This is a genomic window from Peptostreptococcus stomatis DSM 17678, from assembly GCF_000147675.1.
In the GTDB taxonomy this organism is placed as follows: domain Bacteria; phylum Bacillota; class Clostridia; order Peptostreptococcales; family Peptostreptococcaceae; genus Peptostreptococcus; species Peptostreptococcus stomatis.
In genome coordinates this window covers 1-47,777 of the sequence record NZ_ADGQ01000073.1, presented here as the reverse complement: position 1 = coordinate 47,777, position 47,777 = coordinate 1, and the positions used below count along the sequence as shown (strand labels likewise).

General features: G+C 38.4%; 40 protein-coding genes and 1 other annotated feature. Of the genes, 27 read left to right on the top strand and 13 right to left on the bottom strand.

Features of this window, described 5'->3' with window-relative positions:
* Nucleotides 1-138 precede the first annotated feature (138 nt).
* The 5 genes from rpsF (at nucleotide 139) to HMPREF0634_RS09015 (ending at nucleotide 2,353) form a co-directional block, all read left to right on the top strand.
* Nucleotides 139-429 carry a 30S ribosomal protein S6 gene (gene rpsF / locus HMPREF0634_RS09035; RefSeq protein ID WP_007791292.1) on the top strand — a complete coding sequence of 97 codons (291 nt, stop codon included), beginning with the start codon at nucleotides 139-141 and terminating at the stop codon, nucleotides 427-429.
* A 14-nt stretch (nucleotides 430-443) separates the two neighbouring features.
* Entirely contained in the window at nucleotides 444-887 is a 444-nt protein-coding gene (locus HMPREF0634_RS09030; protein WP_007791269.1) for a single-stranded DNA-binding protein, read from the top strand.
* A 20-nt stretch (nucleotides 888-907) separates the two neighbouring features.
* Complete coding sequence (rpsR, locus tag HMPREF0634_RS09025) at nucleotides 908-1,135, top strand: 30S ribosomal protein S18 (RefSeq protein WP_007791339.1); 228 nt, start codon at nucleotides 908-910, stop codon at nucleotides 1,133-1,135.
* 257 nt (nucleotides 1,136-1,392) lie between these two features.
* The gene (locus HMPREF0634_RS09020; protein WP_007791295.1) at nucleotides 1,393-1,608 is read left to right on the top strand and encodes a helix-turn-helix transcriptional regulator; all 216 of its coding nucleotides are present in this window, start codon (nucleotides 1,393-1,395) and stop codon (nucleotides 1,606-1,608) included.
* Nucleotides 1,601-2,353 carry a DUF3169 family protein gene (locus tag HMPREF0634_RS09015; protein WP_040565972.1) on the top strand — a complete coding sequence of 251 codons (753 nt, stop codon included), beginning with the start codon at nucleotides 1,601-1,603 and terminating at the stop codon, nucleotides 2,351-2,353. The genes HMPREF0634_RS09020 and HMPREF0634_RS09015 overlap by 8 nt, the downstream gene beginning before the upstream one ends.
* 83 nt (nucleotides 2,354-2,436) lie before the next feature.
* Here HMPREF0634_RS09015 and HMPREF0634_RS09010 read toward each other — a convergent pair whose 3' ends face one another.
* From HMPREF0634_RS09010 to HMPREF0634_RS09000, 3 genes are all read right to left on the bottom strand, one after another.
* A complete protein-coding gene (locus tag HMPREF0634_RS09010) occupies nucleotides 2,437-3,222 on the bottom strand; it encodes a metal ABC transporter permease (protein ID WP_007791336.1) in 786 nt (261 codons plus the stop codon).
* Nucleotides 3,222-3,890, bottom strand: coding sequence for a metal ABC transporter ATP-binding protein (locus HMPREF0634_RS09005; protein ID WP_007791362.1), 669 nt, complete (start codon nucleotides 3,888-3,890; stop codon nucleotides 3,222-3,224). Before HMPREF0634_RS09005 ends, HMPREF0634_RS09010 begins: the two co-directional genes overlap by 1 nt.
* Nucleotides 3,891-4,052: 162 nt before the next feature.
* Nucleotides 4,053-5,033 carry a metal ABC transporter substrate-binding protein gene (locus HMPREF0634_RS09000; protein WP_007791357.1) on the bottom strand — a complete coding sequence of 327 codons (981 nt, stop codon included), beginning with the start codon at nucleotides 5,031-5,033 and terminating at the stop codon, nucleotides 4,053-4,055.
* A gap of 292 nt (nucleotides 5,034-5,325) precedes the next feature.
* Between HMPREF0634_RS09000 and HMPREF0634_RS08995 the strand changes: the two genes are divergently transcribed.
* The 6 genes from HMPREF0634_RS08995 (at nucleotide 5,326) to HMPREF0634_RS08970 (ending at nucleotide 9,625) form a co-directional block, all read left to right on the top strand.
* Nucleotides 5,326-5,787: a Fur family transcriptional regulator gene (locus tag HMPREF0634_RS08995; RefSeq protein WP_007791289.1), complete on the top strand. Its 462-nt coding sequence runs from the start codon at nucleotides 5,326-5,328 to the stop codon at nucleotides 5,785-5,787.
* Nucleotides 5,788-5,891: 104 nt separating this feature from the next.
* Nucleotides 5,892-6,053 (top strand): rubredoxin, encoded by a 162-nt coding sequence (gene rd, locus HMPREF0634_RS08990; protein WP_007791314.1) that lies wholly within the window; start codon nucleotides 5,892-5,894, stop codon nucleotides 6,051-6,053.
* A gap of 201 nt (nucleotides 6,054-6,254) precedes the next feature.
* Nucleotides 6,255-7,055 carry an MBL fold metallo-hydrolase gene (locus HMPREF0634_RS08985; protein ID WP_007791350.1) on the top strand — a complete coding sequence of 267 codons (801 nt, stop codon included), beginning with the start codon at nucleotides 6,255-6,257 and terminating at the stop codon, nucleotides 7,053-7,055.
* Between the two features lie 29 nt (nucleotides 7,056-7,084).
* A complete protein-coding gene (gene rlmH / locus HMPREF0634_RS08980; RefSeq protein WP_040565975.1) occupies nucleotides 7,085-7,564 on the top strand; it encodes a 23S rRNA (pseudouridine(1915)-N(3))-methyltransferase RlmH in 480 nt (159 codons plus the stop codon).
* A 17-nt stretch (nucleotides 7,565-7,581) separates the two neighbouring features.
* A complete protein-coding gene (locus tag HMPREF0634_RS08975) occupies nucleotides 7,582-8,631 on the top strand; it encodes a DnaD domain protein (protein WP_007791271.1) in 1,050 nt (349 codons plus the stop codon).
* A 4-nt stretch (nucleotides 8,632-8,635) separates the two neighbouring features.
* A complete protein-coding gene (locus HMPREF0634_RS08970; protein ID WP_007791275.1) occupies nucleotides 8,636-9,625 on the top strand; it encodes an ATP-binding protein in 990 nt (329 codons plus the stop codon).
* Nucleotides 9,626-9,923: 298 nt separating this feature from the next.
* Here HMPREF0634_RS08970 and dnaB read toward each other — a convergent pair whose 3' ends face one another.
* The 9 genes from dnaB to HMPREF0634_RS08920 all read right to left on the bottom strand — a co-directional run bounded on the left by dnaB (nucleotide 9,924) and on the right by HMPREF0634_RS08920 (nucleotide 20,543).
* Complete coding sequence (dnaB, locus tag HMPREF0634_RS08965; protein ID WP_007791330.1) at nucleotides 9,924-11,261, bottom strand: replicative DNA helicase; 1,338 nt, start codon at nucleotides 11,259-11,261, stop codon at nucleotides 9,924-9,926.
* 139 nt (nucleotides 11,262-11,400) lie between these two features.
* Complete coding sequence (rplI, locus tag HMPREF0634_RS08960) at nucleotides 11,401-11,847, bottom strand: 50S ribosomal protein L9 (RefSeq protein WP_007791264.1); 447 nt, start codon at nucleotides 11,845-11,847, stop codon at nucleotides 11,401-11,403.
* Nucleotides 11,848-13,863: a DHH family phosphoesterase gene (locus HMPREF0634_RS08955; RefSeq protein ID WP_007791278.1), complete on the bottom strand. Its 2,016-nt coding sequence runs from the start codon at nucleotides 13,861-13,863 to the stop codon at nucleotides 11,848-11,850.
* Complete coding sequence (locus tag HMPREF0634_RS08950; RefSeq protein WP_083799415.1) at nucleotides 13,853-14,893, bottom strand: DUF2232 domain-containing protein; 1,041 nt, start codon at nucleotides 14,891-14,893, stop codon at nucleotides 13,853-13,855. The genes HMPREF0634_RS08955 and HMPREF0634_RS08950 overlap by 11 nt, the downstream gene beginning before the upstream one ends.
* 144 nt (nucleotides 14,894-15,037) lie before the next feature.
* Nucleotides 15,038-15,403 carry a BlaI/MecI/CopY family transcriptional regulator gene (locus HMPREF0634_RS08940; protein WP_007791360.1) on the bottom strand — a complete coding sequence of 122 codons (366 nt, stop codon included), beginning with the start codon at nucleotides 15,401-15,403 and terminating at the stop codon, nucleotides 15,038-15,040.
* Nucleotides 15,404-15,735: 332 nt separating this feature from the next.
* A complete protein-coding gene (locus tag HMPREF0634_RS08935; RefSeq protein ID WP_040565969.1) occupies nucleotides 15,736-17,661 on the bottom strand; it encodes an elongation factor G in 1,926 nt (641 codons plus the stop codon).
* A 116-nt stretch (nucleotides 17,662-17,777) separates the two neighbouring features.
* A complete protein-coding gene (locus HMPREF0634_RS08930) occupies nucleotides 17,778-18,776 on the bottom strand; it encodes a CobW family GTP-binding protein (RefSeq protein ID WP_007791304.1) in 999 nt (332 codons plus the stop codon).
* 67 nt (nucleotides 18,777-18,843) lie between these two features.
* Nucleotides 18,844-20,088: a Fic family protein gene (locus HMPREF0634_RS08925; protein WP_007791327.1), complete on the bottom strand. Its 1,245-nt coding sequence runs from the start codon at nucleotides 20,086-20,088 to the stop codon at nucleotides 18,844-18,846.
* Nucleotides 20,089-20,324: 236 nt separating this feature from the next.
* Nucleotides 20,325-20,543 (bottom strand): PspC domain-containing protein, encoded by a 219-nt coding sequence (locus HMPREF0634_RS08920; RefSeq protein WP_007791354.1) that lies wholly within the window; start codon nucleotides 20,541-20,543, stop codon nucleotides 20,325-20,327.
* Nucleotides 20,544-20,795: 252 nt separating this feature from the next.
* Here HMPREF0634_RS08920 and radA point away from each other — a divergent pair, with 252 nt between their 5' ends.
* The 6 genes from radA to HMPREF0634_RS08890 all read left to right on the top strand — a co-directional run bounded on the left by radA (nucleotide 20,796) and on the right by HMPREF0634_RS08890 (nucleotide 28,217).
* Nucleotides 20,796-22,175 carry a DNA repair protein RadA gene (gene radA, locus HMPREF0634_RS08915; protein WP_007791323.1) on the top strand — a complete coding sequence of 460 codons (1,380 nt, stop codon included), beginning with the start codon at nucleotides 20,796-20,798 and terminating at the stop codon, nucleotides 22,173-22,175.
* Between the two features lies 1 nt (nucleotide 22,176).
* The gene (gene disA / locus HMPREF0634_RS08910) at nucleotides 22,177-23,253 is read left to right on the top strand and encodes a DNA integrity scanning diadenylate cyclase DisA (RefSeq protein WP_007791283.1); all 1,077 of its coding nucleotides are present in this window, start codon (nucleotides 22,177-22,179) and stop codon (nucleotides 23,251-23,253) included.
* A gap of 30 nt (nucleotides 23,254-23,283) precedes the next feature.
* Entirely contained in the window at nucleotides 23,284-24,375 is a 1,092-nt protein-coding gene (locus HMPREF0634_RS08905; RefSeq protein ID WP_007791333.1) for a PIN/TRAM domain-containing protein, read from the top strand.
* A gap of 136 nt (nucleotides 24,376-24,511) precedes the next feature.
* Nucleotides 24,512-24,724, top strand: a binding site (T-box leader).
* Nucleotides 24,725-24,802: 78 nt separating this feature from the next.
* On the top strand, nucleotides 24,803-26,248 hold the full coding sequence (gene proS, locus HMPREF0634_RS08900; RefSeq protein WP_007791308.1) for a proline--tRNA ligase: 1,446 nt from the start codon (nucleotides 24,803-24,805) through the stop codon (nucleotides 26,246-26,248).
* A 576-nt stretch (nucleotides 26,249-26,824) separates the two neighbouring features.
* Nucleotides 26,825-27,259, top strand: a complete 435-nt coding sequence (locus HMPREF0634_RS08895) for a hypothetical protein (RefSeq protein WP_040565968.1) — start codon at nucleotides 26,825-26,827, stop codon at nucleotides 27,257-27,259.
* Between the two features lie 139 nt (nucleotides 27,260-27,398).
* On the top strand, nucleotides 27,399-28,217 hold the full coding sequence (locus HMPREF0634_RS08890; RefSeq protein ID WP_007791311.1) for an N-acetylmuramoyl-L-alanine amidase family protein: 819 nt from the start codon (nucleotides 27,399-27,401) through the stop codon (nucleotides 28,215-28,217).
* Between the two features lie 213 nt (nucleotides 28,218-28,430).
* On the opposite strand, the gene HMPREF0634_RS08885 is transcribed toward HMPREF0634_RS08890, so the two are convergent.
* Nucleotides 28,431-30,212: a cell wall-binding repeat-containing protein gene (locus HMPREF0634_RS08885; protein ID WP_007791348.1), complete on the bottom strand. Its 1,782-nt coding sequence runs from the start codon at nucleotides 30,210-30,212 to the stop codon at nucleotides 28,431-28,433.
* Nucleotides 30,213-30,604: 392 nt separating this feature from the next.
* On the opposite strand from HMPREF0634_RS08885, the gene HMPREF0634_RS08880 reads away from it, so the two are divergent.
* The 10 genes from HMPREF0634_RS08880 to HMPREF0634_RS08835 form a co-directional block, all read left to right on the top strand.
* Nucleotides 30,605-32,368 carry an ABC transporter ATP-binding protein/permease gene (locus tag HMPREF0634_RS08880; protein ID WP_007791324.1) on the top strand — a complete coding sequence of 588 codons (1,764 nt, stop codon included), beginning with the start codon at nucleotides 30,605-30,607 and terminating at the stop codon, nucleotides 32,366-32,368.
* Complete coding sequence (cydC, locus tag HMPREF0634_RS08875) at nucleotides 32,361-34,058, top strand: thiol reductant ABC exporter subunit CydC (protein WP_007791301.1); 1,698 nt, start codon at nucleotides 32,361-32,363, stop codon at nucleotides 34,056-34,058. The genes HMPREF0634_RS08880 and cydC overlap by 8 nt, the downstream gene beginning before the upstream one ends.
* Before the next feature lie 246 nt (nucleotides 34,059-34,304).
* Entirely contained in the window at nucleotides 34,305-35,231 is a 927-nt protein-coding gene (locus HMPREF0634_RS08870; RefSeq protein WP_007791286.1) for an AEC family transporter, read from the top strand.
* Nucleotides 35,232-35,652: 421 nt separating this feature from the next.
* Nucleotides 35,653-36,984, top strand: coding sequence for a C25 family cysteine peptidase (locus HMPREF0634_RS08865; RefSeq protein ID WP_040565967.1), 1,332 nt, complete (start codon nucleotides 35,653-35,655; stop codon nucleotides 36,982-36,984).
* A 33-nt stretch (nucleotides 36,985-37,017) separates the two neighbouring features.
* Nucleotides 37,018-38,073, top strand: a complete 1,056-nt coding sequence (locus HMPREF0634_RS08860; RefSeq protein ID WP_040565966.1) for a cell wall-binding repeat-containing protein — start codon at nucleotides 37,018-37,020, stop codon at nucleotides 38,071-38,073.
* Between the two features lie 320 nt (nucleotides 38,074-38,393).
* Nucleotides 38,394-42,101 carry a DNA-directed RNA polymerase subunit beta gene (gene rpoB, locus HMPREF0634_RS08855; RefSeq protein WP_123795877.1) on the top strand — a complete coding sequence of 1,236 codons (3,708 nt, stop codon included), beginning with the start codon at nucleotides 38,394-38,396 and terminating at the stop codon, nucleotides 42,099-42,101.
* A gap of 133 nt (nucleotides 42,102-42,234) precedes the next feature.
* Nucleotides 42,235-45,789, top strand: a complete 3,555-nt coding sequence (rpoC, locus tag HMPREF0634_RS08850) for a DNA-directed RNA polymerase subunit beta' (protein WP_007791280.1) — start codon at nucleotides 42,235-42,237, stop codon at nucleotides 45,787-45,789.
* A 263-nt stretch (nucleotides 45,790-46,052) separates the two neighbouring features.
* Entirely contained in the window at nucleotides 46,053-46,754 is a 702-nt protein-coding gene (locus HMPREF0634_RS08845) for a peroxiredoxin (protein WP_007791342.1), read from the top strand.
* Between the two features lie 244 nt (nucleotides 46,755-46,998).
* A complete protein-coding gene (locus HMPREF0634_RS08840; RefSeq protein WP_007791345.1) occupies nucleotides 46,999-47,445 on the top strand; it encodes a GNAT family N-acetyltransferase in 447 nt (148 codons plus the stop codon).
* A 53-nt stretch (nucleotides 47,446-47,498) separates the two neighbouring features.
* The coding region (locus HMPREF0634_RS08835) for a cation:proton antiporter domain-containing protein (RefSeq protein WP_007791320.1) at nucleotides 47,499-47,777 on the top strand (279 nt) is incomplete at its 3' end.

The window sequence follows — 47,777 nt, the reverse complement described above, 5'->3', positions numbered from 1 at the left end:
CAATATACAACTAAATGGTGTAAATCTATTGACTAATGTCTGTAAATAGTGTAAAATATTTTGGTATGAGAATTTAAGCGTTCTCGTCTCTGCTCCGAAAGTTCTCGGGGCCGTATAGTCCAAAGGGAGGTGAAAAGAATGAAAGCTTATGAAGTACTTTATATTGTAAAGCCAACACTTGATGATGAAGCAAGAGAGGCGGTACTAGACTCAATCAAGAATATCATAACTGAAGCTAAGGGCGAAGTTGGTGAAATTGATGTTTGGGGAAGTAGAAAGTTAGCTTATCCAATCGAGAAGTTCAGAGATGGTGTTTACACACTTGTGAATTTCAAGGCTGATGTAGAATTTCCAAAGGAATTAGACAGAAGATTAAAGATAAGTGAAGATGTTATAAGACATGTCATAGTTGCACAGGAAGAAAACTAATAGGTGGTGTTAATATGAATAATGTTGTTTTAGTTGGAAGATTAACTAAGGATCCAGAATTGAGATATATTCCAGGATCTGGTACACCAGTAGCCACATTTACATTGGCTATTGATAGGGATTACAAAAATAGGGATGGCTCTACTACTACAGACTTTATACCTGTAGAGATAATGGGTAAGCCTGCTGAATTTTGTGCTAACTATGTAACAAAAGGAAGATTAGTAGGTGTTCAGGGATCTATCAGGGTTGATAGGTATGAAACACCTAATGGAGAAAAGAGAAGCTTCACAAAGGTCGCTGGTCGTAATATACAGGCACTGGAAAGCAAGAGTTCTGCTATGAACAATAATATGTCAAATGATGGGGATCAGTATGATGCTCCTAAGTTTGAACCAAGTGGAGTAGTAAGTCCTTCTGAATTCTCTGCTGTTGATGACGACGACGTTCCATTTTAATAAGAGGAGAGGTGAAAGTCATGATAAACAAGAAAAGACGTAAGAAGAAAAGAGTTTGTCAGTTCTGTGCTGACAAAAGCACTAAAATAGATTACAAGAACGTACAGAAGTTAGAAAAGTACGTTACTGAAAGAGGTAAAATTCTTCCTAGAAGAATCACTGGTACTTGTGCTAAGCACCAGAGAGAAGTTACAAAGGCAATTAAGCTTGCTAGAAACGTAGCACTTTTACCATACACAGTTGAGTAATAGTAAAAAATCTATAGAGTAAACATAACCTAGACCACTGGATTTCCAGTGGTCTTTTTTTTATGTAAAATAAATTTATAGGCTTTTAAAAAAATGACAAAAAAAGTTGTCAAAAAAGTATTGACAAGAATACTTGTCATACCCTATAATAATGACAAAGATATTTGTCAAATATTTAAAAACAAAGAGTAACTATATGATAAACATATTTTGCAGGCTATTGATTACAAGCAAGTTAGTAGAAAAGGAGGAGGGTCATGCCACTATTGAACAAGTTGAAAGAATATAGGGCTCAGAAGGGGATTAATCAACAAGAATTGGGTAAATTAGTTGATGTGTCAAGACAGACTATTAGTTTAATTGAGAGGGGTGACTACAACCCATCAATTACCCTATGCCTAAAGTTGGCAAAATTATTCGATGTAAATGTTGAGGATATATTTATATATGAGGAGGATGAAGAAAATGACTAAAAGAAGTAAAGAAAAAAAGAAAAAGAGTTTTGTATGGTTAATAATATATATGTGTGTTGGAGCTGTTATAGGTGGTATAATCGGATTTGTAACTAGTGGTAATGTTGACCTTATACATAATGGTATACTTAATATAGGTAAGTTCATAGAGACATATGCTTTTGAGATATATGCCATTACTAATTTAAGTATTTTTGTTATAACTCTTGTATTAGCGGGCATAGGTAGGAAGAGATTTATTGAATCTGTAGCCAGGGAGGATGAGGTATATGACGAGGATATTATGTCAATGGCTATGGGTGCAACTGGCCTTGCTATGATGACTAGCTTTATACTTTTGATACCAGCAGCAAAAGTAATCTTATTAAATCCACACAGGTGGCAAACTTTGGCAACACTTATTACTCTTTTCCTTGTTGTAATAGTTTCTGCAGTATTACAGAATAGAATGGTTGAAGATATGAAAAAAGCCTACCCTGAAAAACGTGGGGATGTATATGATATGAGCTTTAAGAAGGATTTGATTGCCAGCTTTGATGAGAGGGAAAAGTCTATTATGCATGAGGCAGGTTTTAAGGCCTATGAAACAACATCTAAGTTGATTTTTGGCCTAACAATAGGCCTCCTATTCCTATCTGTAATTATAGATATAAACCTAGGCTTGGTATTTACTTTATTAGCTGTAATGGCGACAATGAACATTAGCTATGTTTACTACTGTATCAAGCTAGAAAAAGCCAAGTAAAAAAGTTAACTTAAAAATTTGATAAAAAGAAGGTCGAACCCTATTTTTAAATACTTGGGGTATGACCTTCTTTTTATATTTTCTTAATCTTTTTTAAATATCATTAGTAGTATAAGGGTAAGGACTCCGGATAGGACTATGGTTCCTCCAGGTTTTAGACCCACATAGAAGGATAGGCTAAGTCCAATTGAAGTGAATACTAGGGCAAACAGGATAGACAAGAGGATTGTCATCTTATAGCTGGAAGTAAGCTTCATGGCACATGCCACAGGTATTACCATTATAGATGATACTATAAGGGTACCGACTGTCCTGGATGCTATTGATATAGTTAGGGCTGTCAAAATAGTAAATATAAAGTTGACTGTCTTGACCGGTATACCTATCAACCTGGCCCCATCTTCATCAAAGGCTATGTACCTTAGCTCCTTGTATAGGAGGATAAAGGTAAGCATGACCAATACAGACAGGATTACAACCAGGTAGAGTTCAAAGTCTGTGATGGCTACTATACTACCGAATAGGAAGCTACTAAAACCAGTCGAACTGTCTGTAAAACCTGATAGTACACCTGCTAGACCTATACCAGCCGACATGGTGATGGCTATTGATATTTCCGAGTACTTGGGGAACTTCTTCCTGATAAAGTCTATACCAAAGCCTGCTACCAGGGTAACGATGATGGCCCCAACTATAGGGTTAGCCCCTATCAAGAGACCAGCTGCCACACCAGCCAGGGATGTATGTGACAGGGCATCCCCCATCATTGATAGTCTCTTTAAGACAATTATAGTCCCTATACAAGGGATTATGGTAGCCAGGAGTAGGCCCACTAGGAAGGCCCTTCTCATAAATTCGTATTCAAACATTAGTTGGCCTCCTTTTCAAAAGTGTCCAGCTCTATCAACTTGTTAGAGTGCTCTTTAATCTTTTTCAGGTCGTGGGATATCATCAAAATTGTGATATTGTATTCTTGGTTTAGCCTGTCTAGTAGCTGGTAGAGGATTTCTTCTGACTGGTGGTCTATTCCACTTGTCGGCTCATCTAAGATTAAGACTTCAGGCTGGTTGACTATGGCCTTGGCTATGATAACCCTCTGCTGCTGGCCACCTGATAGGTCTGAGAAACTTTTATTTATGTAGTCCAACATGCCAACTGTATCAAGTGCCTTTTTGACAGCCTCCCTATGCTCTTTTTTGGGAAACTTAAACAGGCCAACCTCCTTATACATATTGAGCATGACTATTTCCCCGACTGTGGCTGGAAAGTCCATACCCCTGGATAGACCAACCTGGGCCACATATCCAACCCTACCGGTCTTCTTGCATGACCAGGCTGGACTTCCAAATAGGTTAAGAGAGCCTGAATTTGGTTTTAATTGGCCTAAGATTAATTTTAGCAGGGTGCTCTTACCTGTTCCATTTGGTCCTATTATGCCGACAAAGTCCCCCCTAAATACGTCCAGGTTGATATCCTTTAATATATAGTCCTTGTCATACTTGAAGGACATATTTTTTATTTCTATTATTTTATCCACGATTCCTACCCTATATAGGTTAAGGTCTTGCCCTAACCTACCCTTACATTATTTATAAGTAATCAACATAAGATTGATACAAATATATTTTTAAATCAAAGAGGCATTATTAAAAAATAACGCCTCTCATATGTTTTCATTTATAATTATACAGCAATTTGCTTAAGCATTCAATGCTTCTAACAATACTTTTAAGTTAGATTCCATAATTGAGAAGTAGTCTTCTCCTGCCTTTAACTGGTCTTCTGATAGGCCCTCTAGAGGATTAAGTACAGCAGTCTTGGCACCTATTTCCTTGGCTATAGTTTCAGCCACCTTAGGACTAACCAGTTCTTCAAAGAAGATATACTTTACCTTGTTTTCCTTGGCAAACTTAGTTACTTCAGCCATCCTGGCTGCATCAGGTTCAGAATCTGGTGATAGGCCTTCTATACCAATCTGCTTGATTCCGTAGGCCTTGCATAGGTAACCAAAGGCTTCGTGCGATACTACTATATTCTTGCTCTTTGTATTTTTCAAGCTTGTAGAAAATTTGCTATCTAAGTCATCTATCTTCTTTGAATAAGTTTCAAAGTTCTTTTCATAATAGTCCTTGTTGTTAGGATCTACCTTTACCAAGGCATCCTTAATATTCTTCATTTGGATTTTGGCATTTTGTGGTGCCAGCCATACATGAGGGTCGTATTCGCCATGGTCATGTTCTTCATGAGCATCTTCGTGGTCTTTTTCCTTGGCATCCTCATGGTCGTGGTGGTGTTCAGACTTTATCAGGTCTATGCCCTTTGAGGCTTCAACCTTTACCAACTTGCTACCCTTTGTTGCCTGGTCAACCTTGTCTATCCAAGACTCCATACCAGCCCCGCTATATACCAGGATGTCAGATTCTGATATCTTGGCCAGGTCCTTGGCTGATGGTTCCCAATCGTGGGGTTCTGTTCCGGCTGGAACTAGGTTGGTAACTTCTACCTTGTCTCCACCAATCTTTTTAGCAAAGTCGTACATTGGATAGAAACTCGCATAGACCTTTATCTTGCCTCCATCCTTCTTTTCTGTTGTGTTTGCAGTCTTGCCCCCTGTACACCCTGCTAGGGCAAAAGATGTAGCTAGTAGGACTGCAGATAATTTAAGTCCTAATTTCTTCATAAAATCCTCCTTATACTAGGTTTATATTATTATAAGTAATCTAAAAATAAAAATGTAAACGCAAAAGCCTGGCGTTTTCATAAATCTATTTAGAGTATAGACTTTTAGAAATGATTTGTCAATAATCAATTGCAATTTTTTTGCATTTATGATTATAAGGGTAAATAGATATATTTTGAGATCTACCAGGCCATGACCTGGTAGAATATTTTTTATTTAATTCTTTGAGGAGGTTTTTTATCAGCCTAATATGATATAATTAAAAATGTATAGCGTTTGAAAGGAGGTCTCTATGATAAATACTTGTTCTTGTTCCAAGGATAACCACAGGAAGGAAAATGATGCCCTATTAAAGGCAGCAAACCTAAAAACTACAAAAAAGAGGATGGAGTTAATAAACTGTCTAAGGCATTCAGACAAGCCAATGACAGCTGAAGATATATACCTAGAGCTTAGGAAGGCCCTACAGATCAACCTGTCTACCGTATATAGGGCTTTGGGAGCCTTGGTCGATGCTAAGATCATAAGCAGGCAGATCTTGTTGGATGGAAATAGTATATATGAACTTTGTAGGGACTACCACCACCATATCTTGACATGTAAGTTATGTGGTCAATCAACATATGTGGAAACTTGTCCTGTAGAGGATATAATAGAAGAAATATCTGCTAAAACCGGCTATGAAATAGTTGGCCACAACCTTGAATTTGTAGGAATTTGTCCAAATTGTATAAAAAACATGGAAAATGATTGATTTTTTATTTAGAAACTGTTATTTATATTGCTTGGTGGGTATAATACTAACATCAAATGATAAAAAATAAATTAATTTAGTAAATATTTAGGAGGATTTTTAAGATGAAAAAGTATGTATGTGATGTTTGTGGTTGGGTTTACGATCCAGAAATAGGTGATCCAGATTCAGGTATAGCTCCAGGTACTCCATTCGAAGATATTCCAGACGATTGGGAATGTCCAGATTGCGGAGTTACTAAGGAAGATTTCTCAGTAATGGACTAATAAAAACAAAATATGGAAGGGCTAGGGATTGTTCTCTAGCCCTTTCTTTTATTAGACAGGGATAGGAGTCTATTTATCGGTTGATAATAGGGAAAATAAATTTGCGTACATAAATTTTTACTTTAAATGTTCTGTGGATAAAATTAGGCTTTTGATTTATAATGGTATTATGAATTATATATAAGGGAAAAGGGGGTTTTTATGCTCAAATATTGTTCTATCGGTAGCGGAAGCAGTGGTAATTGCCATTATGTTGGCTACAAGGATACAAATATTTTAATAGATGCAGGCCTGAGTGGGAAGAGAATTTCCAAGGGGCTTGAAAATATAGATGTAGATATAAGCAAGTTGAGGGGTATTTTTGTGACTCATGAACATTCAGACCACATAAAGGGTCTGGGTGTCCTATCTAGGAAGTACGACCTACCCATATACCTCAACTATAAAACCTGGTTGGCACTTGAATCCAAGATTGGAAAAATCAAGGAGTCAAATGTTATGATATTTGACAATGATAAGGCCTATGACCTAGGAGACATGTGTATTAAGCCCTTCTCTATCAACCATGATGCGGCTGATCCGGTGGGATTTAGTTTATTTAATGAGAAGGAAGAGAAGTTGTCTATAGCAACAGATACAGGCCATATATCCGAGGATGTAAGGGCAAATATACTGGGATCAAAGTTGGTGGTTTTGGAGTCTAACTATGACAAGGAAATGCTCCTTATGGGGTCTTATACCTATGCCCTAAAGAAGAGGGTCATGTCTAATACAGGCCACCTATCCAATGAGGATGCTGCCAAGTTTGCTGTTGACCTGATAAAGAATGGGACTGAAGAAATCCTCCTAGCCCACCTGAGCAGGGAGAATAATTTTCCAGCCCTGGCCTATGAGACATCCAACCATATATTGACAGAAAATCAAATGAAGATTGGAAAGGATGTAGAACTGGAAATCTTGATGAGGGATGATATATCAAGGGTATACCAGGTAAGTAAGTAGGCCGATATAGAAGATAAGGGGTAAAGATGATAAAGATTAGTATTGTATCTGTAGGAAAGATAAAGGAAAAATACATAAAGCTTGGCATAGATGAATTTTCCAAGAGGTTATCCAACTACTGCAAGCTAGAAATAATAGAAGTAAGTGATGAAAAGGCACCAGAAAACCTAAGTGACAAGGAAATGACCATGGTCAAGAACAAGGAGGGGCTTTCTATCTTGTCCAAGATAAAGGATGGGGCCTATGTGATAGCCCTGGCTATAGATGGTAAGTCGATGTCATCTGAAGACCTGGCAGACCATATCTCCAGGTTGAGCCTGGTTGGTACTAGCCATATATACCTGGTGATAGGCGGGTCCCTTGGCCTGGCCGACATAGTTTTGGACAGGGCTGACATGAAGCTATCTTTTTCAAAGATGACCTTCCCCCACCAACTTATGAGGCTGATACTATTAGAGCAACTATACAGGGCCTTCAGGATAAATAGTGGCCAACCCTATCACAAGTAAGGAAAGGAGATTAGCCTATGTTTTTTAAGACAATTGAAGATGAAACATATAGCGATATAAGCATACCTAGCATATTTTTTGATATGTTTATGCCCATAGCCAGTGGCGACCAGGTAAAAATATATCTCTTGGCCTATAGGGAGGCTTATTTTAATAATGGTTTAAATAGGGGTGACTTGACCAATGAGGTTATAGCATCCACCCTTGGTATAAGTGAGCAAGAGGTTGTAGAGGCTTGGGGGTTTTGGGAAAATATGGGAGCTGTCAAAATTCACAGTATAGATGGCAAGATGCCTATAGAATTTTTGGATATAAAGGCAGACCATATAAGGACCCTGATAAGGGATAAGAAAGATGGCCACCAGGATAGTCTAGATTCGACAGTAAATGAGGTGTCCTCTATAGAATATGTATCTATGTACAATAGGATTGAAGACCTGGCTGGCAGGATATTGACACCAAATGAAAAAATCGACCTTTTAGATGCCAGCAAGAAGTATAATATGTCACCACAGTTGGTTGTAGAGGCCTTTGAGAGGTCTATAGCTGACCATGGTAAGATAAAGTCAGTAAATTATATTATAGGAATTTTAAGGTCTTGGTTCGATCAGTCCATCACTAACCTAGAGGACTTAAGTTTTCAGGATAATTTGAGGCGGGAAAGGTTGGAAAACTACAAGGCTGTATTTAAGGCCCTAGGTTTTAATAGGACGGCAACTGCAGGTGAAAAAGAGGCAATCGATAGGTGGTTTTATGACTACAAGATGCCTTTAGACCTGGTATTGAGGGCTTGCCATAAGTCTATTAATACATCCAACCCGAATATAAAGTACTTTGACTCTATAATTAGGTCCTGGCATAGTAAGGGAATTTCTACCATAGAAGACCTAGAAAGGGATGAGGAAGAATTTGCCAAGTCCAAGAAAAACAAGACCAGGCATTCAAAAAAGCCTGGTACAAAGGCCGGCACTTTAACCAAATTCCACAATTTTACACAGAATATATCTGACAAATACAGTGATGATGAGATAAATAAACTGGTAAGAGAAATAAACAAGAACAGGTGATTGTATGAATAGTGAGAAGATGAGAAATATAATGAAGGAATACCAGGATAAGAGGGACCTTCATGCAGCCCAGCTGGAAGACAGGCTAGAAAGGATATATAGTAAGTATCCCCAGCTTGCCCAACTAAATAGGCAGATACAGGCCCTGGGTATAGAAATGACCAAGTCTATACTGACAGACCCAAGTGGACAGACTATAAGAGACCTTGAGGTTAAACAGGAAGACCTGATTAAACAAAAACAAGACCTTATGGATGCTAATGGGATAGGGTCAGACTATATGGCCATGGAATACGACTGCCAGGTATGTAAGGACACGGGCTTTTTGGAAGATGGAGGCCAGTGCAAGTGCCTAAAACAAAAGATATTAAACGACTCCTATGAAATGTCCAACCTTAAGCAAATACTGAGTGAGGATAATTTTGATAATTTTGACTTTAGTATATTCTCCGACCAGCCAGAAGAAGGTTATGACTTGAGTCCTAGGGAGAACATAAAGAATATCTTCCATAGTGTCCAGGAATATATAAGCAATTTTGACAAGCAGGCAGCCAACAAGGCTGACAACAACCTACTTTTTAGGGGACCAACTGGCCAGGGGAAGACCTTCTTATGTAGCTGTATAGCCAAGCAAATAATGGATAGGGGCTATACCGTAATCTATCAGACGGCCTTTAACCTGATGGATATAATAGAGAGGTACAAGTTCAAGACTGAATACTATACTGATAGCGATGAGGAAAATTATAGGAACCTGTTTAACTGTGACCTCCTAATTATAGATGACCTTGGGACAGAGTTGATAAATAGCTTTACCAGTGCAGAATTATTCAATATATTAAACTCTAGGCTGAATTCTAGAAAAAAAGTAATTATTTCTACAAATCTAGATATAGCACATATAGGAAATCTGTATACGGATAGAACACTTTCTAGAATAGTCGGAAATTTCCATATTTATGATTTTTATGGGAGTGATCTAAGATTTAGGTGAAAATAATCCCAAACTTTTATGGGTTTTATCCACAGGAAATGTTAATAACTTTGTGGATTTAAAGGGGGAAAAAAGGCTATAAAATCAAGCTATTAACAGATAAATAGAGACTTATCCACAAAAATCTGTTGAAAAGAACATATTTTCTGTGAATAAGTCTATTTTTTTGGCATTTTTGGACCTTTATTATTAACCTAGTTCATAAGATATACTCATTAGTAGTGGAAAAAGTGGATAAAAAAATAATACATCTAGAGTCTAAATGTATTATTTTTTAACAAAATCTATATATAGTGTTTTACTTATTGATTGTCTTTAACTTGTTGGAGAATTTTTGTATCTTGCCTATCCAGACTAATTCTATATTACTGATCTCACCGTGCCTGTTCTTGGCTATGATTATTTCTGCAAGGTCCTTTTTCTTTGTTTCCATCTTTGTATAGTATTCGTCCCTGTATATGAACATTACTATATCAGCATCCTGCTCTATGGCACCAGAGTCCCTAAGGTCTGATAGCTTAGGCATATGGTCCTTACCACTTTCTGTATTTCTAGATAGCTGAGACAGGGCTATTACAGGACAGTTCATTTCCTTGGCCAAGATTTTCAATGACCTTGATATCTTGGACACTTCCTGCTGTCTATTGTCAGCACGTCCATCTGCCTCCATAAGCTGGAGATAGTCTATCATTATCATATCCAGACCCTTTTCCATCTTGAGCTTTCTACACTTGGACCTGATTTCAGATACCTTGATACCAGGAGTATCGTCTATGAATATATCTGATGATGACAAGACTGTCATGGCATCTGTAAGTTTTTTCCACTCATCATCTGCTATCTTACCCTTGCTAATATTGTTTAAGGCAACATTGGACTGGGAGGATAAGAGCCTCTGAACCAACTGTTCCTTAGACATTTCAAGACTGAATACGGCCACACTGGACTTAGACCGAATGGCTGCATTGGCTACTAAGTTTAGGGCGAAGGCAGTCTTACCCATACCAGGTCTAGCTGCTATAAGGATAAGGTCGCTCTTGTGGAAACCACCAAGCTTCTTATTTAGGTCTATAAATCCTGTATCCAGGCCAGTTATGTCTGAACCCTTACTGTAGACTTCTTCAATCATGGCTGTAACACTGGTCAAGACCTCACTGATAGGCTTGAAGTCTTGACTCATACGGTCTTGTGAGATGTCAAAGATCTTCTTTTCAGCAACATTTAGGATATCATCAAGGCTATCACTTGCCTCATAGCCCATACTGATAATGTCATTTGAAGCCTTTATCAGCTTTCTTAAGGTAGAGTTTTTCTTGACGATTTCTGCATATACCTTGACATTTGACGTAGTGGGTATCATGTTGGTTATAGATGTAAGGTAAGTTACACCACCCACCTGGTCCAAGTAACCCTTCTCCTTTAGCCTGTTTGTTAGGGTAATCATATCTATAGGCTTTCTTTCGTTACCCAATTCTATCATAGAGTCATAGATTACCTTGTGGGCATCTATATAGAAGTCTTCTCTGTCCAATATTTCTGCAACAGGGACTAGGGTTTCTTCTTCCACGATTATAGACCCTATTACACACTGCTCTGATTCAAGGTTGTGGGGGGGAGTCTTCATTAATTCTGCCACGCTTATTATCCTCCTTATAGTTTAGTAGGGTAGGGCTAGCTAGGTAGGGTCTCTAAGGGCCTTACCAAGTTATAATCCTAACCATTTAAATTTAGCGAGGACCAAGCCTCGCTAAATATTTATAATTCTCCGTATTTTACTACTTTTCTTTTACGTCCACCCTAATCTTAGTTATAACCTTCTGGTGAAGCTTGATTTCAACAAGTGTTGAACCTAGAGTTCTTATAGGTTCATCCATAAGGATTTTCCTTTTATCTATGTCGATATTTTTCTGCTTTTTTAATTGTTCAGCAATTTCCTTGGAAGTTATAGAACCAAATAATCTTCCGCCTTCACCTGACTTTACTTCTATTTGGATGTTGACATTTTCCATCTGCTTACCTAGTAGGACAGCTTCTTCATATTCAATAAGGGCCTTTCTTTCCTTAGACTTGGACTTTTCATCCAATTCTTTCATATTGGCCTGGTTAGCCTCTACAGCAACACCCTTTTTAAGTAAGAAGTTTCTCGCATAGCCATCGCTGACTTCCTTTATTTCACCCTTCTTACCAGTTCCCTTTACATCTTTTAATAAAATAACCTTCATCTATTTTTCTTCCTCCTCTAAGTATTCTTCTATTATGTCTTTGACCATATTGTAGGCCTGGGATAGGCTTACATCCTTAAGCTGGGCACCAGCTATATCTATATGGCCACCGCCACCGATTTTTTCCATTAGGATGTGAACATTGATGTCTCCCAGTGACCTGGCACTGATAAAGACTGTATCACCCCTCATACCCAGTACAAATGAGGCCTCTATATTTTTGATATTTAGGAGTTCATCTGCAGCCTTGGCTATGATAATATTGATATTGTCTATTTCAGCCCTGGCATAGGATATACAGATTCTCTCCTTTACTATTTCAGTTCTCTGTATAATTTCAGCCTTTACCAGGAAGTCTTCTGCATATGAGTTGAAGAACTTCTTAACGGATAGGGTTTCTGCTCCAAGATTTCTAAGGTAGGAAGCAGCTTCGAAGGTCCTTACCCCTGTCTTGAATTCAAAATTCTTCGTGTCAAGGTAGATACCGCCCAAAAGCCCCTCGGCTGTTAACTTGTGTATCTTTATGTCAAAATCAGTGTACTGGATTAGCTCAGTGACCATCTCACAGGTAGAGGATACATAGATTTCATGGAATAGAAGGATTGTTTCGTTTATGTATTCAACCCCCCTCCTATGATGGTCTATTACTACTACCCTGTTTGATAGATTAAGGAGTTTCTGACACTCCGTATAGCTAGGCCTGTGTGTATCGACCACAACAACCAGAGTCTTGCTCTTACACATGTCTATGGCCCTTTCATGACTTATAAAAATATCTTTAAAGTATTTTTCTTCTTTTACCCTATTTACAAAGATCTCCACAGCCTCATTGACTTCATCCAGTACTATGTGGGCCTTTTTGCCATATGACTTACATATGTCAAATACACCTACAGCAGCACCCATAGCGTCCATGTCAGGATAGTGGTGACCCATAATTAGGATATCGTCACTTTGGCTGACAATTTCCCTAAAGGCATGGCCTATTAGCCTGGACTTAACCTTGGTCTTTCTTTCAAAGCCCTTGGACTTGCCTCCAAAGAAGTTATAGCCATCTCCATTCTTTACAGCAACCTGGTCTCCACCCCTACCCAGGACCATATCTATGGCACCAGAGGCAAATTTACCGGTTTCTTCTATTGTCTTTCCATCGTATCCAACCCCCACACTAAGGCTGACAGGAAGACTATTATCCCTATCTATTTCCCTGGCCTCGTCGAGGATTGGGAATTTACACTTTTCTAATTTTTTAATGGCCATCTTGTTAGTAAACAAGACATATTTATCATTGGCTAGCTTTTCTATCTGGCCCTCGGTTTCGTCCTCTAATTTGGATATAATCTTTTCGATATCCACCCTGATCAAGGACTGGTTGTCTTCAGGAGTACTCTTTATTACATCATCGTAGCCATCTATTTCTATAACCATAATAGCTGGCTTGTTGTTATCAAGCTCTATTCTTAGTTGGTCTAGGTCAGTATGGTCTAGCCAGTACATTACTATCCTGAACTCAGGTCCAGTTTGGCTTTTGTCATCTGTTTTAGTAAAGCAGTACCTAAGTGTATAGGACCTATCCTTGTAGATGAATTCATCCTCCATGATTTTTGACTCATCCAGGACCTTCCTAAGGGTTATTTCCCCAACTATATCTTCAAGGTTGTCACCTATAGATGTAGACCCTTCTTCAAGGCCCACCATAAGGTCAAAGTACTTATTAGCCCAAGATATGGTACCATCCATTTCCAAGATACATAGGGGGATAGGTAGGTTGAGTAGGGACCTCTTTGTCAAATTACTAAAATTGAAAGAAGCACTCTGAACCCTATCACGCCATCTCTTTAGGTCCGTTTTCTTTTTATTTATATATATAAGAACCAGGACTATTAAAACCAAGAAAGATCCTATTCCCAAAGCCAGGTTCTTATAAGTTATATAGGCTGACATGAGGAATATAACCGCAAAGTACAGGTAAGAAAAATAGGAGAATAAGCTTGATTTTTTATTTTTATTTTCCATAGTTATCACCCCTACCTTCCGAATTAGAATACCATCTTTGCCTGTAGTTTAGCATATTGTCCAGCATACCCAGGATTCCTATGCCTGGTAGGATGCCCATAAATACTATTATTACAAATATAATCAACATGTTTACTTCTTTTCTGATATGCTTCCAGTTCTTCACCAGGAATACTATCAAGGAGACTCCTTCCAAGAAGAAGAGTAAGTTCATAATCAGGATAAAATTGTTTATTACGCTCATTAGGTCCAGGTTTGGAAAGGACAAGTTTATAGCATAAAGACTTACAAGTGTCACAAAAAGCACCAAGACCGGCCTACCTGGTAGGAAGATACTGTCAACAGGAATATTGTGTATCTTTTCCTTATATGCAAGCCTGGAAAGAGGGATGCATATGTAGTAGGCTATCAAGGCCAATATTATAGACTTAATATAGGTAATAAGCAGGTATAGGCTGCTGGAATTGGATATAAATTCTATAAAACCTGCATCCTTTATAGCCCCATATTCCTCAGCAGTCAAGTTCTTTTTATATAAATCCAGTATGGTGTTTATATCTGTTTGTAGGTTCTTGACCAGGTCAAGATTAAAGTAGTATTTAAGTATAGCTGTATAGGCAAGTAGACCAACAGCAAAAAATGCTACAGATAAGAGAAAGATCTTCAAGGATGCAAACTTATAAATGTCATCACCCTTTTGCAATCTTATTTTAAATCTAACCCTATCCACACTTACAAAACTTTCGTTGGATATAAATATGCCAGAAATTAGACCAGGCAGTACATACATCAAGCTTGTTGCCAAGGCAAATTGTAGGCCACCCAGTAAAAAAGCCAGGGAAACCATAAGTATGGCTGCCGAAAGTGAAAATATCGGATTTGCCTCCATGCCTATCAAGACCATAGGTATAACTGCTACTATGGATAAAAAGGCTAAAGAAGGGTCTATGCTAGCTAAGGAAATAAATAGCAGGCACAAGACCAACATGGACAGGTTTATTATCGTTTTTCTATTTGTATCATTAACCAATATAATATCACCTCCGATTCATAGTGGTTATCTAATATATTATATCATTTAGTGCTTATAATGTAAATTCAAAAAGGCAAGGGACTGGTCTTATGTCCAGTCCCTCGCCTTTGTATAGAACTATTCTGTTCAAGAGATTAAATATTATGCATTTTTCTTAATACCATCTAATATATCCTGATTACCATATTTTTTCATATACTCATAAAATGCAGTATGTGAAAAAGAAAAAGTTGAATTCTTTAAGGCCTGTAGCTGGTCTGCAGCGTATTCTTCAGCAGTAATTAGGTAGGTGTAGCTCCTAGATAGGGTAGTTCCACTGTAAACCACGTCGCTAACCTTGATGTACTCTTTCTTTAACAAGTTTCTTAACACAACTTGAATAGTATTCTTGCTGATTTCTTCATTGCAGTGGAAAATTTCAGTCGCAGTAAGAGACTTGTCAGTGTTCCATAATATTGACATTACATCTTCTTCTCTGTCGCTTAATTTTGTTAATAAACCTCTCATTTTGCTCCTCCTTAAAAAATTATTGATATTTTAGTAGGACTCTACCATTAGAAGTCCACACGTAGAATGTAAGATTTGTATTACATCTGCAAATATATCTACTCTTATTATAACATTTTTATAAAAAACTATAAATAAAAAAAACATAAAAAAATAAAATATATACAAATTTAATATATAAAATTTACAAAAAGGGTCAAATTACCATAGAAAATAAATATTTAGTTACCTTAGTATTAAAATATTTAATCGCTAGAAAAGGACTCCCACAAGGGGGAGTCCAAATCAAAAACTAGTATATTCAATCTATGAGTAGGGCTTATATCAACCTTTTAAGCATTTGCTGCTGCGATTATTTTTTCAGCCGAGCTAGATGGAACCTCTGCATAGCTATCAAATTCCATTTCGAAATATCCCCTACCCTGAGTCATAGACTTAAGGTCGATGGCATACTTGAAAGTTTCTCCCTGAGGAGCTAGAGCTTCTAATATCTGCTTGCCCTTACCATTTGATTCCATACCCAGGATTTTACCCCTTCTCTTGTTCATGTCGCCCATTACATCTCCCATGTACTCTTCTGGAATAGTAATAGTCAGCTTCATAACTGGTTCAAGAAGGACTGGCTTAGCTTCTTCCATACCTTTCTTAAAGGCTATAGAAGCTGCCATCTTGAAGGCCATTTCTGAAGAGTCTACATCATGGTATGAACCATCATATAGGACTGCCTTAATATTTGTTACAGGGTAACCAGCCAATACACCCTTTAGCATGGAGTCCTTTAGACCCTTTTCTACTGCTGGTACATAAGACTTAGGTACTGAACCACCGAATAGTTCTTCAGAGAAGTCGAATTCTGATTCACTTCTAGAGAACCTGATCTTTACATGACCATATTGACCATGACCACCAGACTGTTTCTTGTGCTTACCTTCTACATCTGATGTTCCCTTGATAGTTTCCCTATAAGGAACCTTCAGGTCATCTAGGCTTACCTCTATACCAAACTTGTCCTTCATCTTGTTTACAAGAGTCTTTATGTGTAGCTCGCCCTGGCCACCAATTAGGGCCTGGTGAGTTTCGTTGTTCCTATAGTAGTGAAGAGTTGGGTCTTCTCCAACCAACCTAGTTAGGACATTGGCCATCTTGTCTTCATCGTTCTTGTTTTTAGGAGCTATAGCAAAGTATATCTGTGGCTTAGGGAAGTTGATTTCCAGTTCGACCTCTGCATCCTTGTTAAATGATATAGTATCACCTGTAGCTAGGCCTGCAACCTTTGTAACTACTATGATATCACCTGCATTTGCTTCCTGTAGCTCTATCAATTCACCACCACGGATAGTGTAGATGTTGGAGATTTTTTCCTTGTTTCCAGACCTTAGGTTGAAAACCTCCTTGTCCTTGGAGATAGAACCATGAGTTATATAAATGTATGAAATCTTTCCTACGAAAGGATCTATAAATGTCTTAAATACTGTTCCCTTGAAAGGACTAGCCTGGTCAACATATGTAGGGTCTATATAGTTTTCTAGAGATGCCAAAATCTCAGCTGTACCTATATTGTTGATAGTAGAACCTGAAATTACCGGTATGATATCACCCCTCTTTATACCGATTGTGATACCATTTTTGATTTCTTCATTAGTTAATTCTTCACCCTCGAAGAACTTTTCAAGGTAGTTGTCATCTGTTTCTGCTATTAGTTCCATCAAGGCATCGTATGACTGTTTAGCCTGAAGTTTAAATTCCTGGTCTAGACCTTCATAATTTTCGAAAACATTGTGAAGTTTTACAAATTTTCCATCCTTAAATTCAGGAGATATCATAGGTACTATCTTGTTTTCGAATTTTTCATTTAGCATTTCGATAACATCCTTGTACCTAGCCTTTTCGTTGTCTATCTTGTTGATAAACATGAACTTTGGTATACCCTCTGTCAATTCTAGCGCCTTTTCAGTTCCTACCTGCATAGGGTCAGTGGCATCAATAACAATTATGGCAGCATCACTGGCTGCTAGGGCTGTTACTACATCTCCAGTGAAGTCTGTATAACCAGGAGTGTCTATAAAGTTGAATTTGAAACCTTCATACTCAACTGGCATTAGACTCATACTGTAAGTCATTTGTACATTATTGCTTAGCTTAGGGATTTTGTTGACATTTGCGGCATGTGCGATAGTTTCTAATAAATTAGTTTTACCGCAACCGCTATGCCCTAACACCGCAATATTCCTTATCTTCTCGCTATTATAGATTTTCATACAAGCACCCACTTTCTTATTTTTTTGTTGCATGCGTATTTTTTTTGTCTCACGCAAGGCCAATTGTTATATAATTCTACAAAGTTAGGTGAAAACCCTTTTTAAAGACAGAAAATTTAAAAAACTTTTAAAAGCGCTTCCGAATTTAAGTCTTTTCCTATAATGACCACATGGTGGTCACCTTTTTGGTCAAGGTCACGAATGGACATTTCCTGAGGAACATAGTCGAATTCCAAGGCCTTTACCTGGCCAGGAAGACTTCCCTTGGCCCTGATAATAGTTCCATATAGGCCTGTGTCAAAAGCTTCTAAAAGGGCCTGGATGTCTTCCCTGGAGAAAGTCCTGTTGACAGTAAGGGTTAGGCTGGTGAATTCATCAGCAGAATCATGATGGTGGTCATGGCAAGAAGAGTCATCATGAGAATGGTCATCCCCGGTATTTGTACCATGGTGGTGTCCATTACTGTTAAAGAGTCCCAGCCTATCTTGGGCTGTTTTTAGTCTACCTTCCCTGCTTTCGAGGATTTTAGACTCCAATAGGTCTGTGGCCCTAAAGCCATCCCACTCTGAGTCGATAACCTGGACCTGGTCGTTTTCTTTCTTTATATCAGCTATGATTTGACCTATATCTATACCAGCCTCCTTGGCCTGACTATACCTGCTGAAGATTATGGTGTCAGAGTTTTTAATTTGATCCAGATAAAAGTCCCCAAAATTGACCTTGTACATTGAGTACTTACTAGCGTCTATAATAGTGATAGATCGGTTTATCTCAAATAGGTCTGGATATTTAAGGCAAATAGCCTTTATATCAGATAGCTTGCCTACACCAGAGGGCTCTATCAGGATTTTATCAGGATCAAAGGCTTTTTTAATATCGTTTATAGAGGAGGCAAAGTCTCCAGCTACAGAGCAGCATATGCAACCTGCATTTATCTCTCTGACAGACAGGCCTTCTCTTTCAAGGATGGCCCCGTCTATGCTTACCTCTCCGAACTCATTTTCTATGATGACAGTCTTGGAAAAGTCATCAGCCTCCTTGATTAATTTTTTAATGAATGTGGTCTTGCCAGATCCTAAAAAGCCTGACACTATATTTATCTTAGTTTTTTTCATAATTATCCTCCAAATTTACAGCTTGAATTTCCCTTAAATAAGGGTTTTTTAAAAATAGGAGCCTATCCTAGTCAAGTTCATATATATCGCTCTTTATATAGTCACTAAGCTCGTGGATTAGGGGTCTTCGTTTAACCAGGCTTAGGTAGGACATTTCCTCCAATGATGAGATAGCATCCCTAATCTGTCTTTTAGAGTATGGCTTAGAATATCCATCAGCTCTTAAGTAATCGATAAGCATATTATCTGTTAGCCTTCCATCTTCATCAAAAGCATATGCCTGTGAATATAGGTAGAGGATGCTTTTTGATAGTTCATCCATATTTAAGGACTCTATCTTTTCTTCTATATATTCTAATTTATTTAGGGAGTCTGATAAGAGTTTTTTAACCTTGGTCTGGCCATCGTATATTATCTCCATCATTTCCCATACAAAGTGGGTAAGCTCCCCATAATTTTTCTTTTTTGCGATATCTAAAAACATATCACGGTACTTGTTTTTTAGGTCCTTAAGACTATATGATATAGAAATAGCAGTAAAAATATCCAACTTTCTCTTTAGGTAGGATGACATTAGAAATCTACCCAGGCGGCCATTTCCATCATAAAATGGGTGGATATATTCAAATATGTAGTGGCATATACAGGCCTTAGAAATGAAATTGATATCCTGTCTGTTCATAATTTCTATCAATTTTTCTATCTCAAGTACAATGTTCTCCTCCCCTTTAATACCGGTATGGACCTTATTTAGCCCATTATATATATAAGCAGGTTCCCTTCTAAACACGCCCCCATCAGGCCAGGTATCAATATCTGGACTAGAATCAAAAATACGGTCATAAAGTTTTCTTATATCCACAGGAGTATCTATGTATATATCTTCGCTAGTAATAATCTCATGATAGGCATTGATTATAGAATAGTAGCGATTATTTTTTGGGGTAGAATCAGGCTCTAGGGCAGTTCTTAGTTCTTCTTTACTAGATGCAAGACCTTCTATGAGGTTGCTGGATTGAACCTCATTTATCAAAACCTTCTTTATAACAGCCCACCCAGCTATATCCGGTATACTATTATTTAAGTCTTTAATTTGACTTGACTGTTTCATGATTTTTTCTGATAGGCTTGTTATAGGTGGTATCTGATTGAAAAAAAGTTCATATACCTGGTTGGTGATTTTTTCCCCCCTAACTATGGGATTTATAGTAAAGTTCAAAAAAGTAGTCAGATATGGATTTTTTCGTAGGCACAATTCCCTATCTATATCAGCTCTTTCATATGTTAAAATTTCTAACTTCTTATATTTCATAATAATACCCCCTTTATATCCAATATTATATATCAAAAAAGCGTATTATAGAATATACAATACAAAAAATATAATATAAATTATAAGAAAATGTTTTCTTGTGATTTATATTAGGCTAAGACTAGTTTCAGATAGTAAACTCTTATAAAAAAAGACGCTAAAAGCGTCCGTTTTTAAAAGAAAGGGTATATTCTTGTCCAAAAAATCTAGCCTTAAAAATCACCTAGGATAAAATCCTAGTACTGGTTATAGTAGTCTGATTCATAAGGTATGATTATAGCTGCTAGTATATATAATAATAGGCCTGCTCCAGCGAAGACTGCACATATAGCCCAAGCCAACCTTACCATGGTAGAATCAACACCCAGGTACTTAGCCAAGCCACCACATACACCTGCAATCATCTTGTCTGATCTAGATTTTCTCAAATATCTTTTTTCATTATTGTTGTACATTTTAGACCTCCTTGAAAGAACTAATTTCATCAGTCACCTTATCTACCTAAATATAGCATATTTTAAAGGTCTATTCAAGAAAAAGTGCCTGTTATATATTGCAAGTAAAGTTTAGACCAGGCTATCTAAACTTTAAAAAAACAAGTTCAAAATGAAAAAATACTGAAGATACATACAATAAGAAAAATATGATATAATAAAATGATGAATTGTATACTTTAAGGTTGATTTAAGGAGGTGTTGTTAAACTTTATGGCAAAGGTTAAATCTAAGTACGTATGTCAAAACTGTGGTTATGAAAACCCTAAGTGGCTGGGCAAGTGTCCAGAATGCCTGCAATGGAATACATTTGTGGAGGAAATCGAGGAAAAAATGACTCCAAAGCAACAATCATTGGCCAGGCAGGCATCTAGGTCAACTAGCAGGCCAGTCAAGATAAATTCCATAGCTCCAAAGAGGGAGGAGAGGTTTTCTACCAGTATACCAGAGCTCGACAGGGTCCTGGGTGGTGGTGTGATACCAGGCTCACTGGTCTTGGTAGGGGGAGATCCGGGTATTGGTAAGTCTACCCTACTTTTACAGGTATCCAACAATGTGGCAGAAACAGGCAAGAAGGTCCTATATATATCGGGAGAAGAAAGTGAAAGCCAGATAAAGATGAGGGCCAAGAGGCTCAAGGTTTCGTCAGACAACCTATACATATATACGGAGAATAACCTTGCAGCTATTGAATTACAAATAGCAGAAGTAGAACCGGACATGGTCATAGTTGACTCCATACAGACTATGATATCACCGGAGATAAACTCAGCACCAGGTACCATAAGCCAGATAAAGGAAGGTACATCCAAGTTTATGAAGATATCCAAATCCAAGTCAATATCAACCTTTATAGTTGGACATGTAACTAAAGAGGGGGCCCTGGCAGGTCCAAAGTTACTAGAACACATGGTGGATACGGTCTTGTATTTTGAAGGAGAAAGATACAATACCTATAGGCTTTTAAGGGCTGTAAAAAACCGTTTTGGGTCTACAAATGAGCTGGGAGTATTTGAAATGAAGTCAGATGGCCTAGTAGAACTGGAGAACCCATCCAAGGTCCTAATAGCAGAAAAGCCAAATGATGTGTCGGGATCAGTAATTGTATCTACAGTAGAAGGAACCAGGTCCATGCTACTAGAGCTACAGGCATTGGTAGCACCTACAAACTTTGGTTATCCTAGGAGGACCACAACAGGTGTAGACAACAACAGGGTGGCCCTGATACTGGCAGTCTTGGAAAAGGTAATAGGTATGCAGGTCCAGAGCCAGGATGTTTTTGTAAATATAATCGGTGGACTAAGGATTAATGAACCTTCAATGGACTTGGGTATAGCCCTAGCTATAGCATCAAGTTTCAGGAATATACCAGTAGATGCCAGTGTGGTGGTAACTGGAGAGATAGGCCTGACTGGTGAGTTGAGGACAGTGAGTTTTATCGAAAAAAGAATTATGGAATGTGAAAAGCTGGGCTTTAAAAAGATGGTAATACCTAAGGGTAACTACCTGGACGAATTTAAGAAGGATTATAGGATTGAATTGGTGCCTGTATACAACCTAAGACAGGCCATACGTGAAGTTTTGGGAGGTTAGTATGGATAAGTTTGATATTTTTACCAATGATGAAATGGATGAGATATTGAGAATGATATCACCAGGCTCACCCCTTAGAAGAGGTCTAGACAATGTCCTGATGGCCAATACAGGAGGTCTGATTGTAGTTGCTGAAAACGACCAAATCCTATCCCTTGTAGATGGGGGGTTTGAGCTAAATGCAGACTATACTCCGTCATCCCTATATGAGTTGGCCAAGATGGATGGGGCCATAGTATTGGATAAGAATATAGAAAAGATACTATTTGCTAATACCCAATTGATGCCGGACCCAAATGTATCTACTACAGAAACAGGTACCAGGCATAGGACTGCCGAAAGAGTTGCCAGGCAGACCAAGTCTATAGTGATAGCAATATCACAGAGAAGGTCTATTATAACCATATACAAGGATAGGAAGAAGTATGTAGTCCAGGATACACCAACCCTATTTTCAAAAGCCAACCAGGCATTCCAAACACTAGAAAGGGCCAAGGCTTCCCAGGAGCAGGCCGTATTGAACCTAAATGCCCTAGAGTTTGCAGATATGGTAACCATATATGACGTAGTCTTTGCCATGTCAAAAGTAGAGATGGTATTGAGGATTACAGGAGTGATGGAGAGGTACCTACTAGCCCTAGGAAATGAAGGTGTCTTAATCAGGAGTCAGTATGAGCAATTAATTGGTAAGACAAGAGATGACCAGGATTTGATAATAAAAGATTATGTATTTGAGGACGTCAGCAAAAAGAACTTTAAAAAGAAGATGAGCGCCCTTTCAGATGAAGAACTAGTCGATCTAAGTAAAATAGCAAAAATTATGGGCTTTTCAGGCTATAACGAAAATTTGGACAAGCCAACCACAACTAGGGGTTATAGGCTACTGAACAAGATCCATAAATTGCCAGAAGGAATTATAGATAATCTTATAGAACATTTTGGAAGCTTCCAGGATATACTAGAAGCCAGTATAGAAGAACTTGATGAAGTGGACGGAATTGGTGAAATAAGGGCTACTTATATTAGAAATGGACTTATAAAAATGAAGAGATTGGCAGTTTTGGATAGACAAATTTAATATTATCATCCTGTCTACGGGAGGAAAATTATGATTAATAAGTTAAGAAGATTTATAGTGGCCATAGTTGGTTTTGCCCTAACAACTACCCTATATATTTCATTGATGAAGCCGATAAAGCAGCTGCAGTTTGGCAATACTACATATGGCTATATAGCTGGTGTAGCAGCAGGTATACTTGTGGCTTTAATATTCTTCGTCAGTGAACCGGCCATAAACAGACGATTGAAAAAGTTGGGCAAGGTTTTTGACAAGGAAATGTCCGCATACTCACAGATAGATATTATCTTGGGTTCAGTGGGACTTTTAATAGGCTTCTTGATAGCATCCTTGATCAGTGGCTTATTGGAAAAGATATATGTAGTAGGACCAGTCCTATCAATCATATCATATGTACTACTAGGTCTACTGGGAATTAGGATAGGGATGAGGAGTAAGAGCGAGATCAAGACCCTAATAAGGTTGAGACAAAATCCTGATAAGGAAAAGAAGGACAAGGAAGACAAGTCAAAGAAACAAAAGAAAAACATACCACCAAAGGTACTGGATACATCAGTAATAATAGATGGTAGGATGGCAGATATCTGCAAGACAGGCTTTATTGAAGGTAAGCTAGTAATCCCCCAGTTTGTCTTGGATGAATTAAGGCATATAGCAGACTCAGCTGACGATATGAAGAGGGTCAGGGGTAGAAGGGGTCTGGATATCTTAAATATAATCCAAGAAGAGGGAAATATAGAGGTAGAGGTTACAGACCAGGACTTTGACGATATAGCAGAGGTAGATATCAAGCTCCTAAAGTTGGCATCCGTCCTAAATGGTAAGGTGGTAACTAATGACTATAACCTAAATAAGGTTGCCCAGGTTCAGGGGGTTGACGTATTGAATATCAATGAGTTAGCCAATGCAGTTAAGCCTATAGCAATACCAGGCGAAGAAATGGTAATAAGCATAGTCAAGGAAGGTAAGGAAAACCAGCAGGGTGTGGCCTACCTGGATGATGGTACTATGATAGTTGTTGAAAATGGTAGAAAGTATATAGGTGAAACCAAGAAGGTAGTTGTAACATCTATACTACAGACACCAGCAGGTAGGATGATATTTGCCAAGGTTGGAAACTAGATATAAAAGACCTCTAAGAAGAAGGTAAAATGGGTCTAGGCTAGGTCAATGTTAGAGCTAGCAAATACTTGACAGGCAAAATAAATAAATATATTGACAAGAATAGTTTCAGGGTGTATGATAATGGCATACCAATATAAAGGCTACGATAAAGGGATAGTAGTTGGCAGAGATTTACCAGAGAGGGGCCACTTGGTGGAAGGTCCTATATCAAAACTGATGAACCAGCCTTTTAGCTTGGAGAGGTAACAATCTCCACGGTTTGAACCGTTATATTCTATCGAGGGAGTCAGGATATCCTGACTAATAAGAGTGGTACCGCGGAAACTAACAGCCTTTCGTCTCTTTTTATAGGAGACGAAGGGCTTTTTTATGTTCTTCAAGGCTGTTAAAAAGGTAAATTTAACATTTTAGGAGGAATAAGAAAATGGCAAAGAAAGAAAATCAATTTGTAGAAGCCATCACGCCAATGGAAGATGACTTCGCCCAGTGGTACACAGACGTAATAACAAAGACAGACCTAGTAGACTATGCCCCAATAAAGGGATTCATGGTAATAAAGCCATACGGGTTTGCTTTATGGGAAAAAATCAGGGACTATGCAGATGGCCTATTCAAGGAAACAGGTCATAAGAATGTATACTTTCCTCTATTGATACCAGAAAGTCTATTAAACAAGGAAGCGGAACACGTAGAAGGTTTTGCACCAGAAGTTGCCTGGGTAACTCAGGGTGGTAACAAGGTCCTAGAAGAAAGACTAGCAGTAAGACCAACATCAGAAACTATCATATGTACGATGTATGCCAAGTGGTTAAACTCATATAGGCAGCTACCTTTCCTATACAACCAGTGGAACTCGGTAGTTAGGTGGGAAAAGTCAACTAGACCATTCCTTAGAACATCAGAATTCTTATGGCAGGAAGGTCATACAATCCATGAGACAGAACAGGAAGCTATAGATGAAACACTACAGCAGTTGGCTACATACAAGAAGGTAGCAGAAGACCTAATGGCAATACCAGTAATAGATGGTAAGAAGTCTGAAAGCGAAAAATTTGCAGGTGCATCTGATACATACACTATAGAGGCTATGATGCATGATGGTAAGGCCCTACAGTCCGGTACATCTCACTTCCTAGGCCAGCACTTCACTAAGGCCTTTGATATCACTTTCTCAGATAGGGACGGTAACCTGGCCCACCCATACCATACTTCATGGGGTATCTCAACTAGACTAATAGGTGGTCTAATCATGGTACACTCTGACAACAGAGGTTTAGTACTACCACCAAAGATGGCCCCAACTCAGGTAATAATCATACCTATAGCTGCCAACAAGGGTGGAGTAATGGAAGTAGTAGACAAGGTAGCAGCTGACCTAAAGGCTAAGGGAATTACAGTAGAGGTTGACGATAGAAGCAACTACAGCCCAGGATACAAGTTCAATGATGCAGAAATGAAGGGTATACCAGTAAGACTGGAAATAGGACCAAAGGATATCGAAAAAAACCAGGCCCTAGCCTTCAGAAGAGACGAGTTAACTAAGTCTGAAATGTCATTGGATACAGTAGCTGACCAGGTATCTACACTATTGGATGACATCCAGAAGAACCTATTTGAAAAGGCTAAAAAGTATAGGGATGAAAGAATCTATCCAGCCTATAATATGGATGAATTCGTTGATATCATAGAAAATAAGAAGGGCTTTGCCAAGGTAATGTGGAAGGACAATGCTGAAAACGAAGCTAAGATCAAGGAATTGACAGGTGCTACAATAAGAGTAATACCATTTGCCCAGGAAGATCTAGGAGACAAGTGCTTCTATACAGGTGAAAAGGCAGACCATATGGTAATATTTGCTAAGGCATATTAAAAAGGTTCCATGTTAAATATCTTTGGTGATAATTTAAATCAATAAAATCTATTAAATTATGTGGCAGCATCCATAACCAATTTATAGTTATGAATGTTGCCCTTTTGTATTTTATACTTTTCCATAAGTATTATATATGCCATAGTTTCATCAGCTGTCCTTGCTGACTTGAATTCGTAATTTGACAGAATTCTCAAAGTAAAAAAGTGCACTAATGATATTTGACAAATACGCAAACTTGAAATATTAATAAATAATTATAGCGATGATATTTAATAATATACAAATATTTTTGATTGATATAATTCAAGTATTAACTAATACTAGTAGTAGGTATATACTTAAAAACGGAAGGGTATAAAATTAATTATTCTCGCTAATCTAAAAGACAATATTTTTTATAGATTCATAATATCTAGTCTTAGAATATGGTTTATAGACGATTATTAGCTAATATAAATAGCTAATATCATTTTAATAATATTTATTATAATTGAAGGAGGATTTTATTATGAAAAATCTAGTCAAAAGAATTTTGGGCCTAACGATGGCTCTGTTGATGGTATTTTTGGTTATATGAGGACGGATGCCTGGATAGAGGGATTCCCTGAAGAGGTGAAAATCGACCTAGATAAGTATGCAAGAGAAGGTATGTTCTACCCTCGCTACTATGTGGACAGGGAAGGCAAGTATAGGCCTACTGCAAAGGAAAGCTTTAAGGGAGAGATAGGCCAGTGGAAGGATACAAGTGATAGTAGGTTCTTTATATACAGTGATGGAACTTATGCCAATGGACCTGTCTTTATAGATGGTAAGCTGTATTTATTCCTACCAGACCTAAAGAAGGGCTATAGCTACGCAGAGGTACTTGGCTACAACTACTCTGACCAAAATGGCGTATTCCAAAATAAGGAGAACTTGGAGTTTGATAAGGATGGTAGGGCGACTGCCAAAAATGGTGATAAGTTATTTGAAAACAAGGAAACAGGAAAGATTGAAGTCTTGAAGTAGACAGGCAGAGGCTTGAATATGGTAATTTGTAGGATTATATGCATACACTAGCCAATAATCTTTAGACAGAATTTAAATCTTGTATGTAGGGATTTTTAAATTAAGGGAAAGAGTTCATTTCTTGAGGAGGAGGTTATTTATGAAAAATAAGCTAATAAGAGGGGCCTTGTGCCTATCACTAGCCATGGCAATTTTGACACCAAATGCATCGTCAGCCGTGGTTAGAGATGGTTGGCAGAAGTCATCCAACCAGTGGTACTACTATTCGCAAGGACTAGGTGTTAAAAATACCTGGAAGAAGATATGTGGCACTTGGTACTACTTTGATAGAAGTGGAAAAATGAAGACTGGCTGGCTAAAAGACAGGAACAAGTGGTACTATTTGGATGCAAGTGGTTCATATGCCCATAATGGCTGGAGAAAGATAAGGGGCGATTGGTACCATTTTAAGGCTGACGGGTCAATGTCAGTAGGTTGGATAGAAGACCACCATAGGATCCATATCTACTATGCGAATCCTAGCGGTAGGATAATTATCAACAAGATTGTAAAAATTGATGGCAGGGACTGCTATTTTAATAAGAGTGGTGAGGCCCATGAAGCAGATGCTAATAGTTTATGTGAAATGCTGAGGGTCCTAAAATCCATTGGAGTAGAGGGAATAAGCGTAAGACTTAATCCACCAATTGTCAAGTACGATATAAGTAATAGGGATGATATAAATAAGTTCTTAGACCTGGTAGCTGGTTTTAAATTAGAGACTTTACCACTAGAAAAGTGGAATGATATAGACCCACAAGTAGGTGGTGGAGCAAGTATAGATATACACATGAAAGATTCAACTCTTATCAGTTTCTCTATAAACAATAATATACTTGAAGAAGGTAAGGTCAAGTATAAGTCTAAAGATGATAGCTTGAAAAAATTAGAAAAACTTCTTTACGACCTAAATAAATAGGTGATAGCTAGTCCTATAAAATAAGTGTGCGTTAAAAGTCAAAGGGAAGTCCAAATCTAAAAGTTTAGATGGGGACCTCCCTTTTTACTCTATACTTATATTTTTAATTTCATTAAGCACATAATTTTGCTGATCCAATATTTATATTAAACTTATAGATAATCAATTAATACATACAGGGTCTTAATAACTTATCATAAGTTAAAGAATGATTTATCTAATGGCTACCGCAAATCTTCTGTTTCCGTAGTTATAGCACTTGTTTACCAGGGTCTGTGACTTCCAGTAGAAGAAGGGTTTATCACGCCTAGCACCATCGGATTCGTGGTTGTAGGGGTCTGCTATGTAGAAGGCCTTCTTGACCGGGTCGTAGCCTGTTAGTAGGAGTACATGGTTGTTGAAAATTCTCCTGGTTGGAACCCCATCAATAGGTAGGGTCTTATAGTAGGCTGGAGCCCAATGTAGAGTAACATATATAACTACAGTATTACCCTCTTGTATTTCCTTTATAATATCCTCTATAGGTGCTCCCTGAATATTTACTACATTACCATACCTTTGTCCGTATCTGGCCAGGGGCTCAGGGTCTATAGTTAAAAACCTACTTTTTTCATTTCCATAGGGTGAGCCGACATAGCCCTTGGCAGGATTGCTCTTGGTCTTTGGCATCCTATCAAGGAAGGTTCTTAGGTCTAGGTCTGTATACCCCTTGCCTTTTAGACCCATTAAAAGAGATGTGGCTTCACAGCCATTAGGGGCATATACCGGTTTTAGTTGGGATATATATGGGACCTTGTTTATAACCTTTCCAGTAGTATTTGGTTCATTAGGCTTTACATCAGGTTTCAGGTCAGGTTTTTGTTGGGGTTTTTGGGGCCCCTCATTATCTATAGGGTCTTGGCCTTTTATCAATCTTTCTGCATTGGCCAGGGTCTTGTCAGATATTGATAGCTGACCACCTACAACAAGGGCCTTTTTTATATTATGTTTTTTGAAGTAGTCTATTACACTCTGGTCTATCTTGTCCTTTGATACTAGAAGTATAGGAGAATCTATCTTCTGGGCAAGTGTAGATGCAGCCAGGGCATCTGGAAAATTTTCTCCTGATGCAAGAATAACTGTGGAGGATACCAGCCTCTCCCCTATCTTGGCACTTGTTTCATAACGGTTGTTGCCACTAATCCTAGTGTGGCTGGCATATTGGTATTTGTTGGATATACTTGTTGCTAGACTTTCCTGGATGCTATTTTCCCCTCCAACGATTAGGAAGTTGTCATGGTTAAGATCCTTTATTGCAGCCTGGGCCTCACTTGGTAGTTGGTCTTTTTTGGTTAACAGGAGACCAGCCTGGTCAAGGATGGAAGATGTAGCCAGGGCATCTGGAAAGATCTCTCCTGATGCAAGGACTAGGGACTTTTTCTTAGCATGATTAAATATCTTTTGACAAGTATCATACCTATTCTCCCCTGCTATACGACTGACATTTTTGACACCTGCTATATCGGCAAGGTCTTTTTCTATGTCTTCTGATATAGAGTTTGTACCACCTAGTATAATCAGGTCCTGGGCTTCAAGCCTGGTGATTTCATTTATAATTGCCTGTGTCAGCTGGTTTTGTACCAGGATGACTGAATAACGACCATTTGTAAGGTTGGATGCAGCCAGGGCATCAGGGTAGTTTCTGGCATCTGCCAGGATTACTGTCTTTGATTTTGTATTTTCAAACTTACTTATTTCTATAGACGTCTCTACCCTTCCTGGACCAGAAATCCTCATAGTTACCTGGTTTGATGACAGGAAAGTGGCCAGACTTGAACCAGGGTCTAGCTTGGGATCTAGGACATCAGGGCTGACAATTATTTCGCTATTATTGGTATCGCTTGATACAGTTTCTATATTGGGGCTGGTCACCTGGTCTGCCAGGACAGGTCCAGCAGAAGTAAGAACCATGCCCAGGGCCATGAAAATAGCCACTTGTTTTTTTCTCAATCTCATTTTTCTTCCTCCATAGGTTTTAGTCTATTAATATTTATTTGTTAGAGTCTCTTGTCTAGGCAAGACCTAACAAATAATTAATCTTTATTAGCGCCTCTTATAATTAGCACCTTTTATATTGTACTATAAATTTAACTTTTTTACAGTAGTAAGCTAGACGAAAAAGTGTTTTTAAATTATTTTCATAAAAGACAAAGGATTTTAAAAAAGACCATATAATAATCTAGGTCATGACCTATAAGAGGGTCGTTTTTTTGGCTGGGATATTAGATATTTTTAGATGTTTATTAACTATATTTGTGATTTTCTGTAAAGTATTGTAAATTGAAAATTATTATTATATCATTAAAGGGTAGATTGGTATTTTAGTATAAAAAATCGGAGGTAAATTAATGGTTGAAAAGGACTTATTTCAATTTTGTGGAAACACGAAAAGATACATTATAGAAGCCGTACTGATAAACTGCATAAGATTGGGGGCAAATATCACCTTCTCTTTTATGTTTGCATCAGTATTGGCCCACTTTATAACTGGGGTTTATGTATTTGATCCCAAGATATCCTATATATTAATAGCCCTGTCCCTGCTGGTAAGGCAGATTTGTATCAGGGTAGTTACCAGGAAGAACAATCTGGTTGTATATGAGGTAAAGCAAAATCTGAGAAAGGCTATTTACAGCAAGGTACTAAGCCTGGGATCTCTTTACCAGGAAAAGATGACTACCCAGGAGATAGTCCATCTTGGTGTAGAGGGGGTAGAACAGCTAGAAAACTACTTTGGGTCATATTTAACTCAGTTTTACTATAGCTTTATATCTACCTTTGTCTTATTTTTAGTTATAGTCCCAATAAACTTCAAGATAGCAATTGTTTTGTTAGTCTTAGCACCAATTATTCCTTTGTTCCTATTATTGATATTGAAGATAGTAAAGAATGTTCAGAAGAAGTATTGGTCTAAGTATGCAGACGTAGGAAACTTGTTCCTGGACAGCTTGCAGGGTCTAACTACCCTTAAGGTATTTAAGGCTGATGAGGCTAGGGGCAAGGAACTTGATGAAATGTCTGAGGGCTTCAGGAAGGAAACTATGAAGGTCCTATCCATGCAGCTAAACTCTATCATGATAATTGACTGGATAGCCTATGGTGGAGCTGTGGCAGGTATTATAGTTGCCTTGAATGAGTTTGTAGCCCTTAATATAAATATATACCAGATAATATTGGTACTTTTATTGATAGCAGACTTCTTTGTTCCAATGAGAACCTTGACATCCCTATTCCACGTGGCTATGACAGGGGTTACGGCTAGTGAAAAGATGTTGGACTTCTTGAATGAGGATACTAATATAGAAAATGGAAGCCATACTTTTGAAAAGAATGCACCTATAAATGTAAAGGCTATGAATTACTACTATCCTGATGGGACTCATGCCCTAAAGGATATCAACATGTCTTTTGAGCCAGGCAGTATGACTGCCTTGGTAGGGCCATCTGGTTGTGGTAAGTCTACCCTAGCCTGCCTACTAGCAGGAGAGTACAGGCACCCAGACCAGGCAATCTACTATGGTAGCTATGAGTCTAGGGACCTTGCCAAGGGGGAAATCAGTAAGAATGTTGTAAGGGTAACCCACGATGGTCATATTTTCCAGGGGACTGTTAGGTCTAACCTATACCTTGGCAATAGCCAGGCGGGTGACCAAGACTATGTAGATGTTTTAAAGATAGTAAACCTATGGGACTTGTTCTCTAAGATGGAGGGCTTAGACACACCAATCTTGGCCCAGGGTAAGAACCTGTCTGGTGGCCAGGCCCAGCGTTTGAGTCTAGCCAGGGCCCTGCTACATGATGCAGAGGTTTATATATTTGACGAGGCTACATCTAATATAGATATAGAGTCTGAACAGGTAATAATAAAGGTGATAGAGGAAATATCAAAGAAAAAGACAGTAATATACATATCGCATAGGTTGGCATCAATAGTAAAGGCCGACAAGATCTATGTGATGAAGAAGGGCCAGCTTGTTGAACAAGGCCAGCACCAAGAGCTTATGGCAGCAAAGGGTCAGTATGAAAGCCTATTTAGCCAGCAACAAGAATTGGAGTCATATAGGACAAAAAGCCTAGCTATAGACCAGGAAAGGGGTGGTATCAATGACTAAGAGAAGAAGTTCACCAAAGATAATATCTCAGTTAATTGGATTGATAGCCCCACTAAAGTTACAGATGACCCTGGCTATCTTATTGGGTGTCCTAGGATTTTTACTATCTTTCGGTATAGGTATACTTGGAGGTTATGCTGTATTAAGTGTCCTACCAGAAAATGTAAGCAGGGGCTTTGTCAACCTGCCTATTGGTGGCTACCAGTTCTCATGGTATGTAGTTGCCCTGATAGTGTGCGCAGTATTGAGGGGGGTACTTCACTATATAGAGCAGTTCTGTAACCACTATATAGCCTTTAGGATACTGGCAGAAATCAGACACAAGGTCTTCTCTGCAATGAGAAAGTTGGCTCCTGCTAAATTGGAGGGAGAAAACCAAGGCCAGCTAATATCAATTATAATGGGGGATATAGAGCTCTTGGAAATATTCTATGCCCATACTATTTCACCAGTTATGATAGCTTCATTGGTAACTATAGTATTGTTTGCATTTTTTGCAAAGATACATATACTAGTAGCCCTATTAGCCCTACTTGCCCAGATAGTAGTTGGGGTAATAGTTCCAATTATAGCTTCTGAGAGGGGTAAGGAAGTCAGTGTAAAAATTAGGCGTAATATAGGTAACCTAAATGGTAAGTTCCTGGACCAGTTAAGGGGTATCAGGGAGATAATTCAGTATGATAAGGGTGACCATGCCCTAAAGGAGATAGATGAGAGTACTAGGCAGATACTAGACAGGCAGAATGAACTAAAGGGTCAGATAGCAGCCCTACAGGCTAATACAGACACGATTATAATTATATTCTCTGTCCTACAGCTCCTATTGTGTGCTAGGCTGGTAATGTCGGGTACAATTACTCATGCCCAGGCCTTTATAGCTGTTCTGACTCAGATAAGTACATTTGCCCCATATATAGCCCTTGCTAATTTGGGTGGGACTTTGACTCAGACCTTTGCTTGTGGGGATAGAATCTTGAATTTATTGGAAGAAGAGCCTATTGTCAAAGAAGTTGTAGATGGCAAGGATGTAGTCTTTGATGATGTAGACTTTAAAGACTTGACTTTTGCCTATGAGGACAGGAATATATTGACTGATATCAATTTCAAGATTAAAAAGGGTGAGACCCTAGGTATCATGGGTAGGAGTGGTAGCGGTAAGTCTACACTTCTAAAGCTATTGATGAGGTTCTGGGACCCACAAGAGGGGTCTATATCCATAAATGGCATCAACATCAAGGATGTAAATACCCAGTCACTTTATTCAAACATAGACTATATGACCCAGACAACTATCCTTTTTGCTGGTAGCATAAGGGACAACCTAAGAATAGCCAAGGCAGATGCCAGTGATGAAGAGATATATGAAGCCCTGAGAAAGGCATCCATAGATGAAGATATTAGAAAGCTTGAACATGGTTTGGACACCAGGGTATCCGACCTGGGAGACAATTTCTCTGGTGGAGAGAGGCAGAGGATTGGACTGGCCAGGTGCTTCCTGACAGACAGCCAGCTTCTATTATTGGATGAACCAACGTCTAACCTGGATTCCTACAATGAGGCTATAATACTAAAGTCCCTAGTTGAAGGTAGCCAGGGCAAGACTATAGTTATGGTATCTCACAGGGAGTCAACTATGGGAGTATGCGATAGGATTATTAAGGTTAAGGATTCTAGGGTCCTAGAGGGATAAGGCCTTAACATGCAAATATAAAATAAGATATATAACCTGATTTATAAGTAGGGAGCTAGCATTTTATCTTAGGCTAAGAAATGCTTATCTCCCTACTTTTTTGCATACCTAAAATAATTTGTACGAAATACTATAAATGGTTGAATTAAGTCTCTACCTAAAATATAATAGGAGGTAATAGGAAGCTAATATTCAAATAAGAATATGGTTGATTAGTTTATTTCCTTAAAGAAGGAGGGTTTATAGGTGGAGGTAGTTTTTGTAAATGTGTTGATTTTGTTTATGTTATTATTTTTAGGTTTTATACTGGGCAGGAAGAAGATAATAGCCTATTCATCTATAAAGGACCTGACTAACCTCTTGATAGATGTCAGTATCCCTTGCACGATTGTGGTGTCTTTAATCAGGCCCTATAGCTCCTTATTGATGAAAAATACTGGGGAGGTATTTGTAGTAGTTATGGTTTACCACCTGGCAGTTGCAGCCATAGCCTACTTTCTGAGTGGTATTCTAAAGGTTGATCCAAAAAAGAGGGGGTCCTGGATTTTTGCCCTGGTATTCTCTAATAACGGCTTTATGGGTTACCCGCTTATGTATGCCCTATATGGTAGTGAGGGCCTATTCATAATGGCCATGGGTAATGTGGCCCAGAATGTCTTGATATTCTCTCTTGGTCTAAAGATTGTAACTATGAATTATGGGGGTGGAGACAAGATTAAGCTGAGGTCTATCATATTTACAAAACAGAATATAGCAGTTGTAATAGGGCTTATAATATTTGTCACTCAGCTGGCAGTTCCAAAGCCGATAGTAACCCTATTAACATATGTATCTAACCTGACAGTACCCCTATCAATGATGGTGGTTGGTATGTCCCTATCAAGGTATGAGGTCAAGCATATGTTTACGGACAAGGAGGTATACAGGCTTACCCTGGTTAGGATGATAATATTTCCAGCCCTGATGGTAGTGGCATTTAGGTTGCTCCATCTAAATATCAGTGCTAGCCTGCCGATGGCCATATTGTTTTATACGGCAGCCCTACCATCTCCTGCCTTTACTAGCATAATGGCTGAAAGGTATAATACCAGTATAGGTTTTGCATCTAAATGCGTCTTTGTTACGACTATATTAAGTGTTTTGACAGTTCCATTTTTTGCAGGCTTATTATAGAGATTTAAAAGATTGATACAGAGTAAGGAGGTTGACCCAAATCCCCCATTTAGGCAGGGAATGTGAATCAAAAGATTATTTTTGTGCCTATTTTTTCGTGAAATGGTGAGTATAAGAAAAAGTATATAAAAGTGTAAATCCTTCGATGGTAAATTTAAATTTTTATATTAGGACTAGTATTACGATTGTACCTGATTTTAATAACAAAGGATAGATTTAAAAAAATATCATGATAATTATTAAGGTATATGAGTATTGATAGTCAATACGAAGATGAACCTACTGAAATAAAAAAATAATAATTATTATTGAATATAAAATGATATTGTGTTATAATTTAATATAACAAGTAGATATACCAGTGCTTGTTATATCATATATTTTCATTGAAACACATATATTTTAAAAAGGAGTGATTTACATGAAGAAAAAATTATTGGCTAGTTTAGTTTTATCGATTGCAATGTTGACTGCGATTGAAGGTAGTTGTTTTGCGAATGAATTATCTGAATTATTCGACAAGTACAATGCGAAGTTTTCTTATTCAGACGTAAGTAATGTAAACTTAAAAAATTCTGTCAATATTGATAAAGATTCCATTTTATATGAGGTGGATTCAAATGGTGAATTAGTATATTATGATTCATTAAATCAAGAAAAAGAACTTGGTGACAATGATTTTAATAGCAAAGAAAAGTATATGTTTAGAAATAAAAATGATAGTATAAGAGAATTAAGACAAGACAATTTAGTAAAGAAAGAATATTTTCTTTATAGCACAGAAGATATAGAGAATAAATATAAACAGTTAGAGTTTAGAAAAGAAAACAAGTATAATATAATCAACAATTATGATGGAGTGAGTATACTTTTGGATAAGAGAAACTCAATTGTAAGATATGTAAAGACACAAGAATATGTTTTAAAAGATTCTGTAAAACCACAGATAAACGAAAATAAAGCAATAGAATCTGCTAAGGATATGATTGGTATCAGAGGAAACTTCCAAAAAGTCACACTACAGGTATTAAAAATGGGTGAACTCGATTCTAAAGGCATATTATATACAGACGTAAAAAAAATAGAAGACGATTATTTGTTAGTATACAAAATAATATTTTCAAATGGAATTGTATATGTTAATGCCCTAGATGGAAAGATTATTTTTATAAGTGATTTTGATGGTTCAGGAAGATCTTTCTATGACAGAGAAAAAGGAAGGTATAGATATGAAAGAGCCGTCAATATTGCAGCTTTAATGAAAATGAAGGGTTATGATTCTTGGGCGGTTGGAGTAACATCAGATGGTAATTTTACCAAATATGATATGTTGTCAACAATGAATAGCAGTGGAATAAATGCATTCAGTTTCTCTGGTCACGGAAGTGGGTATGCTTGGAGATTAACAAGTAGTTCACAAAATGGAGATGAACCATTCTCAGATATTTACTATGACGATCTTACTAGTAGCAAAAAGTGGCGATTTGTATATTTGGATACATGCAATTCTGGTGTTACAGATAATTGGGCGAAAATGTTTAATATCTGGAGTACAAGCAAAGGTAAGGTTTTGATAGAAACAAAAGATAATTTGCCTGTAGATGTGGCAAATAGTTTTAGTTACCACTTTAGAATGAATCAAGGTAGAATGGGAGGACGCTTATATTCTAACTTTTTAAGGGCGAAGTCTGACTGTGCAAGTAGAGGATATAATGCGAATTTATTCAACTATAGAGGAGATAAAGAATTCTAGACAAAGTCATATCATTCGAGGAGGGGTGATTTTATGAAAAAACTTAGTATTATTATGTGTGGGATATTTACGATGCTATCGGTATCGACATTTCCATCTTTTTCTCAGTCGAATAATATAGGAGTCTACGCTTCAGGAAAGGCTGATACGGACCTAATTGTAGCGTCGTCAATGGCTAATTCAATGAATGCCAGATTATACACTACTAAGGGCTACTCAAGAAATGACCTTACAGAAAAAGACCAGATTGAAACCCTATATGTAGTCGGAGGACCAGACAGCGTACCTGAAGAGGAATTAAAACAATTACCGGTAAAGAAGTTTGTAAGGGTTTCTGGTAAGGACAGGTATCAAACATCTATAGCAGCTTATAGGATGCTAGAAGGAAAAACTAAGGAAAGCAAGAGGGTAAATATAGTATCAGGGATCAAGCTTGAAGATTCTATATCAGCATCTACTTCCGGTGTTCCAACAATACTGCTGGATATAAAATCAAAGGATAATATAAAAGAGGTATCAAGCCTACTAACTGGCAAAGAATTGGTGGTAGTTGGTGGACCTATGTCTGTTCCGGACGATTTGCTAGCCCAATTGAAGGCCAAGAGGATAAGCGGTAGGGACAGGTATGAAACTAGCAAGGCCTTCTATGATGAGTATAATAAGGACAGGAAGTTGGCCATATCAGCTGATAGTCGGATTCGACCTACAGTTATGAAGGCCAATGAAGAATATCTCAAGGGTAATGGCCTTGTACTGAAAGAATTCAACCTATATCTAAATGGTCAGAAAGGATATTTTCCTGTATATCAATGCGAAAAATACTATAACAAGTTTTCAGTTGACTTTAAGAAGGTTGACTCTATGAAGAAGAGGGAGCCATCTAAATTAAAAATGGACTTGATGATAAAGATAGACGGAAGAAGATATGAGTTTTTGATGAGGTCTATAATGGATATTAAAAACCCTATAGACAAGGAAATAGTAGTAAGGATTGATGGCAGGGAAGAGGTTGTACTGGATAAGAATGATACACTAACCGAGAGCATCAGCCAGTCGTTCCGTGAAATATATATGGAAAACACAAAATAGAAAAATAATAAACCCAAAATATGTGAAAATTTAATAGAAAATCTTGAAAAGACTTGACAAATATGTTAAAATAATATACTGCCCATAATATATTTGCAGGTCTTTTTAGGTTGCAAAAAAATATATTAAAAGCACTTATTTAGTTATATTCGCAGCTGATAAAGTGGGCTCGAAAAGGTAAATTTCTATTGCATTTAATTACTGGATCGAGGTGGATTTAAGGCTGTATGACTCATAAATTAACAAATGCAATCAAAATTTAATTTAGTGAGGTGAAGATTGTGGTACCACATCCAGTCACGATTGGAAAAAGAGAAAGAATGAGCTTTTCCAAAATCAAGGAAATAGCTGACGTTCCAAACCTGATTGAAATCCAGGTGGATTCATACAAGTGGTTTTTGGAAGAAGGTTTGAAAGAGGTATTTACAGATATTTCTCCTATTGAGGATTATACGGGTAATCTGATTTTGGAGTTTGTAGATTATTCTCTAGATGAAAAGCCAAAATACGATATTGAAGAGTGTAAGGAAAGAGATACTACTTACTGTGCTCCTTTGAAGGTAAAGGTTAGACTTATAAATAAGGAAACTGGAGAAATAAAAGAGCAGGAAGTATTTATGGGAGATTTCCCTCTAATGACAGACAGGGGTACCTTCGTAATAAATGGTGCTGAGAGAGTTATTGTATCACAGTTAGTTAGGTCACCAGGTGTCTACTATGCAGAGGAAAGAGATAAGACTGGCAACAGGCTAATTTCTTCTACAGTAATACCAAACAGGGGTGCATGGCTGGAATATGAAACAGACTCTACAGGTGTAATATCTGTAAGAGTTGACAGGACGAGAAAGCAGCCAGTTACAGTCCTATTAAGGGCCCTAGGTATAGGTACTGATGCAGAAATAATCAACCTTTTAGGTGAAGATGAGAGAGTCTTATCAACACTAGAAAAGGATAATACTACAAATGTTGATGAAGGTCTGATAGAAATCTACAAGAAGTTGAGACCAGGTGAACCTCCAACTGTGGATAGTGCTTCATCACTACTAAATTCATTGTTCTTTGATCCAAAGAGGTATGACCTTGCCAAGGTTGGTAGGTACAAGTTCAACAAGAAACTAGCCCTTTGCTACAGGATTATGGACAAGGTGGCTTCTAGAGAAATTATCAATCCAGATACTGGAGAGAAGTTTGCTGATGCTGGAGACAAGATATCTTTAGAACTTGCCAGGGAAATCCAGAACTCTGGTATAAATGCAGTTTGGATAGCTATTGATGATGACAAGGAAATCAAGGTAATTGGTAATAACTTTGTTGACATAAAGTCTCACATCAACTTTGACATATCTGACCTAAATATAAAGGAAGATGTACATTATCCGACATTAAAGGAATTTATGGAAACCTACCAGGATGAAGCCCAGTTGAGGGAAGTGCTAGCTTCTAACTCCAAGAAGTTGGTTCCTAAGCACATCCTATTGGATGATATAATAGCATCTATATCTTATGAATTTGGCCTATTCTACCTAATAGATGGTAAGGATAGAGTTGGCAATATAGACGATATAGACCACCTAGGAAACAGAAGGATCAGGTGTGTAGGAGAACTTCTACAGAACCAGGTTCGTATAGGTTTCTCTAGGATGGAAAGGGTAATCAGGGAGAGGATGACAGTCCAGGATATGGATACTATCACTCCACAGGCCCTAGTTAATATTAGACCTGTATCTGCAGCAATTAAGGAGTTCTTCGGTTCTTCTCAGTTGTCTCAGTTCATGGACCAGACTAACCCGTTGTCAGAACTTACTCACAAGAGAAGATTATCTGCCCTTGGACCAGGTGGTCTATCAAGAGAAAGGGCAGGTTTCGAAGTGCGTGACGTTCACCACTCACACTACGGTAGAATGTGTCCGATAGAGACCCCAGAAGGTCCAAATATCGGTCTTATAAACTCACTTTCTACATATGCTAAGATAAATGAATATGGATTTATAGAATCTCCATATAGAAAGTATGACAAGGTAAATAAGGTCGTAACTGATGAAATACATTACCTGACAGCTGATGAAGAGGACCTATATGTTAGGGCCCAGGCCAATGAACAGTTGGATGAAGAGGGCCATTTCGTAAATAGCAGGGTTATCTGTAGAACTGTCCTAGGTGCTGTTGAAATGGTTCCTGAAGACAGGGTTGACTACATGGATATCTCTCCTAAGCAGGTAGTATCAGTTGCTACAGCCATGATACCATTCCTGGAAAATGACGACGCCAACAGGGCCCTGATGGGATCAAACATGCAGCGTCAGGCAGTACCACTAGTCAGGAGAGAGGCCCCAATTATCGGTACAGGTATCGAGTACAGGGCGGCCAAAGACTCTGGTGCAGTGGTAGTTGCAAAGAATGATGGTATAGTTGACAGGGTATCTGCTGACGAAATCATCATCAAGAAGGAAAATGGAGACAAGGATAGGTACAAGTTACTTAAGTTCAAGAGGTCAAACTCTGGTACTTGTGTAAACCAGGCCCCAATAGTTAGCAAGAACGAAGAGGTCAAGGCAGGAGATGTAATTGCCGATGGTCCAGCTACTGACCATGGTGAAATTGCCCTTGGTAGAAACTGTTTGATAGCCTTCATGACATGGGAGGGTTACAACTACGAGGACGCCGTACTTATCAATGAAAGACTTGTAAAGGAGGATAGGCTGTCTACAATTCATATAGAAGAATATGAGTGTGAAGCCAGAGATACAAAGCTAGGACCAGAAGAAATCACTAGAGACATACCTAATGTTGGTGAAAATGCCATCAAGAACCTTGATGATAGGGGTATTATCAGGATAGGTGCTGAGGTAGACTCAGGAGATATCCTAGTAGGTAAGGTTACTCCTAAGGGAGAAACTGAACTGACAGCTGAAGAAAGACTTCTTAGGGCTATCTTCGGTGAAAAGGCCAGGGAGGTAAGAGACACTTCTCTAAAGGTTCCTCATGGAGAGTCAGGTATCATAGTTGATATCAGAATCTTCACTAGGGAAAATGGAGATGACCTATCTCCAGGTGTAAATGAACTTGTAAGGTGTTATATAGCCAAGAAGAGAAAAATTAAGGTTGGAGACAAGATGGCAGGTCGTCACGGTAACAAGGGTGTTATCTCAAGAGTTTTACCAGAAGAGGATATGCCATTCATGGACGATGGTACTCCTATGGATATCGTCTTGAATCCACAGGGTATACCTTCTCGTATGAACATCGGACAGGTACTTGAAATGCACTTGGGTCTAGCTGCTAAGAAGCTAGGCTGGTATGTAGCTACTTCAGTATTTGATGGAGCTAACGAATATGATATCATGGATGCTCTTGAAATGGCAGGTTACCCAAGAGATGGTAAATTAACCCTATATGATGGACGTACAGGCGAAAGTTTCGATAACAGAATCACAGTTGGTTACATGTACTACTTGAAGCTACACCACCTGGTTGATGACAAGCTACATGCAAGAAGTACAGGACCATACTCACTAGTAACTCAGCAGCCACTAGGTGGTAAGGCCCAGTTCGGTGGACAGAGATTCGGAGAAATGGAAGTTTGGGCCCTAGAAGCCTATGGTGCATCTCATATCCTACAGGAAATCTTGACAGTTAAGTCAGATGACGTTAAGGGTAGGGTTGAAACATATGAAGCTATCGTTAAGGGTGAAAATATACCAGAGCCAGGAATGCCGGAATCATTCAGAGTATTGATGAAGGAATTGCAGTCATTGTGCTTGGATGTCAGTGCTCTTGACCAGAAGGGTCTAGCAATAGACATCAAGGAATCAGTAGATGATGAAGAAGAAGCTGTTGGAGAATTCAAGATAGAAAGCATTGTAACAGATGATATAGAAGAAGGTCACATGATAGAAGAAGTTGATGATTCATATGATGAATTCAACGATAATGAAGAGGGTGACTTTGAAGAGATAGAGGAATTCAGTGATGAAGATGACAGCTTTGAAGGTGACGATTCATATGATGAATACGAGGATGAATTCTAGGAAGACTGGGATTTTAATGGATATTTATTATCTATGAGGTAAAGATGGTGGTATCTTGGTAGCTGTAGGTTTTAACAGTTACCGAGATGCGTTTAAATAAAATTAATAGTATCGAAAGAAGGGAGAGAACTCCTTGTTTGAATTAAACAATTTTGAGTCGATAAAAATAGGTTTGGCATCTCCGGAGAGAATCAGACAGTGGTCAAGGGGAGAAGTTAAGAAACCAGAAACAATTAACTATAGAACATTGAAGCCAGAGAAGGACGGTCTATTCTGTGAAAGAATATTTGGACCTACAAAGGACTGGGAATGCCACTGCGGTAAGTATAGAAGAGTAAGATACAAGGGCGTAGTGTGTGATAGGTGTGGTGTTGAAGTAACTAAGGCCAAGGTAAGAAGAGAGAGAATGGGCCATATAGAGTTAGCTGCTCCTATGTCTCATATCTGGTATTTCAAGGGTATACCTTCAAGGATGGGACTACTACTTGATATGTCACCAAGGTCTCTTGAAAAGGTATTGTACTTTGCATCATATGTGGTTACAGATCCAGGTGATACTGGCCTAGCCTATAAGCAGGTACTGACAGAAAGAGAATATAGGAATGCTGTTGAAAAGTATGGCTATGAATTTGAAGTTGGTATAGGTGCAGAAGCAGTAAAGAAGCTATTAGAAAAGATAGACCTTGAAGCTCAGTCAGCTGAGTTGAGGGAAGACTTGAAGGATGCGACTGGTCAGAAGAGGGTTAGAACTATCAGAAGACTAGAAGTAGTAGAGGCCTTCAAAAAGTCAGGTAACAAGCCAGAATGGATGATCCTTGAGGCTATACCAGTAATCCCACCAGACCTAAGACCAATGGTTCAGTTGGATGGTGGTAGGTTTGCTACATCTGACCTAAATGACCTTTATAGGAGGGTTATAAACAGAAACAACAGATTGAAGAGACTTCTTGAATTAGGTGCTCCAGAAATCATAGTTAGAAATGAAAAAAGAATGCTACAGGAAGCAGTAGATGCCCTAATAGACAATGGTAGAAGGGGAAGGCCGGTTACAGGACCAGGTAATAGACCTCTTAAGTCACTATCAGACATGCTAAAGGGTAAGCAGGGTCGTTTCAGACAGAACCTACTAGGTAAGAGAGTTGACTATTCTGGTCGTTCTGTTATCGTAGTTGGTCCAGAGCTTAAGTTCTACCAGTGTGGTCTTCCAAAGAAGATGGCCCTTGAACTATTCAAGCCATTCGTAATGGACAAGCTAGTAGAAAGAGGATTTGCTCACAATATCAAGTCTGCCAAGACTATAGTAGAAAAGGTAAAGCCAGAAGTATGGGATGTACTTGAAGATGTAATCAAGAGTCACCCAGTCCTACTTAACCGTGCCCCTACCCTACATAGACTAGGTATTCAGGCCTTTGAGCCAGTCCTGGTAGAGGGTAAGGCAATCAAGCTTCATCCACTGGTTTGTACAGCCTACAATGCCGACTTTGACGGTGACCAGATGGCTGTCCACGTGCCACTATCAGTAGAGGCCCAGGCTGAGGCTAGGTACCTAATGCTATCTGTAAATAATATCCTAGCACCTAAGGATGGTGCCCCAATAACTACTCCTTCTCAGGACATGGTTCTTGGTTCATATTATTTGACAATAGAAGCCCAGGAGGGTGCAAAGGGTACAGGTTCAGTATTCAAGGACTACAATGAACTATTATTGGCATACTTCAACCATAAGGTAGAATTGCATGCCCTAGTAAAGATGAGATTAACCCTAGATGATGGTAGGTCTTCCCTAGTTGAATCTACAGTTGGTAGGTTTATCTTCAATGAAGGTATACCTCAGGACCTAGGATTTGTAGACAGGGACAAGGACCCATTCAGCCTAGAGGTAGACTTCCTGGCAGACAAGAAGTCACTAGGAAAGATTATAGACAAGTGCTTTAGAAAGCATGGAAATACTAAGACTGCAGAGCTTCTTGACTATGTAAAGGCTATGGGTTATAAGTATTCAACAGTTGGTGGTATCACAGTTGCCGTTGCCGACATGGATATACCAGAAGCCAAGTATACATATATCAAGGAGGCTGAAGACCTAGTTGATAAGTATGAAAAGGCCTATAGAAGGGGTCTTATATCAAACGATGAAAGATATGAAAAGGTAATAGAAACTTGGACAGAAACTACTGATAAGGTAACTGATGCCCTAATGGATGGTCTAGACAGAATGAACAATATATTCATAATGGCCCATTCAGGAGCCAGAGGTTCTAAGAACCAGATCAGACAGCTGGCTGGTATGCGTGGTCTGATGGCCAATGCATCAGGTAAGACGGTGGAAATCCCAGTTAAGTCTAACTTCCGTGAAGGTCTGTCAGTAATGGAATACTTTACATCTTCACATGGAGCTAGAAAGGGTCTAGCCGATACTGCCCTTCGTACAGCCGATTCAGGTTACTTGACAAGAAGACTAGTTGACGTCAGCCAGGATGTTATAGTAAGGGATATAGACTGTGGAACAAGAGAAACTACAGATGTATTTGCTATTAGGGATGGTAATGAAGTCATAGAGGACTTGAGAGACAGAATAATAGGTAGGTACACTATAGATCCAGTTCTAAACCCAGAGACTGGCCAAGAGGTAGTTCCAGGTGACCATATGATTTCAGAAGATGACGCAGATAAGATTATAGATTGTGGTATCGAAAAGGTTAAGATTAGAACTGTTCTAAACTGTAAGACAGAACATGGTGTGTGTGCTAAGTGCTATGGTAGAAACCTTGCTACTGGTAAGCCAGTAAACATAGGTGAGGCAGTAGGTATCATAGCTGCCCAATCAATCGGTGAGCCGGGTACCCAGCTTACAATGCGTACATTCCATACAGGTGGTGTAGCCGGTGGAGATATCACGCAGGGTCTTCCTAGAGTCGAGGAGCTTTTCGAAGCTCGTAAGCCAAAGGGTCTAGCTGTTATCACTGAAATATCAGGTAGGGTAGAAGTTGATGAAACAGCCAAGAGAAAAGAGGTAGTAGTTACTTCAGATGATGGCGAAGCAGAGACATACCAGATACCATACGGATCTAGGCTAAAGGTAAAAGACGGTGACTATATAGAAGCTGGTGAACCTTTGACACAGGGTTCTATTAACCCACACGATATAGTTAGGGTTAAGGGAATCGGTGGTGTGCAGGATTACATCGTTAAGGAAGTACAGAGAGTGTACAGGTTACAGGGTGTTGATATCAACGACAAGCACATAGAAGTAATAGTAAGACAGATGTTATCCAAGGTTAAGGTTGAAGATCCAGGAGATACAGACCTACTGCCAGGTGGATATGAAGAAGTCCTTACATACAACAAGTGTAATGAAGAGGCTCTTGAGCAGGGCCTAAGGCCAGCAGTGGCTAAGAGGGTCCTATTAGGTATTACAAAGGCTTCTCTTGCAACTGACTCATTCTTGTCAGCCGCATCATTCCAGGAGACTACAAGAGTCCTTACAGACGCTGCTATCAAGGGCAAGAAAGACCACTTGATAGGCCTAAAGGAGAATGTAATCCTTGGTAAATTGATACCAGCAGGTACAGGTATGAAGAAGTACAGGAATATAGCAATAGAAAAAGAAGTTGAAGAGCTTGTTGAGGAAACAGCTGAAGCAACAGAAGAAGTACACAGCGACTACGATCTAGATGAAATGATCTAGGTAACTGACGATTAAGTCGAGTGAAGATCACAATGGAGGCGAGGCATTCTACGTATATAAAGGATGCCAGCCTCCATTTTTTGATATAGGTATTTATTTTTTATAAAATTTAGAAAAATATGTTTAAAGATCCAAAAGTACGGTATAATAAGAGTAGGCATTAATAATATTCAGTATCATTAATGCCAGGAGATTGGTAGGGAAGAAGTAATAACCCTATCGAGATATCAATAAAGATGTTATAAAATAAGGAGGATTAAGATATGAACCAAGAAAGATTAGACGTATTACAGGAAAAGGTAAACTTCCCATTAATAGGAACTAGGGCGCCAGAATTTGAGGCTGTGACAACAAAGGGACCTATGCATTTCCCTAATGATTTTGAAGGTAAGTGGGTAATACTATTCTCACATCCAGCAGACTTTACACCAGTTTGTACTACAGAATTCATGACATTTGCTAGTATGCATGATGAGTTCTTAGCACACAACACTGAATTAGTTGGATTGTCTATAGATTCATTGCATTCACACCTTGGCTGGTTGGAAGCTATAGAAAACTATACATGGGATGGAATAGAAAAGCCAAAGGTAAAATTCCCTCTAATAGCTGATATTAGGATGGAAGTTGCTAAGGCATATGGTATGTTACAGGGTGAATCTGACACTCATGCAGTTAGGGCGGTATTCTTCATTGATCCACAGGGTATCATCAAGACTATCCTATACTACCCGGCATCACTAGGTAGAAACTTTGCTGAAATAAAGCGTGTCCTAATAGGCCTACAGAAGGCTGAAAAGGACGGAGTTGCCCTACCAGCTAACTGGGAACCAGGCAAGGACGTAATCGTTCCTCCTCCAACAACTCGTGAAGAAGTTGAGCAGAGAGTGGAATTGGCTAAGGACACTAGCAAGTATAATATGCTAGACTGGTTCTTAACTTTCAAAAAGGATGATGGAAAATAAGGTTTAGGTTTATAAGGGCCTACTAAAAGTCCAAAACGAATCACATATAAAATAAAACATGAACAAAATTAGGGCTATCTACCACTACGAAATAGAAGGGTTATAGCCCTTTTTAATATATTTATAATCAAACAAAAGGCAAATTAATAGAATATAAGATTAAAAATATGATATACTATATATTAAACATGTAAAAAAAGTAATTGAATTTATACATCAAAAGTGCTAGTAAGTAGGAGTTTATATGGTTAAGTTTGAAGATTTTAAAAAGGAAAATTATGATGACCTTTTGGGCATGATGATGCATTTTTATAGGTCAGATGCAGTGGCTGATCCAATAGATGAGTCGATAATAAAGAGGCTTTTAAGTGATATCTTATCAAGAGAGCATTCTATAAGGGGATATGAAGCAAGGTATGATGGAAATTTGGTTGGGTTTGGTATAGTAACCAGCTATTATGCTTCAGAGGTGGCAGGAATCACCATACAGCTAGAGGACCTTTATATAAGTGAAGAATACAGGTCTATGGGTATAGCCCAAGAATATTTTGCCAAGGTCAAGGAAAACTTTCCTGAAGCAGTAAGGTATAGGTTAGAAGTTTGTGGAACTAATAAGAGGGCTATAGACCTTTATAAAAGACTAGGATTTGATGTGTTAGAGTACGTACAGATGGTAGATGACCAGGTTTAGGTTAACTACTAAAACATGTTTAGTATTTAAGTTGGTATATGGAGGCGATTTTTATGTTGGATTACACTTATCTGTTGAGTATAGCAATAATACTATTTTCAACAAAAGTATTTGGTTTTTTGACGGAAAAAATCAAATTACCTCAAGTGGTTGGGGCCTTGTTGGCAGGTGTAATTATTGGTCCGTCAATGTTAGGTATAGTAAAGGATACGGCCTTTTTAGACCAGGTATCCCAGATAGGGGTTATCATATTGATGTTCATGGCAGGTCTGGATACAGACTTGGCAGAAATTAAGAGAAATAGCGTGTCCTATCTGACTATAGCATTATTT

Excerpts from the sequence above, each read along its gene's own strand:
- rpsF (WP_007791292.1), top strand. The coding sequence starts at position 139 with ATGAAAGCTTATGAAGTACTTTATATTGTAAAGCCAACACTTGATGAT.
- HMPREF0634_RS09030 (WP_007791269.1), top strand. The coding sequence starts at position 444 with ATGAATAATGTTGTTTTAGTTGGAAGATTAACTAAGGATCCAGAATTG.
- rpsR (WP_007791339.1), top strand. The coding sequence starts at position 908 with ATGATAAACAAGAAAAGACGTAAGAAGAAAAGAGTTTGTCAGTTCTGT.
- HMPREF0634_RS09020 (WP_007791295.1), top strand. The coding sequence starts at position 1,393 with ATGCCACTATTGAACAAGTTGAAAGAATATAGGGCTCAGAAGGGGATT.
- HMPREF0634_RS09015 (WP_040565972.1), top strand. The coding sequence starts at position 1,601 with ATGACTAAAAGAAGTAAAGAAAAAAAGAAAAAGAGTTTTGTATGGTTA.
- HMPREF0634_RS09010 (WP_007791336.1), bottom strand. The coding sequence starts at position 3,222 with ATGTTTGAATACGAATTTATGAGAAGGGCCTTCCTAGTGGGCCTACTC.
- HMPREF0634_RS09000 (WP_007791357.1), bottom strand. The coding sequence starts at position 5,033 with ATGAAGAAATTAGGACTTAAATTATCTGCAGTCCTACTAGCTACATCT.
- HMPREF0634_RS08995 (WP_007791289.1), top strand. The coding sequence starts at position 5,326 with ATGATAAATACTTGTTCTTGTTCCAAGGATAACCACAGGAAGGAAAAT.
- rd (WP_007791314.1), top strand. The coding sequence starts at position 5,892 with ATGAAAAAGTATGTATGTGATGTTTGTGGTTGGGTTTACGATCCAGAA.
- HMPREF0634_RS08985 (WP_007791350.1), top strand. The coding sequence starts at position 6,255 with ATGCTCAAATATTGTTCTATCGGTAGCGGAAGCAGTGGTAATTGCCAT.
- HMPREF0634_RS08975 (WP_007791271.1), top strand. The coding sequence starts at position 7,582 with ATGTTTTTTAAGACAATTGAAGATGAAACATATAGCGATATAAGCATA.
- HMPREF0634_RS08970 (WP_007791275.1), top strand. The coding sequence starts at position 8,636 with ATGAATAGTGAGAAGATGAGAAATATAATGAAGGAATACCAGGATAAG.
- rplI (WP_007791264.1), bottom strand. The coding sequence starts at position 11,847 with ATGAAGGTTATTTTATTAAAAGATGTAAAGGGAACTGGTAAGAAGGGT.
- HMPREF0634_RS08955 (WP_007791278.1), bottom strand. The coding sequence starts at position 13,863 with ATGGAAAATAAAAATAAAAAATCAAGCTTATTCTCCTATTTTTCTTAC.
- HMPREF0634_RS08940 (WP_007791360.1), bottom strand. The coding sequence starts at position 15,403 with ATGAGAGGTTTATTAACAAAATTAAGCGACAGAGAAGAAGATGTAATG.
- HMPREF0634_RS08935 (WP_040565969.1), bottom strand. The coding sequence starts at position 17,661 with ATGAAAATCTATAATAGCGAGAAGATAAGGAATATTGCGGTGTTAGGG.
- HMPREF0634_RS08930 (WP_007791304.1), bottom strand. The coding sequence starts at position 18,776 with ATGAAAAAAACTAAGATAAATATAGTGTCAGGCTTTTTAGGATCTGGC.
- HMPREF0634_RS08925 (WP_007791327.1), bottom strand. The coding sequence starts at position 20,088 with ATGAAATATAAGAAGTTAGAAATTTTAACATATGAAAGAGCTGATATA.
- HMPREF0634_RS08920 (WP_007791354.1), bottom strand. The coding sequence starts at position 20,543 with ATGTACAACAATAATGAAAAAAGATATTTGAGAAAATCTAGATCAGAC.
- radA (WP_007791323.1), top strand. The coding sequence starts at position 20,796 with ATGGCAAAGGTTAAATCTAAGTACGTATGTCAAAACTGTGGTTATGAA.
- disA (WP_007791283.1), top strand. The coding sequence starts at position 22,177 with ATGGATAAGTTTGATATTTTTACCAATGATGAAATGGATGAGATATTG.
- HMPREF0634_RS08905 (WP_007791333.1), top strand. The coding sequence starts at position 23,284 with ATGATTAATAAGTTAAGAAGATTTATAGTGGCCATAGTTGGTTTTGCC.
- proS (WP_007791308.1), top strand. The coding sequence starts at position 24,803 with ATGGCAAAGAAAGAAAATCAATTTGTAGAAGCCATCACGCCAATGGAA.
- HMPREF0634_RS08895 (WP_040565968.1), top strand. The coding sequence starts at position 26,825 with ATGAGGACGGATGCCTGGATAGAGGGATTCCCTGAAGAGGTGAAAATC.
- HMPREF0634_RS08890 (WP_007791311.1), top strand. The coding sequence starts at position 27,399 with ATGAAAAATAAGCTAATAAGAGGGGCCTTGTGCCTATCACTAGCCATG.
- HMPREF0634_RS08885 (WP_007791348.1), bottom strand. The coding sequence starts at position 30,212 with ATGAGATTGAGAAAAAAACAAGTGGCTATTTTCATGGCCCTGGGCATG.
- HMPREF0634_RS08880 (WP_007791324.1), top strand. The coding sequence starts at position 30,605 with ATGGTTGAAAAGGACTTATTTCAATTTTGTGGAAACACGAAAAGATAC.
- cydC (WP_007791301.1), top strand. The coding sequence starts at position 32,361 with ATGACTAAGAGAAGAAGTTCACCAAAGATAATATCTCAGTTAATTGGA.
- HMPREF0634_RS08865 (WP_040565967.1), top strand. The coding sequence starts at position 35,653 with ATGAAGAAAAAATTATTGGCTAGTTTAGTTTTATCGATTGCAATGTTG.
- HMPREF0634_RS08860 (WP_040565966.1), top strand. The coding sequence starts at position 37,018 with ATGAAAAAACTTAGTATTATTATGTGTGGGATATTTACGATGCTATCG.
- rpoB (WP_123795877.1), top strand. The coding sequence starts at position 38,394 with ATGAGCTTTTCCAAAATCAAGGAAATAGCTGACGTTCCAAACCTGATT.
- HMPREF0634_RS08845 (WP_007791342.1), top strand. The coding sequence starts at position 46,053 with ATGAACCAAGAAAGATTAGACGTATTACAGGAAAAGGTAAACTTCCCA.
- HMPREF0634_RS08840 (WP_007791345.1), top strand. The coding sequence starts at position 46,999 with ATGGTTAAGTTTGAAGATTTTAAAAAGGAAAATTATGATGACCTTTTG.